54 protein-coding genes, 2 tRNA genes and 2 pseudogenes (1 of these 58 running past the window's edge) are annotated in these 56,060 nt (G+C 63.6%); 31 read left to right on the plus strand and 27 right to left on the minus strand.

What is annotated here, in order from left to right; translation table 11 throughout:
* Positions 1-98 precede the first annotated feature (98 nt).
* From BG57_RS23050 to BG57_RS23065, 4 genes are all read right to left on the minus strand, one after another.
* A complete protein-coding gene (locus BG57_RS23050; RefSeq protein WP_052005956.1) occupies positions 99-404 on the minus strand; it encodes a c-type cytochrome in 306 nt (101 codons plus the stop codon).
* Between the two features lie 75 nt (positions 405-479).
* Positions 480-1,268 carry a BON domain-containing protein gene (locus BG57_RS23055; RefSeq protein WP_035968498.1) on the minus strand — a complete coding sequence of 263 codons (789 nt, stop codon included), beginning with the start codon at positions 1,266-1,268 and terminating at the stop codon, positions 480-482.
* 23 nt (positions 1,269-1,291) lie between these two features.
* Complete coding sequence (locus tag BG57_RS23060; protein WP_035968500.1) at positions 1,292-1,879, minus strand: phosphoheptose isomerase; 588 nt, start codon at positions 1,877-1,879, stop codon at positions 1,292-1,294.
* A 116-nt stretch (positions 1,880-1,995) separates the two neighbouring features.
* Entirely contained in the window at positions 1,996-2,421 is a 426-nt protein-coding gene (locus BG57_RS23065) for a YraN family protein (RefSeq protein ID WP_052005955.1), read from the minus strand.
* Between BG57_RS23065 and rsmI the strand changes: the two genes are divergently transcribed.
* Positions 2,420-3,304 carry a 16S rRNA (cytidine(1402)-2'-O)-methyltransferase gene (gene rsmI, locus BG57_RS23070; RefSeq protein ID WP_035968502.1) on the plus strand — a complete coding sequence of 295 codons (885 nt, stop codon included), beginning with the start codon at positions 2,420-2,422 and terminating at the stop codon, positions 3,302-3,304. The two genes, BG57_RS23065 and rsmI, sit on opposite strands and share 2 nt — an antisense overlap.
* 59 nt (positions 3,305-3,363) lie before the next feature.
* On the opposite strand, the gene BG57_RS23075 is transcribed toward rsmI, so the two are convergent.
* Positions 3,364-3,987, minus strand: coding sequence for a septal ring lytic transglycosylase RlpA family protein (locus tag BG57_RS23075; protein WP_035968598.1), 624 nt, complete (start codon positions 3,985-3,987; stop codon positions 3,364-3,366).
* Between the two features lie 665 nt (positions 3,988-4,652).
* Between BG57_RS23075 and BG57_RS23080 the strand changes: the two genes are divergently transcribed.
* The 3 genes from BG57_RS23080 (at position 4,653) to BG57_RS23090 (ending at position 6,510) form a co-directional block, all read left to right on the plus strand.
* Positions 4,653-5,297 (plus strand): MBL fold metallo-hydrolase, encoded by a 645-nt coding sequence (locus BG57_RS23080; protein WP_035968503.1) that lies wholly within the window; start codon positions 4,653-4,655, stop codon positions 5,295-5,297.
* Positions 5,294-5,956, plus strand: coding sequence for a 3'-5' exonuclease family protein (locus BG57_RS23085; protein ID WP_035968506.1), 663 nt, complete (start codon positions 5,294-5,296; stop codon positions 5,954-5,956). Before BG57_RS23080 ends, BG57_RS23085 begins: the two co-directional genes overlap by 4 nt.
* 95 nt (positions 5,957-6,051) lie before the next feature.
* Positions 6,052-6,510, plus strand: coding sequence for an Lrp/AsnC family transcriptional regulator (locus tag BG57_RS23090; RefSeq protein WP_008352298.1), 459 nt, complete (start codon positions 6,052-6,054; stop codon positions 6,508-6,510).
* Between the two features lie 15 nt (positions 6,511-6,525).
* On the opposite strand, the gene BG57_RS23095 is transcribed toward BG57_RS23090, so the two are convergent.
* The 3 genes and pseudogenes from BG57_RS23095 to BG57_RS23105 form a co-directional block, all read right to left on the minus strand.
* Positions 6,526-7,704, minus strand: coding sequence for a cation diffusion facilitator family transporter (locus tag BG57_RS23095; protein ID WP_035968508.1), 1,179 nt, complete (start codon positions 7,702-7,704; stop codon positions 6,526-6,528).
* A 200-nt stretch (positions 7,705-7,904) separates the two neighbouring features.
* Entirely contained in the window at positions 7,905-8,210 is a 306-nt protein-coding gene (locus BG57_RS23100; RefSeq protein ID WP_035968509.1) for an H-NS histone family protein, read from the minus strand.
* Positions 8,211-8,556: 346 nt separating this feature from the next.
* Positions 8,557-9,222: pseudogene (locus BG57_RS23105) on the minus strand (HugZ family pyridoxamine 5'-phosphate oxidase).
* Positions 9,223-9,393: 171 nt separating this feature from the next.
* Between BG57_RS23105 and BG57_RS23110 the strand changes: the two are divergent.
* Positions 9,394-10,617, plus strand: coding sequence for an MFS transporter (locus BG57_RS23110; protein ID WP_035968511.1), 1,224 nt, complete (start codon positions 9,394-9,396; stop codon positions 10,615-10,617).
* Between the two features lie 57 nt (positions 10,618-10,674).
* Here BG57_RS23110 and BG57_RS23115 read toward each other — a convergent pair whose 3' ends face one another.
* A complete protein-coding gene (locus BG57_RS23115; RefSeq protein ID WP_035968512.1) occupies positions 10,675-11,820 on the minus strand; it encodes a branched-chain amino acid ABC transporter substrate-binding protein in 1,146 nt (381 codons plus the stop codon).
* Positions 11,821-12,361: 541 nt separating this feature from the next.
* Between BG57_RS23115 and BG57_RS23120 the strand changes: the two genes are divergently transcribed.
* Positions 12,362-13,066: a dienelactone hydrolase family protein gene (locus BG57_RS23120; protein ID WP_035968515.1), complete on the plus strand. Its 705-nt coding sequence runs from the start codon at positions 12,362-12,364 to the stop codon at positions 13,064-13,066.
* A gap of 42 nt (positions 13,067-13,108) precedes the next feature.
* Here BG57_RS23120 and BG57_RS23125 read toward each other — a convergent pair whose 3' ends face one another.
* Together BG57_RS23125 and BG57_RS23130 are read right to left on the minus strand one after the other, a co-directional pair.
* Positions 13,109-13,291: a hypothetical protein gene (locus BG57_RS23125; RefSeq protein WP_035968518.1), complete on the minus strand. Its 183-nt coding sequence runs from the start codon at positions 13,289-13,291 to the stop codon at positions 13,109-13,111.
* A gap of 208 nt (positions 13,292-13,499) precedes the next feature.
* Complete coding sequence (locus BG57_RS23130; protein WP_035968519.1) at positions 13,500-14,723, minus strand: MFS transporter; 1,224 nt, start codon at positions 14,721-14,723, stop codon at positions 13,500-13,502.
* Positions 14,724-15,052: 329 nt separating this feature from the next.
* On the opposite strand from BG57_RS23130, the gene BG57_RS23135 reads away from it, so the two are divergent.
* The 3 genes from BG57_RS23135 (at position 15,053) to BG57_RS23145 (ending at position 17,254) form a co-directional block, all read left to right on the plus strand.
* Positions 15,053-15,265: a hypothetical protein gene (locus tag BG57_RS23135; protein WP_014192763.1), complete on the plus strand. Its 213-nt coding sequence runs from the start codon at positions 15,053-15,055 to the stop codon at positions 15,263-15,265.
* A gap of 66 nt (positions 15,266-15,331) precedes the next feature.
* Positions 15,332-16,363, plus strand: coding sequence for a serine/threonine protein kinase (locus BG57_RS23140; RefSeq protein WP_035968522.1), 1,032 nt, complete (start codon positions 15,332-15,334; stop codon positions 16,361-16,363).
* A gap of 168 nt (positions 16,364-16,531) precedes the next feature.
* The gene (locus BG57_RS23145; RefSeq protein WP_035968525.1) at positions 16,532-17,254 is read left to right on the plus strand and encodes a PepSY-associated TM helix domain-containing protein; all 723 of its coding nucleotides are present in this window, start codon (positions 16,532-16,534) and stop codon (positions 17,252-17,254) included.
* Position 17,255: 1 nt separating this feature from the next.
* On the opposite strand, the pseudogene BG57_RS31770 reads toward BG57_RS23145, so the two are convergent.
* The 9 genes and pseudogenes from BG57_RS31770 to BG57_RS23190 form a co-directional block, all read right to left on the minus strand.
* Positions 17,256-17,551: pseudogene (locus tag BG57_RS31770) on the minus strand (PepSY domain-containing protein); the annotation flags it as partial.
* A gap of 37 nt (positions 17,552-17,588) precedes the next feature.
* Positions 17,589-18,608, minus strand: a complete 1,020-nt coding sequence (locus tag BG57_RS23155) for an XdhC family protein (RefSeq protein WP_035968529.1) — start codon at positions 18,606-18,608, stop codon at positions 17,589-17,591.
* Entirely contained in the window at positions 18,581-19,132 is a 552-nt protein-coding gene (locus BG57_RS23160; protein WP_035968531.1) for an SRPBCC family protein, read from the minus strand. The genes BG57_RS23155 and BG57_RS23160 overlap by 28 nt, the downstream gene beginning before the upstream one ends.
* Positions 19,123-20,316: a vWA domain-containing protein gene (locus BG57_RS23165; protein ID WP_035968599.1), complete on the minus strand. Its 1,194-nt coding sequence runs from the start codon at positions 20,314-20,316 to the stop codon at positions 19,123-19,125. The genes BG57_RS23160 and BG57_RS23165 overlap by 10 nt, the downstream gene beginning before the upstream one ends.
* 2 nt (positions 20,317-20,318) lie before the next feature.
* A complete protein-coding gene (locus BG57_RS23170; RefSeq protein WP_035968533.1) occupies positions 20,319-21,218 on the minus strand; it encodes an AAA family ATPase in 900 nt (299 codons plus the stop codon).
* Complete coding sequence (locus tag BG57_RS23175; protein ID WP_035968601.1) at positions 21,218-22,024, minus strand: FAD binding domain-containing protein; 807 nt, start codon at positions 22,022-22,024, stop codon at positions 21,218-21,220. The genes BG57_RS23170 and BG57_RS23175 overlap by 1 nt, the downstream gene beginning before the upstream one ends.
* An 11-nt stretch (positions 22,025-22,035) precedes the next feature.
* A complete protein-coding gene (locus tag BG57_RS23180) occupies positions 22,036-24,417 on the minus strand; it encodes a xanthine dehydrogenase family protein molybdopterin-binding subunit (RefSeq protein ID WP_035968536.1) in 2,382 nt (793 codons plus the stop codon).
* Between the two features lie 49 nt (positions 24,418-24,466).
* A complete protein-coding gene (locus BG57_RS23185; protein WP_035968538.1) occupies positions 24,467-24,943 on the minus strand; it encodes a (2Fe-2S)-binding protein in 477 nt (158 codons plus the stop codon).
* 306 nt (positions 24,944-25,249) lie between these two features.
* Positions 25,250-26,683, minus strand: a complete 1,434-nt coding sequence (locus BG57_RS23190) for a branched-chain amino acid transporter BcaP (protein WP_035968539.1) — start codon at positions 26,681-26,683, stop codon at positions 25,250-25,252.
* A gap of 223 nt (positions 26,684-26,906) precedes the next feature.
* Between BG57_RS23190 and BG57_RS23195 the strand changes: the two genes are divergently transcribed.
* The 3 genes from BG57_RS23195 (at position 26,907) to BG57_RS23210 (ending at position 29,288) form a co-directional block, all read left to right on the plus strand.
* The gene (locus BG57_RS23195) at positions 26,907-27,293 is read left to right on the plus strand and encodes a DUF488 domain-containing protein (RefSeq protein ID WP_035968541.1); all 387 of its coding nucleotides are present in this window, start codon (positions 26,907-26,909) and stop codon (positions 27,291-27,293) included.
* 807 nt (positions 27,294-28,100) lie between these two features.
* Positions 28,101-28,682, plus strand: coding sequence for a PAAR domain-containing protein (locus BG57_RS23205; protein ID WP_035968546.1), 582 nt, complete (start codon positions 28,101-28,103; stop codon positions 28,680-28,682).
* Positions 28,683-28,685: 3 nt separating this feature from the next.
* The gene (locus BG57_RS23210; RefSeq protein ID WP_035968547.1) at positions 28,686-29,288 is read left to right on the plus strand and encodes a type VI secretion system amidase effector protein Tae4; all 603 of its coding nucleotides are present in this window, start codon (positions 28,686-28,688) and stop codon (positions 29,286-29,288) included.
* 628 nt (positions 29,289-29,916) lie between these two features.
* On the opposite strand, the gene BG57_RS23215 is transcribed toward BG57_RS23210, so the two are convergent.
* Positions 29,917-29,992, minus strand: a tRNA-Lys gene (locus BG57_RS23215).
* A 149-nt stretch (positions 29,993-30,141) separates the two neighbouring features.
* Here BG57_RS23215 and BG57_RS23220 point away from each other — a divergent pair.
* Genes BG57_RS23220 through BG57_RS23230 form a run of 3 tightly spaced genes read left to right on the plus strand, consistent with a single transcriptional unit; the run spans position 30,142 to position 31,916 of the window.
* Positions 30,142-30,549, plus strand: coding sequence for a PaaI family thioesterase (locus BG57_RS23220; RefSeq protein ID WP_035968549.1), 408 nt, complete (start codon positions 30,142-30,144; stop codon positions 30,547-30,549).
* Positions 30,550-31,419: a patatin-like phospholipase family protein gene (locus BG57_RS23225; RefSeq protein WP_035968550.1), complete on the plus strand. Its 870-nt coding sequence runs from the start codon at positions 30,550-30,552 to the stop codon at positions 31,417-31,419. It abuts the gene before it with no gap.
* 20 nt (positions 31,420-31,439) lie between these two features.
* Positions 31,440-31,916 (plus strand): OsmC family protein, encoded by a 477-nt coding sequence (locus BG57_RS23230; protein WP_035968552.1) that lies wholly within the window; start codon positions 31,440-31,442, stop codon positions 31,914-31,916.
* Between the two features lie 12 nt (positions 31,917-31,928).
* On the opposite strand, the gene BG57_RS23235 is transcribed toward BG57_RS23230, so the two are convergent.
* Positions 31,929-32,945 (minus strand): D-2-hydroxyacid dehydrogenase family protein, encoded by a 1,017-nt coding sequence (locus BG57_RS23235; RefSeq protein ID WP_035968553.1) that lies wholly within the window; start codon positions 32,943-32,945, stop codon positions 31,929-31,931.
* A 472-nt stretch (positions 32,946-33,417) separates the two neighbouring features.
* On the opposite strand from BG57_RS23235, the gene BG57_RS23240 reads away from it, so the two are divergent.
* Together BG57_RS23240 and BG57_RS23245 are read left to right on the plus strand one after the other, a co-directional pair.
* Complete coding sequence (locus BG57_RS23240) at positions 33,418-35,289, plus strand: phosphoenolpyruvate carboxykinase (GTP) (RefSeq protein WP_035968556.1); 1,872 nt, start codon at positions 33,418-33,420, stop codon at positions 35,287-35,289.
* 221 nt (positions 35,290-35,510) lie between these two features.
* Positions 35,511-36,605 carry a LysR family transcriptional regulator gene (locus BG57_RS23245; RefSeq protein ID WP_035968557.1) on the plus strand — a complete coding sequence of 365 codons (1,095 nt, stop codon included), beginning with the start codon at positions 35,511-35,513 and terminating at the stop codon, positions 36,603-36,605.
* Between the two features lie 157 nt (positions 36,606-36,762).
* On the opposite strand, the gene BG57_RS23250 is transcribed toward BG57_RS23245, so the two are convergent.
* The 3 genes from BG57_RS23250 to dprA all read right to left on the minus strand — a co-directional run bounded on the left by BG57_RS23250 (position 36,763) and on the right by dprA (position 41,258).
* The gene (locus tag BG57_RS23250; protein ID WP_035968559.1) at positions 36,763-39,420 is read right to left on the minus strand and encodes a DNA topoisomerase III; all 2,658 of its coding nucleotides are present in this window, start codon (positions 39,418-39,420) and stop codon (positions 36,763-36,765) included.
* 159 nt (positions 39,421-39,579) lie between these two features.
* On the minus strand, positions 39,580-39,957 hold the full coding sequence (locus tag BG57_RS23255) for a thioredoxin family protein (RefSeq protein WP_035968560.1): 378 nt from the start codon (positions 39,955-39,957) through the stop codon (positions 39,580-39,582).
* 71 nt (positions 39,958-40,028) lie between these two features.
* Positions 40,029-41,258, minus strand: a complete 1,230-nt coding sequence (gene dprA, locus BG57_RS23260; RefSeq protein ID WP_081850967.1) for a DNA-processing protein DprA — start codon at positions 41,256-41,258, stop codon at positions 40,029-40,031.
* A gap of 200 nt (positions 41,259-41,458) precedes the next feature.
* On the opposite strand from dprA, the gene def reads away from it, so the two are divergent.
* The 14 genes from def (at position 41,459) to BG57_RS23330 (ending at position 54,067) form a co-directional block, all read left to right on the plus strand.
* The gene (def, locus tag BG57_RS23265) at positions 41,459-41,962 is read left to right on the plus strand and encodes a peptide deformylase (protein ID WP_035968561.1); all 504 of its coding nucleotides are present in this window, start codon (positions 41,459-41,461) and stop codon (positions 41,960-41,962) included.
* Between the two features lie 52 nt (positions 41,963-42,014).
* Entirely contained in the window at positions 42,015-43,007 is a 993-nt protein-coding gene (fmt, locus tag BG57_RS23270; RefSeq protein ID WP_035968562.1) for a methionyl-tRNA formyltransferase, read from the plus strand.
* A 34-nt stretch (positions 43,008-43,041) separates the two neighbouring features.
* The gene (locus BG57_RS23275; protein WP_035968564.1) at positions 43,042-43,689 is read left to right on the plus strand and encodes a LysE family translocator; all 648 of its coding nucleotides are present in this window, start codon (positions 43,042-43,044) and stop codon (positions 43,687-43,689) included.
* 115 nt (positions 43,690-43,804) lie between these two features.
* A complete protein-coding gene (htpX, locus tag BG57_RS23280) occupies positions 43,805-44,659 on the plus strand; it encodes a zinc metalloprotease HtpX (RefSeq protein WP_035968567.1) in 855 nt (284 codons plus the stop codon).
* 156 nt (positions 44,660-44,815) lie between these two features.
* A complete protein-coding gene (gene rsmB / locus BG57_RS23285; protein WP_035968568.1) occupies positions 44,816-46,288 on the plus strand; it encodes a 16S rRNA (cytosine(967)-C(5))-methyltransferase RsmB in 1,473 nt (490 codons plus the stop codon).
* The gene (locus tag BG57_RS23290) at positions 46,285-46,881 is read left to right on the plus strand and encodes a DUF4390 domain-containing protein (protein WP_035968571.1); all 597 of its coding nucleotides are present in this window, start codon (positions 46,285-46,287) and stop codon (positions 46,879-46,881) included. The genes rsmB and BG57_RS23290 overlap by 4 nt, the downstream gene beginning before the upstream one ends.
* Before the next feature lie 22 nt (positions 46,882-46,903).
* Positions 46,904-49,330 carry a sensor histidine kinase gene (locus BG57_RS23295; RefSeq protein ID WP_035968573.1) on the plus strand — a complete coding sequence of 809 codons (2,427 nt, stop codon included), beginning with the start codon at positions 46,904-46,906 and terminating at the stop codon, positions 49,328-49,330.
* Complete coding sequence (gene esaR / locus BG57_RS23300) at positions 49,331-50,047, plus strand: response regulator transcription factor EsaR (protein ID WP_035968575.1); 717 nt, start codon at positions 49,331-49,333, stop codon at positions 50,045-50,047.
* A 96-nt stretch (positions 50,048-50,143) separates the two neighbouring features.
* Positions 50,144-50,219: transfer RNA gene (locus BG57_RS23305), tRNA-Phe, on the plus strand.
* A 382-nt stretch (positions 50,220-50,601) separates the two neighbouring features.
* On the plus strand, positions 50,602-51,336 hold the full coding sequence (gene queC / locus BG57_RS23310) for a 7-cyano-7-deazaguanine synthase QueC (RefSeq protein WP_035968577.1): 735 nt from the start codon (positions 50,602-50,604) through the stop codon (positions 51,334-51,336).
* A gap of 6 nt (positions 51,337-51,342) precedes the next feature.
* Positions 51,343-51,975 (plus strand): 7-carboxy-7-deazaguanine synthase, encoded by a 633-nt coding sequence (gene queE, locus BG57_RS23315; RefSeq protein WP_035968578.1) that lies wholly within the window; start codon positions 51,343-51,345, stop codon positions 51,973-51,975.
* Between the two features lie 17 nt (positions 51,976-51,992).
* On the plus strand, positions 51,993-52,439 hold the full coding sequence (queD, locus tag BG57_RS23320) for a 6-carboxytetrahydropterin synthase QueD (RefSeq protein WP_035968579.1): 447 nt from the start codon (positions 51,993-51,995) through the stop codon (positions 52,437-52,439).
* 162 nt (positions 52,440-52,601) lie between these two features.
* A complete protein-coding gene (locus BG57_RS23325; RefSeq protein WP_035968603.1) occupies positions 52,602-53,384 on the plus strand; it encodes an HpcH/HpaI aldolase family protein in 783 nt (260 codons plus the stop codon).
* Positions 53,381-54,067 (plus strand): tetratricopeptide repeat protein, encoded by a 687-nt coding sequence (locus tag BG57_RS23330; RefSeq protein WP_035968582.1) that lies wholly within the window; start codon positions 53,381-53,383, stop codon positions 54,065-54,067. The genes BG57_RS23325 and BG57_RS23330 overlap by 4 nt, the downstream gene beginning before the upstream one ends.
* Before the next feature lie 21 nt (positions 54,068-54,088).
* Here the strand turns inward: BG57_RS23330 and rodA are convergent, their stop codons facing one another.
* On the minus strand, positions 54,089-55,237 hold the full coding sequence (gene rodA / locus BG57_RS23335; RefSeq protein WP_035968604.1) for a rod shape-determining protein RodA: 1,149 nt from the start codon (positions 55,235-55,237) through the stop codon (positions 54,089-54,091).
* 23 nt (positions 55,238-55,260) lie between these two features.
* Positions 55,261-56,060 carry the end of a penicillin-binding protein 2 gene (gene mrdA, locus BG57_RS23340; protein WP_035968583.1) on the minus strand. It continues 1,483 nt past the right edge of the window, so only the last 800 of its 2,283 coding nucleotides appear in the window; its start codon lies beyond the right edge, outside the window; its stop codon occupies positions 55,261-55,263.

A 56,060-nucleotide genomic window follows, 5' to 3' on the forward strand; every position in this document is an offset into this window, starting at 1 on the left:
CGCGACGCTCTCCCAGCTGAGCTACCCCCCCAACGAAGCGAAATTGTACCACAGCCCTCTGCGCGCCAATCAAGCTCCCGAAGGCCCACAGAACCACGTTACTTCTGCGGCGCCCCCGCCAGCACCCACGCGACGACGGCCTTCACATCCCCGTCGTTCATCGCGGGATGCGATGGCATCGGAATCGAACCCCACACGCCTGCGCCGCCGTCCTTCACCTTCTTTGCCAGCTTCGCAGACGCCTGCGCATCGCCCTTGTACTTCTGCGCGACCTGCTGAAACGACGGCCCCACCAGCTTGCGATCCACCGCATGACAGCCCATGCACGCATTGCTGCGCGCAATGGCGATCGCATTTGCCGTCGCCGGCGCCGGCTGATCCGCCGCGAACGCCGACATCGACATCGACACGCCCAAACACGACAACGCCACGACGAGCGCGCCGCTTGCAACCCTTGCTTCAAACATCATCGACACCTATCACTTGCTCGAAGAACCGCCCGGATGCACGTCCGAGTTCTTGACCGGCGCCGGCGACTGCTGATCCAGCGGCCGCGCCGTCACCGACGAATCCGGCACCGTGCCCACCGTCGCATCCGTTGAAGACGACGTTGCAGCAGGCGCGCTCGCGCCCGATGCAGCCGCCGCTTCGAGCGCCTTCGCTTCATCCGGCTTGATGTACTGGAACACCTTCACGACCTGCTCGACGCCCGGCACGCGCGCGGTAACATCGGCGCCATGCGCGCCCTCATACTGTGTGACGAGGCCCATCAGATAAACGACGCTGCGCTCGCACACCACCTTGTAGTAGTTCGCCGACAGATCCTTCTCGCCGACCATCGCCGTCTTCACGCGGCCCTCGAGGTACGAATCGTTGGCGCGCGACGAGTACGTACTCGCCGGCTGCACGGCCAGCTCATTGACGATGCCGCCCACGTTGTTGATATCGCGCACGACGGCTTCGGCGCGCTGCTTCGATGCGTCGTCGGGCACTTCACCCGTCAGCAGCACGCGACGGTTGAACACCGTCACGTTGACGTGCGCCTGATCCGACACGTTGTCCTTGATGCGCGAAAGCGCCTTCACCTGAATCTCGCGATCTTCGGTCTGCGCGCCCAGCGTACGGCGATCCGTGGCGATGAGCGTGCCGCCCGCAGCCGCCCCGACGACAGCAAGCGCACAGCCTTGCAGCGTCAACGCGACGCCGGACAACAGGCTCACCATCAGCGTGGCATTCGCCAGCGCCGCCTTGACGCGTGTCTTCTTCATCAAATCCGTTCCCCTTTTGAAATTCAGTCTTCGCCCAGCAGCATCGCGTCGATGCCGTCGCACAGGCAATGGATGGTCAGCAGATGGATTTCCTGGATGCGCGCGGTCCGCTCGGACGGCACGCACATATGAATGTCGGTATCGACGAGCACCTCGGACATCACGCCGCCGCCGTTGCCGGTCAGCGCGATCACGATCATCTCTCGCTCATGCGCTTCCTGAACCGCCGCCAGCACGTTGACCGAATTGCCCGATGTACTGATCGCCAGCAACACGTCGCCCGCCTGGCCGAGCGCGCGCACCTGGTTCGAGAAAATCTGCTTGAACGCGTAGTCGTTGCCGATGGCGGTCAGTATCGATGAATCGGTCGTCAGCGCGATAGCCGGCAAGCCCGGACGCTCACGCTCGAACCGGCCGATCAGCGACGAGGCGAAGCGTTGTGCGTCGGCAGCCGAACCGCCATTGCCGCAGACGAGGATCTTCGAACCGTTGGCGAGCGCGCTGAAGAGCGTGTCGACCGCGGCCGCGATCGGAACCGCGAGCGAATCCAGTGCTTCGAGTGTGAGCGCGGCGCTGTCGCGGAATTGCTGTTGGATGCGTTCGACTGACATCGACTCTCGGTTAATCGGCCGCGATGCGGCATTCGTTGCATGGGACGAGGACGCGAGGCGCACGCCCGCATCGAGTGTGCGCAGTTTACCGCATGCACCATGCGGCCGACCGTGGCTCAGGACTCGTCGGCGCGAAAGGCGTCGCGAACCCAGCGGATACGGCCCGCATCGAAAGCGACGACATCGAAGCGGCAGGCCGGCAGCGCGCCGCGCCACGTCGTCAGATAGTGCTGCGCGGCACGCACGAGCCGCATGCGCTTCGTCATGCCGACGCTCGCCGCCGCATCCGCGAAGCGCGCGCTCTTGCGCGCACGCACTTCGACGAAGATCAGCGCGCCGCGTTCATCGAGCATCACGAGGTCGATCTCGCCGCCGCGGCATCGCACATTGCGCGCAACGAGGCGCATGCGCTGCCGTTGCAGATATTCGAGCGCGCGTGCTTCGAACGCATCGCCGAGCGTTTTGGACATGAGCTTCCCGCTAAAGTTGTTGCCCGCGCGCGTGGCAGAATGTGGTCCTTTACCCTGCACGTCCGCGCACATGCTTCAGATCTCCGAATTAGCCGACGGGCAGCAGTATCCGACGGGCGCGCTCTATGTCGTCGCAACGCCGATCGGCAATGCCGCCGACATCACCGTGCGCGCACTCCACGTGCTCGGCCTCGTCGATCGCATCGCGGCCGAAGACACGCGCAACACCGCGCAATTGCTCGCGCGCTACGGCATCGCGAAGCCGCTGATCGCAGTGCACGAGCACAACGAGCGCAGCGCGGCCGAGCGCGTCATCGAGCATTTGCGCAGCGGCGAGCGTCTCGCGTGCGTGTCGGATGCGGGCACGCCCGGCATCTCCGATCCGGGCGCGCGCCTCGTCGATGCCGTGCGCGCAGCCGGCTTCCCGGTCATTCCACTGCCGGGCGCAAGCGCGGTCGTCACCGCGTTGAGCGCGGCCGGTGCGTGGGTCGCCGGCTTTACGTTCGTCGGCTTTCTGCCTGCCAAGCCGAAGCAACGCGCGGCGCAGCTTCGGACGCTCGCGAATCATCGGATGGCGCTGGTGTTCTATGAAGCGCCGCATCGCATCGTCGAAACGACACGCGCGCTCGCAGAAGTGCTCGGCGGCGACCGGCAACTGCTCATCGCACGCGAGTTGACGAAGTTACATGAGAGCCTGCATCGCTGCACCCTGGCCGAAGGGCCAACGTGGCTCGAAGGCGATGCCAACCGTCAGCGCGGCGAATTCGTGCTCGTCGTGGAAGGCGCGCCCGAACTCGAGGAAGCGGACGACGCGCACGATGCGCTGCTCGCCACGTTGCTGGAAGAACTATCGGTGAAGAGCGCAGCGCGCATTGCGTCGACGCTGACGGGAGCGTCGCGCAACATGCTCTACGATCGCGCGTTGCGGCTCAGCAAACAGCAGGAAGAGGAGTAGCAAAGCAAAGGGCCGTCGATGGACGGCCCTTTGCTGTATCGCGGACGGACGATGAACGTTTAGTTCACGCTGTCGTCGGCGAGCGATTGGGACTGTTCGCGGGCGGCGCGCGCCTCCTGCTGCGTAAGTCCTTCGATCTTCACCTTCTGCGTTCCGACGCCGCGCATGCCCAGCGCCGACGCAGCCGCATACGACAGATCGATCACGCGATTGCCCACGTACGGACCGCGATCGTTGATCTTGACGACGACGGTCTTGTGATTCGACTCGTTCGTCACCCGCACCCACGACGCCAGCGGCAACGTGCGGTGCGCGGCGGTCATCGCGTTCATGTTGAACTTCTCGCCGCTCGCGGTCTTGCGGCCGTGGAACAGCCGGCCATACCACGAAGCCTTGCCCTTTTGCTCAAAATTGCCGACGTCCGGTCCGGCCGTGATCGGCTCGGCGTCCGCCAGCGAACGGCCCTTGTCGGCATCCTGCGCCGGCAGCGCGTTCAGCCTGGAGTCGAAGGCGAGGGGCGTATCGGCAGAGCGGGCATTGCTCGTGCTGAAAGAACCTGCCGTCCGGTGATAAGACGAAGCGGGCGTCGACGAGGCAACATCGCCCGATCCCGGCGCGGCGCAACCGGCCAGCACGCCAACGGCTAACAGGCTTGCAATATGTCGAATGTATCGAACATCCATAGACGTGTTCCAACGGTAAGCGGCCGCCGCGCCGCGCTGTTGAGCGCGCGCAAGGCAGCCATAGGCTTCGCCGTGCATGACAGCGCGCCGTTCGATCAAGCGAACGGCGGACTGATGCCCGGATGCGGCGCAAGTTCGCCGCAAACGCCCGGTTATCGTTCACGTCTGGCGCAACCTGTCCCCGGCAGCCTGACCAGACCCCACATGCCGCCATCGAACGTGGCATCACACTCGTGCGCGTCTCACACGAGACAGCGCAGGAACGGCGGCGTAGGCCCCATCCAGCGTGACGGCGCAAAGGCCATCTGACGGACGCGCGGCGCCCGGCTGGACAAGACGTGTGCACCTACGAGAAGGTGCGTTGAGTTGCAGTTGCGAGGCTTTTGGCCCCTAACAGCGTACTGATGGTGATTGTAAAAAACGCCCTGGCGTTTCAGCGATCACCCGTTGACGGCATGATGAAACCATGCACAAGTGAAGGCATTATACAAAAAAATCGGGGTTCAGTCCGCCGGACTGTGGCAATCGTCATTGATTCTGACTATGAGCGTAAGAATTTCCGTATTTTTGGCTGGTTAGCGGGTTTACGCGCGCCTTCGTCGACGGTCTCTCGCCCCCGGTACAATGAGCGTTTTTACACGCGCGTCAGCCTCATCGACAGACCCATGAAAGTCATTCTCGTTCCCGTGACGCCATTTCAGCAGAACTGCTCGATCGTCATCTGTGAAGCGACGCAGCGCGCCGCTGTCGTCGATCCGGGTGGGGACATCGATCGGATCATCGCGGAAGTGGAGCAGCAGGGCGTCACCGTCGAGAAGATCCTGCTGACGCACGGCCATCTCGATCATTGCGGCGGGGCCAAGGCGCTGGCAGATCACTACGGAATACAGATAGAAGGGCCTCACAAGGAAGACGCGTTCTGGATCGATCAGTTGCCCGCTCAGACGCAACGGTTCGGATTCTCGAATGCCGAAGCGTTCACGCCCGAACGCTGGCTCGAGGATGGCGACACCGTTCGCTTCGGCGATGAAGAGATGGACGTCTACTTCTGTCCCGGACATACGCCGGGGCACGTCGTGTTTTTCAGTCGCGCGCATCGGCTGGCCTTCGTCGGGGATGTGCTGTTCTCGGGCTCGATCGGCCGTACGGACTTTCCGCGCGGCAATCACGCGGAACTGATCCGCTCGATCCGCGAGAAGCTCTGGCCGCTCGGCGACGATGTCACGTTCGTGCCGGGTCACGGTCCGGCGTCGACTTTCGGAGAAGAGCGTCGCAGCAACCCGTTCGTCCGCGATGGAGTCGCAGCATGAACGCGATCCCCGAAATCTACGTCAGTACCGATGTCGAAGCCGACGGTCCCATCCCCGGCCCGCATTCGATGCTGAGTTTTGCATCAGCGGCATACACGGCGGACAAGCAGCTCATCGCTACGTTCTCCGCGAATCTCGAAACGCTGGAAGGCGCCGCGCCGCATCCCGTGCAGGCCGCCTGGTGGAAAACGCAGCCCGAAGCGTGGGCGGCATGCCGCGTCGACCTGCAAAAGCCGGAGGCCGCGCTTGTCAACTATGTGGAATGGGTCGAGGCGTTGCCGGGCAAGCCGGTGTTCGTCGCGTATCCGGCGGGCTTCGACTTCACCTATATGTTCTGGTACATGATGCGCTTTGCCGAGCGATGTCCGTTCTCGTGGTCCGCGCTGGATATCAAGACGCTCGCGTTCGCCATGACGGGCTTGCCGTATCGCAAGGCCATCAAGCCGCGCCTGCCGAAGCACTGGTTCGATGAACTGCCGCACACGCACGTCGCGCTTGATGACGCCATTGAGCAAGGCGCGCTGTTCTGCAATATGCTGGCGGAATTGCGGGCATCGCAAGAGGCGGCGGCAGCGAGAACGTCGCAAAATACCGACGAAAATGCGACGTCACCGGCAGGCGATAATGCGAAAGGTAAAAACGCGCCGTCTAGTCAGTGAGTAGGGGAAACTACCTCATTGCACTGGCGTTGCATTGCCTTTCTTTTCTGGCGCCTCTACTATGAGAGTCAAATCGCGACCGAACGGAGGCGCAGTTGACTCTCGATACATTCTCACAAAAAATCCTGCGTCTTCTGCAACTAGACGCCCGGCGCTCCGTTCAGGAAATTTCCGATCAGGTCGGCCTGTCCAGTACGCCTTGCTGGCGACGAATCAAGGACATGGAGCAGTCTGGCGTAATCCAGCGCTATACCGCGCTGCTGGATCGCGAGAAACTCGGCCTGCATGTCTGCGCGCTTGCGCATATTCACCTGACGCGGCATACGGAAGGCGGCGTCGAACAATTCGAACGCGAGATCGCCACGTGCCCCGAAGTCACGGAGTGCTACAGCACGACCGGCGAATCGGATTACATCCTCAAGATAGTCGCGCCCGATATCAAGGCGTACGACGCCTTTCTGCACGACCGCATTTTCAAGATTCCGGCGGTGGCGCAGGTTCGCACGAGCGTCGTGTTGCGGGAAATCAAGTTCGATACGCAACTGCCGCTTTGATTCGATGCGGGCGCGTTAATCGGCGGCGTGTTTGGCCGTTCTTTGCGCGGCCCGCGTCATCGACTGAGCCACGCGAATCTCGCGTGCGCCCAAGGTCTGCCTGAGCGCGTCGAGGTCGACGCTCGCGAGCCGCGATTCCGTGTCGCCCGACTTGGCAGGCGGCAACAGGATTTCGACATCGAAGCCGCGCTTGAGGTAATGCAGATTAAGTGCATCGACGGATAAGCCCGGTACGGAAAATGCCGCACGCACGGCCTCCGCGACGGCCGAGCGCAGCGGATATTTGCCGGGCAGCGGATTCGCGGCATCGCTTTCGGGATCGACGTGAATAAGCGCATCGATCACGCGGGGGTCCAGGAGAATATGCGCCCTCGCGGATTCTGCAATGAAATGGCCTTCCGAAACGGTAATGAGCGGATCGACGAGAATATGCGCATCGACGATCGCGAGGTCGCCCATTTTGCGGGTCCGCAGATCATGCACATCGCGCACGCCGGGTGTATCGAGCAACATGCTGCGTAAATCGGCGGTAGTGGCTTCATCGAGTGCACGATCCGAGAGATCTTGCAACGCATCCCAGGCAAAGCTCCAGCCCATTTTGCCGATCATGAAACCGACAAGCGCCGCCGCAATAGGATCGAGAATGCGAAAACCGGCGAGACTGCCGATGATGCCGAGCGCAACCACGAGCGAAGAAGCCGCATCCGAACGGGCGTGCCACGCATTCGCGACGAGCATTGCGGAACGGACGCGTTCAGCGGCCCGAAGCATATACCGGAAAAGCGCTTCCTTCGAAAGCAGCACGATAATGGCCACCGCCAGCGCGCTCGCGTGGACTGGCGGAATATCGTGAAGATGCATGATGCGCGTTCCGGCGCGCCATAACATTCCCGCGCCAACGACAATCAGCAATCCACCGAGGAAAAGGGAAGCGACGGTTTCATACCGGCTGTGACCGTAGTTGTGATCGATATCCGGAACGGCAGCGGCCTTCCGGTTCGCAATCAGCACGACAAAATCCGACACGATATCGGCCAGGGAATGCACGCCGTCGGCAATCAACGCCTGGGAGTGCGCAATTACACCCACGACTAGCTGGCCTGCGGTCAAGCCGCTATTAAGCAGGATACTTGTCCACGTAGTCCGGACGGCAACCGCCTGCTTTTCCGCCGCATCCGCCACTGAAAGTGACATGTAATCCACCTCGTGTCATCGAGGTTTGATTTTACCAGCGCGGCGCGATGCATCGCGCCGCCTCCGACGCCGCGCTCGTTACGAATCAGCAGCTTATATCGTGCAGCTTACCCATGTAGCTAACGACGGATTCCGGGGTCGCAAAAGAAAAAGGCCGCGCATTTGCGCGACCTTTTCTAGTTCTTTACGTCTGACGCGGCTTATTTGCCGATCAGGAAAGTATCGCGATCCTGGCCCGCGATCCACTTCGGCGGCTTGCCACGGCCGGACCACGTGCTGCCGCTTTCCGGGTCGCGATATTTAGGCGCGACACCCGAACGGCCACGCGACGATGCCTTGGCGGATTTGCCGCCGCGACCCCCGGCCAATTCCTGAAGCGTGATGCCATAATCAGCCATCTTCTGCTTGATCTCATTAAGCACTTCGGCGTATTCGCGCGACTTTGCTTCTTCGATCTGACGTTCGAGAGACTCGCGTTGTGCGAGGAGTTCCTTGTATGAAGGCATGGCAATTCCTTAGTGGTGTGCTGTCTTGCGAGTCAGGCGCTCGCTCTGTCAGTTATCAGTATAGCCTCGGGTTGATGCGGAGATTAACACAGAACCGATTATGACGGAGCGTCGCATTGACATTAATGCGTTTAGATGTATTGGCTCGTAACATTTGCCGGATTGCGCGGCTTTCGAGCTATCGCTGATGCTTGAAATCTGGGACTTCGACGGACTCTTCTGATGTCATGGAATGAAAGTACCCATAGTCGCGGGTCAAGAAAATTCCCATCAAATGGCAACTTGTTAGCCAACCGCATTCCCGCCGGCCTGACATCGCGCCCAAAGGCATATTCCGTCCCCGTGTTCACGTCTGACGCTCGAAGCAATCGATAACCACTGCTTTTAAATCGTCCGTTGTGAGCGCGGGTTTATCGAAGGTGAAACGATTGCGGATGCCATCACGAAGCAAATCGCAGCCGTAGCGATCAATCCCTAATAATTCCAGATTAGTGGGGCGGCGCGCATAGGCATCGAAAAAGGCGCATAACGAAGACTCGTCGGCGGCGGCAATCGGCTCGAGCGGATCGATGTCATCACCATCGAGCCAGCCCATCGCGCCGAAACCGCCAATGAAGCGCATTCGCTCTGGCTTCATTACCCAAAACGCGAAATCGCCCAACTGAAGATATCGGTCGGCGTCCGGGTGATATCACAGATAGCGCTGCGCCAGTTCTTCGTGCTCGCTTTCCGCCGCCGGCGCGAACGTGCCGAGCAAGGTCAGCCGCTGGCCTTCCAGCACGTGACCATCCGTTGCGTGGGCGACGAGAAAACCGGCGCGGGCATCGGCGTGAAGATTGCGGGTGTGCTCGGCCAGACGGCTGATGAGCAGCATCGGCGCATGGCGCGCGGTCGGCGCGAACGGCAGCGCGGTCGGGTAGGGAAAGCCGCTCGGCTCGCGTGAATGCGTGGCGAGCGTGCCTTCCGATACGCGATGAATCAGGTGCAGCGGCGCTTGCGGCGGGATGTGCATGCGATGGCTTCCGAAATGAGCTTCAGAAAATGGTAATGCACCGCCCGCGAGCGTGTCTCCTGGCCGTTCGATAGAATCGTAAGCTTGCGCGCCGGACGGCATCATGTCCGGTTCTCCGGCGTCGCGCCATTGCAACCCCGGCACCTCGCCTCCTTTTCCAACGGCATTCCTGTGTCCGACTCGACTACCGCTTCTTCCGCCCGCGAGTCCAATCCGTCGCTCGCGCTGCATCGCAGCCTGCCTCCCGCGACGCGCCAGCGCGCCCGTTACGCGACGATGGCCGTCTTTTTCATCGCCGGAATGATGTACGCCTCGTGGGGCGTGCACGTTCCTACCGTGCGCGACAAGTTCGCGCTCAGCCCGGGCATGCTGTCGCTTGCGCTGTTCGCTGTCGCGGGCGGTTCGATTTTCGCGATGCTCACCACCGCGTCATGGATCGCCCGCGCCGGCACGCGCACGGCCTGCATGGCGAGCGGCGTCACGATGACCGTGTGCGGCGCACTGATTCTCGTCGTGCCGAGTTTCTGGATGCTGCTGATCGTGCTCGCCGTGTTCGGCTGCGGCATGGCGACGCTCGACGTCGCGATGAACGCCGAAGCGAGCGCCGTCGAAGAAGCGCTCGCGCGGCCGATCATGTCGTCGCTGCACGGCATGTTCAGCATCGGCGGGATGGCGGGCGCGGCGATCGGCGGCGCGCTGATTGCGCATGGCTTCGCGCCGGCGGCGCATCTCGCGCTGGCGTCGGGGGCCAGCGTCGTCGTCTTGCTCGCGTCGATGCCCTCGGTGCTGCCTCACGTGCCGCATCACGAAGACCACGCGAAGGCGTCGTCGTCGAACCGCTGGCGCTCGGGCGCGTTGTGGGCGCTGGGCGGGCTCGCGCTGATCGCGTTGATCGCGGAAGGCGCGATGTACGACTGGGCCACCGTCTATATGCGCGATGTCGTCCTCGCCACGCATTCGCTTTCCAGCGCCGCCTACGCCGCGTTCTCGGGCGGCATGGCGGCCGGGCGCTTCGGCGGCGATGCGGTGCGCGCGCGTTTCGGCGCGCCGCAACTCGTCTTCAGCAGCGCGGGGCTCGCGTTCATCGGCATGGTGATGGCGCTCGTCTTTCCGAACGCCATCGTCACGATGACCGGCTTCACGCTGATGGGCCTCGGTCTCGCGAACATGATGCCCGTGCTGTTCGCGGCGGCTGCGCGCGTCGAAGGCGTGACGGCGGCAGAAGGCCTCGCGCAGGTCGCCGGCCTCGCGTATTTCGGCTTGCTGCTGGGGCCGGTGCTGATCGGCGGCGTGGCGCAGATCAGTTCGCTGCCGATCGGGCTGTGCATCGTCGCCGCGTGTTGCGCGGCGGTCGCGCTGATCGGCCCGCGCATCCTCAGGCGGCTGAAGATATAAAAAAACGCGCGGACCTTTCGGGTCCGCGCGTTCTTCAGGACGAGTGTCCTGCCGTGATTACATCTTGACCACGTCGAGCAGCGTCTTCTTGCCCTTCTTGTAGTCGTACAGCGAGATCACGCCGTGCTTCAGGTCGCCCTTCGAGTCGAAGCTCGTCTGGCCGATCACGCCTTTGTAGTCCGTGTTCGGCATCGCGGCGAGAATCTTCGCCGGGTCAGCCGAGTTGGCGCGCTTCATCGCGTCGACGATGATGTACACCGCGTCATACGTGAACGGCGCGTAGATCTGGATCGGCTGGCCAAAGCGCTTCTGGAACTTGGCCGCGAAAGCCTGACCGCCTTCCATCTTTTCGAGCGCCATGCCTGCTTCCGAGCACACGACATTGTCGGTTGCATCGCCGGCCAGGTCAGCCAGCTTTTCCGTGCAGACGCCGTCACCCGCGAGCACCTTCGCGCGCAGGCCGAGCTGCTTCGCCTGCTTGGCGAACGGGCCGCCGGTCGCGTCCATGCCGCCGTACATCACGGCGTCGGGGTTTTCGCCCTTGATCTTCGTGAGAATGGCGCGGAAGTCCACGGCCTTGTCGTTCGTCGCGTCATGCGACACCACCTTCAGGCCCAGCGACTTGGCGGTCTTCTCGAACTCGTTCGCGAGACCCTGGCCGTAGGCGGTCGAATCGTCGACCACGGCGACCGTCTTCACCTTCAGGCTCTTCGCCGCGTAGTTGGCGAGCGCCGGGCCTTGCTGCGCATCGGTCGCGACGACGCGATACGTCGTCTTGAAGCCTTGCTGCGTGTAGGCCGGGTTCGTTGCCGACGGGGAGATCTGGACGATGCCCGCGTCGCTATAAATCTTCGATGCCGGGATGGACGTGCCGGAGTTCAGGTGACCGACGACCGCGACGACCTTGTCATCGACGAGCTTCTGCGCGACTTGCGTAGCGGTACGCGGGTCGGCTGCATCGTCTTGCGGGTCCAGTTGCAGCGTGATCTTCTGACCGCCGATCGTGAGACCCTTTGCGTTGATCTCTTCGACTGCCATCCGCGCGCCGTTTTCGTTGTCCTTGCCCAGGTGAGCGATACCGCCGGTCAGCGGTGCGACGTGACCGATCTTGACGACCTGGTCGGCTGCTGCGGACGTTGCCAACGTAGCGAACAGCACGGCTGCGGCGCTGATCGGCAACACTTTGTGAAGCTTGGTGTTCATGTAAGTCTCCAGTTTCGGTCCAAAACAACGACAACGTAATCGCCCTGTGCCCCGTCTTTCATCACGATCGCTCAGTCCCGTGGACGACCACGCCGGATGCATCGTCATGCACTTGGCAAGTCCTTCTGGCAGGCCGTTCGTGGCGGCCGCCATCCGCACTGCGCGCAAGTGTAGGGTTGTCAAATTAATTTAGGGAAGTTTTTTAAGATAGTGGTGTGACTACCGATTAACGGCTAGTTGAGAAGCCCGCGACTTTGTGGTGGCGATCTCGCTCGAAAGCACTGTCAGCGCGGGTTTCCGGGGCATCGCGCGGCCCGGCTTCACGCGTTCTTCAAGTTCGCTGCTCATGCGCCGATAATCCGCCGCCCTATCGCCATTAGCCTGTTTTAAAAGGCCGTTTTCACGATGCGTTTAGGTATGAGCCTCCAAAAAACGGGCCCGCGTGTCAAAGCGTATGCCAGGGCACGCTCAGGCGACTGAAAGGGAAAGCTGGCACACTCACTCGCCTGCGTTTTTCCTCAAGCAAACAAGGAGCTTCGACGTGACCGTTACCGTGACTTCCCGATGGATCGACATTCCCGCCGACGGCGGCAGCTTCCAGGGCTATCTCGCGCTGCCGAAGACCGGGACCGGGCCTGCCGTCATCATCCTGCAGGAGATCTTCGGCGTGAATTCGCACATTCGCAGCGTCGCGGATCAATATGCAGCCGATGGTTATATCGCGCTCGCGCCCGATGTTTTCTGGCGCACGCAGCCGCGCGTCGAACTCGGCTATGAAGGCGCGGATCGCGACAAGGCGATGGAACTGCTGCAGAAGACCAATCTCGACTTAGCCGTCGCCGATGTAGGCGCAGCCGCCAAGGCGTTGCGCGCGCTGCCGGAGGTGAGCGGCAAAGTGGCGGCGATCGGCTACTGCTTCGGCGGGCGCCTGGCGTATCTGGCCGCGGCGGAAGGCTCGGTGGACGTGGCGGTGGCTTATTACGGCGGCGGCATCCAGAATCAGCTCGACAAGGCCGATCAGGTCAAGGCGCCGATCCAGTTCCACTACGGCGAACTCGACGCCCACATTCCCGCCGATGCCGTCGACGCCGTGCGTCAGCGCTTCGCGGGCCGCGCGGATGCCGAAGTGCATGTGTACCCCGGCGCCGATCACGGCTTCAACTGCGGCGAGCGCGCGTCGTATAACGCGAAGGCATCCGCGTTCGCTCACGGACGCACGCTGGCGTTCCTCGGCGAACATCTGTAAGAACCGCTTGCGCTCGATGACGTCGCGGTGGCGACGTCATCGTCATATGAGCGCCGGCAGTCCCTCGACGAGCAGGAACGCGACGAGCACGCCGACGAGCGCGCCGAACGCTCGGAGCACATTGTTCTTGAAGTGCGAAGCGCATGGAATGGCCCCGAGAAACAGCGCGCCCGCGAGCGCCATCGGGATGACCAGAATGAAATCGCCGATCGTGAAATACGTCATGGTGCGTCTCCCATCGTCCTGCTTTTTCGGTCTCGATGCGCTTCTAACAAGCGGCGCATCGACGATTCGAGTATAGGCCGCGGGAGACGGCTCGTCGGCGGGCAAGGGCGGGCCGGACGCGAAGCTCAGCGCGTGCGGCCTTGCGCCACAAGGCCTGCGCGGGGTCGTAATTAAGCAGACGCGGAAAAACCCTAGGTTTCCTTAGATTTCATTCGGCTTGCGCAGCGCGCTCGCGTCCATTCAGATAAGCGGCGGCCGCCAGCCCGATCACCAGCAACCCGCCGATCAAGCCGGCGACGCCCGGCCATCCGAACGCAGTCCAGAAATGCCCGCCGTACGATCCGATCAGGCTCGATCCAAGGTAATACGCGAGGAGATAGAGTGCTGCGGCCTGTCCTTTCGCCTGCGCGGCGAGCCGTCCGACCCAGCCGCTCGCCACCGAGTGCCCGGCGAAGAAGCCGAACGTCAGACACGCGATACCGCCGATGATCACCGGCAGCGACATCGACACCGTCAGCGCGATGCCGATCATCATCAGCAGCACGCTCGCCATCAGCACGCGGCCGCGTCCGAAGACATCGGCCATTTTGCCGGACCAGGGCGACGCGACCACGCCCGTCAGATAAACGGTGAAAATCGCGCCGATCTCCGTCTGGTTTAGGCTGAACGGCGCGCCAAGCAGCCGATACCCGACGTAGTTATAGAGCGTGACGAAGCTGCCCATCAGCACGAAGCCGGTGAGAAACAGAAACGGCAATCCACGATGCCGCAAATGCCCCGCAAGCGAGCGCCGATGATGATGAAACCCGACGCCGCGCCGTGGCTTGAATCGCCGTGACGGCGGCAGGAGCGAGCGAAACGCGAGCGTCGCGAGCAGCCCAAGCAGGCCGATGCCGCCGATCGCCACGCGCCAGCCGAAAAAGTCCGCAAGCACGCCACTGATCACGCGCCCCGCCATGCCGCCGATCGCGGTCCCGCCGACATAAAGGCCCATCGCGAGGCCGAGCCCTTCGGGATGCACTTCCTCCGCGAGATAGGCCATCGCGACGGCCGGTACGCCGCCGAGCGCGAAGCCTTCGAGCGCGCGCACGACCAAGAGCGCGTGCCAGTTCGGCAGCAAGGCGGCGATCACCGTGAGCACGGACGACGCAAGCAGCGACAGCGTCATGAGCCGATGCCGGCTCCAGCTTTCGGACACGAATCCGGCAATGAAGATCGCGACCGCGAGCGCCGCTGTACTGACGGAAACCGCCAGCGCACTGACCGCCGGGGTGACGCCGAACGATCGCGTGAATTCGGGGAGCAGCGGCTGCACGCAGTAGAGCAGCGAGAACGTCGCGTAGCCGGCGAAGAGCAGCGCGAGCGACGCGCGCCAGTAAGCGCGCGAGCCGCGTTCGAGGTAGGCCGTTGCGTCGTCGGCTGGGGCACTCACGGGTAAGTCTCCGCTTAAAACATCAAACGCGTAACGATACGCCGTTCCCTGGGTTTTGCCGGATGCAGCGGTGCATTCGGCGTGCCGCAACACGGGACTGACGCTTGCGGTATCTGCGTCAGGCAACAATTCACGGTGAAGAGCATCGCATTCGCGCGCCGCCATGCGCTAAAGTAAGCGCACAATCGTTCATGAAAGCCGCGCAAGTCGCGCTTCACGCAACAAAGACGCGGCGATTGTCGGTGCACGAGCCGTTGAAAGCCTGTGCGGGTGCAACACTGGGCCGGCGTATCATCTGTTGATCGCCGGCACGTAAACGGGGATTCATCATGCAAATCGGTTCGATTGTCCGCTCCGTGCATATTGCCGTGCCTCAGGGCGCGCGCGGCATCGTCATGCGCATTCTTGGCGACATGGCGATGGTCGCCTGGTATGCAGGCGAACCCGGCGTCACTCAGTTGCTCAATACCGAGCCGTTCTTTCTCGAAGACCTGATCGATACGGGCGATGTCGTGCGCCCGTCGAACACGGTCGTCCATTGAGGATGCCGCCCGTCGGCTGACGAATCGTCGCGTGCCGGCCGCTGGAAGGCGCGGCACAATGTCGGGATGAACTCACTTCATTCCGGCTCCGCCGACGCGTCCGCCGAAGACGCCCCTCCCTTCGCCGGCCTCACGCCCGAGCGCGTGCTCGACGCCGTCGATGGTCTGCTGATGCCCGCCGGCGCGCGCACCGACGGTCGCCTGTTGCCGCTCAACAGCTACGAGAACCGCGTGTATCAGGTCGGCGTCGAAGACGGCCCGCCGGTGATCGCGAAGTTTTACCGCCCGAATCGTTGGTCGAACGAAGCCATCCTCGAAGAGCATGCGTTCGTCGCGAGCCTCGTCGCGCGTGAGATTCCGGCGGTGCCGGCGCGCGTCGTCGAAGGCTCGACGCTGCACGAGTTCGACGGCTTTCGCTTCTCCGTCTTCGAGCGGCGCGGCGGGCGCGCGCCCGATCTCGACCGCCGCGACACGCTGGAATGGCTCGGGCGCTTCATCGGGCGCATTCACGCGGTCGGGGCGATCGAGCCGTATCGCGAGCGTCCGACGCTCGACATCCAGACGTTCGGCTACGAGCCGCGCGAGTTCCTGCTGACCCATCGCTTCGTCCCCGACGATGTTCGCGAGGCCTACGAGCGCGTCGTATCGATGGCGCTGGAAGGCGTCGCGCACTGTTTCGAGCGCGCCGGCGATATCGGCCAGTTGCGCATGCACGGCGATTGTCATCCGAGCAATGTGCTGTGGACCGACGCGGGCCCGCATTTCGTCGATTTCGACGACAGCCGCATGGGCCCCGCGATTCAGGATCTCTGGCTGCTGCTGCCCGCCGGACGCGCGGAAGCATCCAGCGCGCTCGCCGATCTGCTCGCCGGCTATGAAGACTTCCGGGAGTTCGATCAGCGCGAACTGCATCTGATCGAAGCGCTGCGGACGCTGCGTCTGATTCATTACGCCGCCTGGCTTGCGCGCCGCTGGAACGATCCGGCTTTTCCCGCCGCATTCCCGTGGTTCAACACGCAGCGTTACTGGGAAGACCGCATTCTCGAATTGCGCGATCAGGTTGGAGCGATGCAGGAAGGCCCGCTGTGGCCCGTCTGAAATTTTTCGTAAATAAAGCCGGTCGTCAGGCAATCGCAAAGGATTGTGCCAGGCGTGTATGCGTGTAATGATAACAATTCTCATTTGCCCGTCTATGGTCGATCGCCGCTTCCTGATGCGCGATCGGGGCGCGGCTTTGCCTAGGAACCGTCCGATTCGGAGAGACGCTTGAACGCGCCTGATACCCTCAATCCCCAGCCGACAAGCGGCTCGGCCCAATATCGCCCGCATCAACGCCTGATCGATGAAGCCGAGCAAGTCGTACGCAAGAACCGCTCGCGCCGCTCGACGTTCCTCAAGTGGCTCCGCAAGGTTCACGGCTGGGTCGGTCTGTGGGGCGCGATTCTCGGCCTGCTTTTCGGCGTGACCGGCTTTCTGCTGAATCACCGCGCGCCGCCGATGCGCATCTCGACCGGCGAGCCACAGGTATCGCAGATGCAGCTTGCGTTGCCGGCGGGCGGGTTCAAGTCGCCGCGCGACATGGGCGCGTGGGTCAAGCAGGAACTCAAGATCGACGGCAACCTCGGCCGCACGCGCCGCGAGCCGGCGCACCCGGTTGGCTGGGGCGACAAGAGCACGATGCAGCCCGAGCAATGGTCGGCGATGGTCTCGACGCCGGGCAGCAGTGTGATGGCGGAGTACTGGGTCGGCAACAACTTCGTGTCGGTGAAGCGGACCGAAAACACCTTCCTCGCGATGATGACGAACCTGCACAAGGGCGTCGGCTTGAGCGTCGGCTGGGTGTTGCTCATCGATACGCTCGCCGGCAGCCTGATCCTGCTCTCGTTGACCGGCGTGCTGCTCTGGACCGAACTGAACAAGCGCAAGACGGCCGGCGCGGCGATCGTCACCGTCTCGCTCATCGCGATGATCGTGTGCGGCTTGATGTAAGTCAGCGCCCCGCCGACGCGCGGCGCTTTCGCGGGTTATGCCGCGTCAGCCACAGATAGAGGCCGCTTCCGAGCACGACCACGGTCAACACATCGAAGGCGGCCCAGAAGATCTTGAGCGGCATGCGCCGAAATCGCCGAAATGCAGCGGCTGCGAGCCAAGCAGCACCTTCAGATACCACGGCAGTTCGCGCGAATCGGTGAGCGCGCCGGTGAATGCATCGACGAGCACGGGGCGAAGAATCCGCGTGGTCAGGATGCCGCCGCCGCGCATCCACACTGCATAGTGATGCGGGCTGCGACTATTCGTTAGTCGGAACCTTCAGGCCTTTGTATCAAACGCCGCAGGCTTCGCCGGTTCCGGCGACTTCGCGCGCCGCCTTTGCGCCCTCGACGCGCAGCAGTTCAGGCAGCGACACGCCATTCTTCGCAGCGGTGACCTCCGCGAGGATCGACACGGCGATTTCCGGCGGCGTCCTGCTGCCGATATAAATGCCGACCGGCCCGTGCAGTCGCGCGAGTTCGGCGTCGTTGAGATCGAATTCCTTCAGGCGTTCTCGCCGCGCCGCGTTATTGCGACGCGATCCCAGCGCGCCCACGTAGAACGCGGGCGTCTTCAGCGCTTCCATCAAGGCGAGATCGTCGAGCTTCGGATCGTGCGTCAGCGCGATGACCGCGGAGCGCTCGTCGAGCTTCATGTCCATCACCGTGTCGTCGGGCATGGTCCGCACGATGGTCGTGCCCGGTACGTCCCATTCGTCCGTGTACTCGATGCGTGGATCGCACACCGTCACGTGGTAGTCCAGCCCGACCGCGATGCTGCACAGATAGCGCGACAACTGCCCCGCGCCGATCACCAGCATGCGATAACGCGGACCGTGGATGGTCAGCAGCGTCGCTCCGTCGAACGCGACGCCATCGGTGGCGCGCGCGGGTTCGAGCCGCGCCACGCCCGTCGCCATGTCCAGCGTGCGCGCGACGAGCCGCCCGCTCTCCACCGCCTCACACAGTTCTGCGATACCGCTTTCGCGCGTGAGCGGTTCCAGCACGAGCTGGATCGTGCCGCCGCACGGCAGCCCGAAGCGATGCGCTTCTTCCGCGCTAATGCCGTACTTCACCGCTTCCGGCTTCGTCTGTTCGATGCCGCCTTGCCGCACGCGCTCGATCAGATCGTCCTCGATACAGCCGCCCGATACCGAGCCGACGACGTGTCCATCGTCGCGCACCGCGAGCATCGCACCCTCCGGCCGCGGCGACGAACCCCACGTTTTAACGACCGTGACGAGCAGCACGCGCTTGCCCTGTTCGAGCCATTGCGCGCTGTGTTTCAGGACTTCGAGATCCACGCTGTCCATGATTTCTTCCCTTTCTCTTCCTTCTCTCCGCCGGCTTCGTCAGCGGCGGATGCATCCTGTACTTCGTTCGATTCCTGCCCGCCCTGAAGCTGCGCGCCGAATCGCTTGAAGAATTCAGCTGCAATCTTACGCGCTGCGCCATCCACGAGGCGCGAGCCGATTTGCGCGAGCTTGCCGCCCACTTGCGCGTTCGCGCTGTAGGTGAGCTTCGTCGTGTCGGCTTCGTCGCCCGGCTCGAGGTTCACTTTCGCGTTGCCCTTGCTGAACCCCGCCGCGCCGCCTTGCCCCTCGAACACAATCGTGTAGGTGTGCGGCGCGTCGATGTCCGTCAGTTGCATGCGTCCCTTGAAGCGTGCCTTGACGGGGCCGACGGCGGCAGTCATCCCGACGGCATAGGCATTTTCACCGTCCGCTTCGATGCTGTCGCAGCCGGGGATGCAGGCCTTCAGTATCGCCGTGTCGTTGAGCGCTTCCCACGCGCGCGTCTGCGGCACCGGCAACACGTGAGTTTCGGTCAGTTCCATCGCGTGTGTTCTCCATGCGTGCGGGCGCCGCGCGCGGATAGCGCCGTCAGTTCCCGTCCGACAGCGGCGAGGCTGTCGAGGTTATGAGCCGCGAGCATCGCATCGACGTGCGGCAGGATCGCGCGCACGCCTCGCGCGCGGGGCGTGAAGCCGGTGTATCGCAGAAGCGGATTGAGCCACACCAGCCGATGTGCGAAGCGCCTGAGCCGCGCCATCTCCGCATCGAGCACGTCGATCGCTTCGTGGTCCAGTCCATCGGTGACGAGCAATACCGTCGCGCGGCCCGCGAGCACGCGGCGCGCCCATCGCCGGTTGAACTCCGCCAGCGCCGCGCCGATGCGCGTGCCGCCCGACCAGTCCGCGACCTGCTCGCCGAGCGTCGTAATGGCGACATCGGGATCGCGCTCGCGCAGCGCACGCGTCGCGTTCGTCAGGCGCGTGCCGAACAGGAACACTTGCAGACGCTCGCGCGATTGCAGCAGCGCATGGCAGAAGTACAGCACGGCGCGGGAATACGCGCTCATCGAACCGGAAATGTCGAGCAGCAGGACGAGCGGCGGCCGGCGCTCCACCACCGCGCGATACTTCCACGCGGTCCAGTCGCCGCCCGCGCGAACAGCCTGACGCGCGCTCGCGCGCAGATCGGCGTGCGTGCCGCGCGATGCCGCCTTGAGCCTGCGCGTCGGCTCCGTCGCGAGCGGCACACGATGCGCGCGAATCCGATGCCGCAGCGCACGCCATTCGTCGGCGGTGAGCGTATCGAAATCGCGATGGCTCAGGCGTTCTTGCGCACTGAAGCTCATGCGCGCATGAGTCTGTTCGGGCTCCGCTTCGGACGCTGGCGGACGCTTCGCCTCGGAGCGCGCCGCCAGCGCATCGGCGAGACGGTTATTGCGCTTGGGCGGCGGCGCGCCGCTTTCGACCTTCGGCAGCAACAGCGCGCGCAGCTTGCCTTCCCAGTCCGGATCGCGCCAGAAAAGATCGAAGGCGGCATCGAAGATATCGCGCTCGTCGCTCGCGTGGACCAGAAGGCACGCGAGCGTCGCGCGCACGTCGTCGCGACGGCGCAAGTCGATGAACCGCAGCGCGTCGATTGCATCGACCGCTTGCGCCGGCGACATGCCGAGTCCCGCGCCCCGCAGCAGCCGCACGAAATGAACGACGTTGCGCGAGAGCGTCTCCATCGTCACGCCTTCGCGGCCGTCGACAAGCACTGCGCGAGCGTCGCTGCGTCCATGCGCGCCAGATCGTCCTGATACTTGAGCAGCACGCCGAGCGTGTCCTGCACCGATTGCGGATCCAGTTCCGACACCGACAGCGCCGCGAGCGCCCGGCACCAGTCGATGGTCTCCGCGACGCCGGGCGCCTTGAACAGGTCCATCGTCCGCAATTCGTGGACGAACGCGACGGCCCGCGCCTGCAACGCGCGGCTCGCTTCCGGGGCGCGCGCCGCGACGATCGCCAGCTCGACATCGCGCTCCGGATAGCCGATCCACTGATACAGGCAACGCCGTTTCAGCGCGTCGTGGACTTCGCGCGTGCGGTTCGACGTCATCACGACGAGCGGCGGCCTTGCCGCGCGCACCGTGCCGTACTCCGGAATCGACACCTGAAAGTCCGACAGCAGTTCGAGCAGAAACGCTTCGAACGGCTCGTCGGCGCGGTCGATTTCATCGATCAGCAGCACGCGGCGCGCGGCGGCGTTATCGGGATCGGGCAGCAGCGCCTGCAACAGCGGACGCTTCAGCAGAAACTCGCCGCGATACAGCGAATCGTTCGACGGCGTGTCGCCCGATGCCTCCGCGAGCCGCAGCGCCATGATCTGCCGCGGATAGTCCCACTCGTAGAGCGCGCTGGCCGTGTCGAGCCCTTCGTAGCATTGCAGGCGCAGAAGCGTCGTGCCGCAGATGCCCGCCGCCGCCTTCGCGAGTTCCGTCTTGCCGACGCCCGGTTCGCCCTCGAGGAACAGCGGCCGCTGCATCTTCAGCGCGAGAAAGAGGGCCGTCGCAAGCTCGCGGCTCGCGAAGTATTGATGCTCGCGCAGGCGCGCGAGCGTGTCGTCGATCGAATCGGGCTCGCTCTGCATCACGTTCCGAACGACATCGCGCGTTCGATCGCGCGGCCCGCCAGCACCGGAATCAGATGCGCGCGATACGCCGCGCTCGCGTGCATGTCGTCGTTGAGGCCATCGGCGGAAAGGGTCACGCTGCGCGCCGACGCCACCGAGAAGTCCTTCGACAACGCCGCTTCCAGCTCCTTCGCCCGGAACGCGGAGGGCGCCGCGCCCGTCACGCCGACGCGCACGCCGTCCGCATGCTTAGCGACGAACACGCCGACGAGCGCGAAGTGCGACGCGGGATTGCGAAACTTCTCGTAGCCCGCGCGCTCGGCCAGCGGAAACTCGACGGCGGTAATCAGTTCGTCCGGTTCGAGCGCGGTCTCGTACATGCCGATGAAGAAGTCGTCGGCGGCGATGCGGCGGCGGTCCGTCACGATCGTCGCGTTCAGCCCGAGCACGGCTGAGGGATAGCACGCGGCGGGATCGTCGTTGGCGAGCGAACCGCCGATGGTCCCGCGTTCGCGAACCTGTCTGTCGCCGATGCGGCTCGCGAGATCGGCCAGGCCCGGCAGCGCCTGCTTCACATCGGCGTTCGACGCGACCTGCGCGTGGCACATCGCCCCGCCGATGGTCAGCTTGCCGGCATCGAGCGTGACGGTTTTCATCGACGCGATGCGCGTGACATCGACGAGCGCCGACGGCTGCGCAAGCCGCAGGCGCATGGTCGGCAACAGGCTCTGGCCGCCCGCGAGGAACTTGGCGTCGCTGTCGGCGGAAAGCGCGGCGACCGCTGCTTGCGCTTCGTTCGGCCGTTGATAGTCGAAGGTGTACATGGCGGTCATCCTCAAGCGGGTTGAGCAGCGTGCATCGCGGTCCATACGCGATGCGGCGTGGCGGGCATTTGCAGGTCCTTCACGCCGAGCGGCGCGAGCGCGTCGAGAATCGCGTTGATGACGGCGGGCGGCGAGCCGATTGCGCCTGCTTCACCGCAGCCCTTCACGCCGAGCGGATTATGCGTGCAGGGCGTGCCCTTCGCGGTCTCCACATTGAAGCTCGGCAAGTCGATGGCGTGCGGCATCGCGTAGTCCATGAAGGAGCCGGAAAGCAACTGGCCGCTGTCCTTGTCGTACACGCAACGTTCGAGCATCGCCTGTCCGATGCCCTGGCCGAGTCCACCGTGGACTTGTCCTTCGACGATCATCGGATTGATCACGTTGCCGAAGTCGTCGACGGCGGTGAACTTCTGGATGCGCGTCTCGCCGGTGTCGCGGTCGACCTCCACTTCGCAGACATACGCGCCGGACGGATACGTGAAGTTGGTCGGATCGTAGAACGCGTTCTCGTTGAGGCCCGGCTCCATCGTTTCGAGCGGGAAGTTGTGCGGCACATAGGCGGCGAGCGATACGTCCGCGAACGTCTTCGTTCTGTCCGTGCCCGCGACACGGAACACGCCGTTGTTGAATTCGACGTCCTGCGGCGATGCTTCCAGCAGATGCGCGGCGATCTTCTTCGCCTTGGCTTCGATCTTGTCGAGCGCCTTCACGATGGCCGAACCGCCGACCGCCAGCGACCGCGATCCATACGTGCCCATGCCGAACGGAATGCGCCCCGTGTCGCCATGAATGATCTCGACGTTTTCAATCGCGATGCCGAGCCGGTCGGCCACGACCTGCGCGAAAGTGGTTTCGTGTCCCTGTCCGTGACTGTGCGAGCCGGTGAATACGGTGACGGAGCCGGTCGGATGCACGCGCACTTCGCCTGCTTCGAAGAGACCGGCGCGCGCCCCGAGCGCACCCGCGACATTCGACGGCGCAAGCCCGCACGCCTCGATGTAGCACGAATAGCCGATGCCGCGCAGCTTGCCCTGCTGCTTCGATTCCTCGCGGCGCTTCTCGAAGCCCGCGACATCGGCCAGTTCCAGCGCGCGGTCGAGGATGGCGTCGTAATCGCCGGTGTCGTAGGTGAGACCGACCGGCGTCGCGTACGGAAATTCGCGGATGAAGTTGCGGCGGCGCAATTCCACCGGATCGATGTTCATCTCGCGCGCCGCCGTCTCGACGAGCCGCTCGACGACATACGTCGCTTCGGGACGGCCCGCGCCGCGGTAGGCATCGACGGGAACGGTGTTCGTGAAGACCGCCTTCACTTCGGCGTAGATCGCGGGCGTCGCGTACTGGCCGGCGAGCAGCGTCGCGTAGAGGATGGTCGGAATCGACGACGCGAACGTCGACAGATACGCGCCCATGTTGGCGGTCGTGTGAACGCGCATCCCGAGAAACTTGCCGTCCTTGTCGAGCGCGAGTTCGGCCTTGGTGACGTGATCGCGGCCGTGGGCGTCGGAAAGAAAGGCTTCCGAACGCTCCGCTGCCCACTTGATGGGACGCCCCACTTTCTTCGATGCCCACGTCAGCGCGACGTCCTCAGGATAAAGAAAGATCTTGGAGCCGAAGCCGCCGCCGACATCCGGCGCAATCACGCGCAGCTTCGATTCCGGCAGCGACAGCACGAACGCCGCCATCAGCAATCGCTCGACGTGCGGATTCTGGTTCGCGACGTACACCGTGTAGCTGTCGTCGTGCTTCGAGTAGCTCGCGTTGACGGCGCGCGGCTCGATGGCGTTCGGCACGAGGCGCTGATTGACGATATCGAGCGTCGTCACGTGCGCGGCCTGCGCGAAAGCGGCGTCGGTGCGCGCCTTGTCGCCGTGACCCCAGTTGTAGCAGACGTTGCCCGGCACGGCGTCGTGGACGAGCGGCTTGCCGGGATCGGCGGCGCTCGCGGTATCGACCACGGCGGGCAATTCTTCGTAGTCCACGGCGATCAGCTCGACCGCGTCTTTCGCTTCCTTCAGCGATTCCGCGACGACGAGCGCGACCTGATCGCCCACGTGCAGCGCCTTGTCGTGCGCGATGACGGGATGCGGCGGCTCGTGCATCGGCGAGCCATCGGTGCTGTGGATGAGCCATCCGCACGGCAAGCCGCCGACATTGTCAGCCGCGAGGTCTTTGCCCGTAAAAATGGCGATGACGCCGGGCGACGCTTTCGCCGCGTCGATGTCGATCGAGCGGATGCGCGCATGCGCGTGCGGCGAGCGAAGGAACACGCCGTAGCTTTGCTGCGGCAGCACGACGTCGTCGGTGTACTGGCCGGCGCCCGTCAGGAAGCGATAGTCTTCCTTGCGCTTGACGCCAGCGCCGATCAGTTTCTGTTGTTCAGGTGCGTTCATCGCGGTCTCCTGTCCAGGCGCGATTCATCGGTCAGAAAGGGACGTCGCGTCAGGCGCGCGCCTTCATGTTTTGTGCGCCTTCGAGGACCGCTTTCACGATGTTGTGATAGCCGGTGCAGCGGCACAGATTGCCGTCGAGCTGTTCGCGCACTTCGTCTTCGGAGAGATCGGGCGAATCGGCGGCGAGCGCGCTCGCGGTCATCACCATGCCCGGCGTGCAGAAGCCGCATTGCAGGCCGTGACATTCCTTGAATGCCGCCTGCATCGGATGAAGCTGGCCGTCTTTCGACATGCCTTCGATGGTCGTCACTTCCAGACCATCGGCCTGAGCGGCGAGGATGTTGCAGGACTTGATCGCGCGGCCGTCGAGATGCACGGTGCATGCGCCGCACTGCGCCGTGTCGCAGCCGACGTGCGTGCCGGTGAGCCTGAGATTTTCGCGGAGAAACTGGACGAGCAGAAGATGCGGTTCGACGTTTGCGGTCACCGGTTTCCCGTTGACCGTCAGACTGATGCTGAGCGGCATTGCTGTCTCCTTATTGGCCGGAGTGGGCGCTCGTTTGCGCCTTTCCGGTCCCATGCACGATATTGCCGGGGGATGGACCCGCCTCACGCCGCTCGCGCCATGCACCTCATCACGTCCTGAACCTGGCTTGGGCTAAGCGTCCAGCTGGGAATTCGTGTTGTGTGTCACGGCGAGTAAAGCACAAATCGACGGGCCTCGCTATTAGGCGCACGCCCGTGCATTCGCCGGTTTCATCGTGGGGCCGGCGCCCTGAAATGCAAAACGCCGCCCCGTGGGGCGGCGTTGTTGATCGAGAGTGCGGGCGGTTCAGTGCGTGACGGTTTCGCGCTTCGGCACCGGCGCGTGCTCGGCCGCGCGGCCCAGCGCCGAACGATGGCGCGAGTAGACGAAGTAGATCACCAGGCCGATCAGCAGCCACACGACGAACGCGATCCACGTCGCCTTTGCCAGATTGAACATCAGGAACAGGCACGACGCCACCGCGAGAATCGGCACCACCGGCACGCCCGGGCAGCGGAACGCGCGCGGCAGGTCGGGATGCGTGCGACGCAGGATCAGCACGGCGATGGAGACCATCGAGAATGCCGCGAGCGTGCCGATGTTGATCAGCTCGGCCAGCACGTTGAGCGGCACCAGCGCGCCGATCAGCCCGAAGAAGATGCCGACGAGCCACGTCGTGAAGAACGGCGTCGCGTAACGCGGATGCACGCTCGACAGCTTCGCGGGCAGCAGACCGTCGCGCGACATCGCGTAGATGATGCGCGTCTGGCCGTAGCTCATCACCAGAATGACGGTGAGCATGCCGAGCACCGCGCCGAGATCGATGAATCCCGCGACCCAGTTTTGTCCGGCCACTTGCAGCGCGTACGACACCGGATGCGAGATGCTCGCGAACTGCGCTGCCGGCACGATGCCGGTCACGACCGCCGCCACCGCCACGTACAGCACCGCGCAGACGGCCAGCGACGAAATGATGCCGATGGGCAGATCGCGCTTCGGATTCTTCACTTCTTCCGCCGCCGACGACACTGAATCGAAGCCGATGAACGCAAAGAACATCACCGCCGCCGCGCCGAACACGCCCGACCAGCCATTCGGCATGAACGGATGCCAGTTCGCCGGCGTGACGTGGAACACGCCGACCGCGATCACCAGCAGGACGACCGTCACCTTGATCGCGACCATGATGTTGTTGATCCGCGTGGATTCCTTCACGCCGATCGACAGCAGCCACGTGATGACCATCATCACGAGGAACGCGGGCAGGTTGAAGTACGTGACGTGGCCGGGCGACGCGCCGGGCGCGGCGGTCAGCGCGGTCGGCAGGCTGATGCCGAAGCCGGAAAGCAGCGATTGCAGATAGCCCGACCATCCGACCGAAACCGCGGACGTGGCGAGCCCGTACTCCAGCATCAGATCCCAGCCGATGATCCACGCGGCGAGCTCGCCGAGCGTCGCATAGGAGTAGGTGTAGATGGAGCCGGCGACGGGAATGGTCGATGAGAACTCGGCGTAGGCGAGGGCGGCGAAACAGCAGGCGATCGCTGCGACGAGGAACGACACCATGAGCGCCGGACCGGCCTGCACGGCGCCCGTGCCGGTGAGCACGAAGATGCCGGTGCCGATGATCGCTCCGATGCCGAGGAAGGTCAGATCGAGCGCACCGAGCGTTTTCTTGAGAGACGTGCTGTGCGCGCCAGCCAGCATGTGCTCGATGTTTTTCTTGCGGAACAACGACATTGCGGTAAGTCTCCTTTCGGCGCTAGCGTGCGCCTTCCTTCGGGAAAACCCGATATTTTAGCGGAGTCGAGGAGAATGCCCATCATTTGGGCGTCGTGCCCTTTTTTGGCGCGACTTTTTACGAATTTAGCGTGATTGAGATAAATCGGCGGTCGGGCCGCAGTGGTTTCGCGGGAGCGGCGGCGGTTATCCTGTGCCGACGAAAATCCGAAGGAGACAACGTATGGCGATTCGAATAGTGCGGCTCGGCTCACCGCGCGCGGACAACGAAGGCCTGCGTATTGGCACGGTTCGCCGTCCGCCGCGCGGCGTGCCGAAGTCCGAGTTCGCGAGCCGCGATTTCTATGACGTGTGGTATCCGAATCTGTCGCCGTCGCCGGAGTTGGTGGCCAAGGCGCTGCATGCGGAAAGCGACAAGGACTGGCGGGACTTCGTGAAGAAGTTCAAGGCGGCGATGGCGCAGCCGGACGCGAGCAAATCGCTGGATCTGCTGGCCGCGCTGTCGCATACGACGAATCTGTCGGTCGGGTGTTACTGCGAAAACGAGGCGCGATGCCATCGGTCCGTGCTGCGGGAATTGTTGGAGAAGAGGGGAGCGGAGGTAGTTTGAGGGAAGGAGGCGGTGGGCGTCGGACGCTAGGTCCGCGCGTTTATCTTGGGCACGACGCCACTATCAACGAGTTCTTCGATTAGCCGTTGTTCGGCGGCGTCCATCGGGCGGAGTGCTGCACGCGCGGATTGGAAAAGCTGTATCGAGGCTTTCGCGCCTGCGAGTGTCACCGATAGGCTTAATTCGATAGCATCAAGCCGTGCGCTTTGTCCATCGCAGAGTGCTCGCTTCTGATGCGCAACGGTCTCCTGTGCGCACTTGATTCCCACGGCTACTAGACTCAGCTTATGTTCGATCTTGACCGCGCCGGATGCGCTCAAGTCACGCCGTTTGCTCAATGTCTCGCTCCTGTATGAAGGCCGAGCCGCCCCAAAAGCCGGGCGGGCGGGAACAGTGACAAGGTTGGCAGACCCGGAGAATGACCATACCGGCAACCCTTTCGGGTTCCCTGCCACGTCCCGCCCATAGGCGAACAGAAGCACCACGCGCCAGCGGTCAACAGGCGCACGGGGCCTAACGCTAACCCGCATTGCGCGGGCGTCGCGAGTCAAACTCTCTACAGGCTGCCAAGCCCGTCCCGACGCAACCACGCGTCGGACTTCACAGAATACGACAGAACCCCTCACTCCCAGTTCTACGATACCGTCAAAATTCGTTGAATTTGACGTGTCGTGGTCCTTGTCGTGTCTTGCATTGTTGCGCTGCCCGTATGCTGACGATTCGCCCTAAACCGCATGAGTATCGAATACGGGAGTCGAAATACATGCCAAAAATCAAGCATAACGAAATAAAGTGCGGAGGTGGATCATGATGCGCCGTATAGCAGTTGTCGGGGACAAACTCAGTAACGATGGCGAGATTTGTTCTTATCAAGGCCCACAGTTTCTGGTTCACGGGCATCAAGCTGCACTCATAGGCGGCGCGGCTTACTGTCCGGTCTGCAAGACTACAGGCTACATCGCTAAGGATGGCGGGCCGCGTCGTATGAATCTCTTCGTCAGCGAGATTGCAGTGCACGACGATGTTGTTGTGTGCGGCTGCCCCGAACATCCGCGCATCTTTGCCGAGCTTGCGGGAGAAGCATGGTACGACGATATGGCCGAGACACTTCGAAACACCGGACTGCGCAAGACTGAGGGCGGCGGCGCACCGTTAGGGCTGGCCGCGTCAGCTACTGATAACGTGTCGTTCGGCGAGCAAATACGTGCAAACGCATCCCATATTCGTCTCGACGGCTATCCGTACCTCATCGAAATGGCGGACGGTCGCGTGTTCTCTGGTCGCGTAGATTCCAGCGGTGCGCTGCCCCGCATGATGACCGGAGACAACGCTGACGAATACACCGTGTATTGGGGCGAAGACGCCCTTGAGAGATCGAACGAGAACTGATCGATGCCGAACAAGCCGACCAAAGTACGAACCAACCCGACGCCGAACTCCGTCAAGGAAGTGCAGTTGAAAGCTGTGACTTTTCAAGAACTGTGGACTAATTATCCGAGCGGAAACCCATACGACAACCCCGCATATAAGAATCAATGTGCAATCCGCATGAGCGTTACGCTTCATAACGTCGGCATTGGCATGAAGTCGTTTTCTTCGAAGGTCGTGCGGCCCTCTTCTGGTCAGCCGAGCATTGGCCGCATCATTTTGGATGGCAAGGCAACAGCAACGCGAGCCGATGAGATGGGACAATGGCTCAAGCTACAACCTTTCGCCGGGCTACCTAAAGCCGAAAACATCACCGGGTCGGGCTGGCAAGAAAAGATCAAGGGGCGAACCGGGATTGTTCAATTTTCGCAATATTGGACACGCGAGGGTGAGAACGCAGATAGTGCGAGTGGCGGACATATTGATCTATGGAATGGCAGCAAGCTGACGTCACCAAGCGCCGGTGGTGCGGTCGATACATTCATGCGCTTCACGCTTGGCATATCGTCGGCGTGGTACTCCGACCTAGGCAAATCGAAGCAGATTCTCTTCTGGGAAATTCAGTGAAGCGCGCCGCTTGGTCAATCGCTTATCTGTGCGTCGGCGCGGTGTTGTCGTGGCAATCGGCGGTATGGATCAGTCGATTGTCGCGACGACTATCATGGCCGCTGTTTAGCACGCGCTGGCATGATTGCTGGGATATCGAGCATTGTAATGTGTCGGCGTTCGGGTACGCCTCAATCTTGGCGTTCGTCTTTGCTCCGAGCGTAGTTTGGGCCATCGCCGGATTCAAACAACCTGATAGTGCTTCGTTGCGAGTATGGGCGGGCTTGTTACTCGCTTTAGGCACGGTTAGCTTCTATCTGATCTACTACGCGGCTGTATGGCGCTGAATAGATAGCGCGAAGCCCCGCAGTTGCGGGGCTTGCTTTATGAATCGTCAGGAACATGCCGTGTCGATGCATCCGTCAGCGGGCGGCGTTGCTCGAACAAGTCGGTTCTGTGATACGCCGCTTCGATCTTGTTCGCTACCGGATGCCAGCGCTCGCTCTGCAAGGTCGCGCGCAAACCTTGCTCTAGGCGACATTGATGACGCAGCACACCCAGCATTGCCCGATTTTCCTAAACAGTGCCTACACGGAATCCAGAAAGCAAAAGCCCGGTCACACGGACCGGGCTAAGTGCTTGAATTCTTTGGTGGGGCGTGAGTGACTCGAACACTCGACCTACGGATTAAGAGTCCGCTGCTCTACCAACTGAGCTAACGCCCCCAACAGAAGCGAAATTATAGCGGGAGTATTTCGAAAAGCGCAAGCGTCTATCGCAAAAAATTTACGCTCACGAACACCGCGCGGACCGCTGGGCAAAAGCCCCGAGCCGGTATCATGACGCGTCCCCCAACCGCACAAAGCCCAAAAAAATGGACGAAGCCGCCATCCGCGCGTTGCTCAACGACATCCTCGCGCCGTGGGTCCGAGAATTGTCGCTCGCGCCCGAATCCATCGGCGATGATCGCGTCACCTTGCGTCTGCCGTACTCGGATCAGTTGCGGCACGCGGGCGGCGTCATCTGCGGTCAGGTCTTCATGGCTGCCGCCGATACCGCGATGGTCGTCGCCATCTCGCACACGATGGGCGGCTTCTCGCCAATGACCACCGTCTCGCTCAACACCACGTTCATGCGTCCGGTCAAAACCGGCGACGTGCTGGTCACAGCGCGCGTCATGCGCCGGGGCCGCAATCTCGTGTTCGGTGAAATCGACATGCACGACGCCAACGGCGAACTCGCCGCCCACGCCACGACAACCTACGCACTCGTCAGCAAATAAATGTTCGATCAGGTCGTATTCGCCGGCGGCGGCAACCGCTGCTGGTGGCAAGCCGGTTTCTGGGACGTCATCCAGCCGGAATTGAGGCTTAAGCCGCGCATCATCGCGGGCATCTCGGCGGGCGCGGCCACCGCGTGCATGCTCTACACCAACGACGCGCGCTGGGTCATGAACTACTACGCGCAGGCGCTACGCGGCAACACGAAGAACGCGTACTGGGGCAACCTGCTGCGCGGGCAGTCCGTCTTCCCGCATTACCGCATCTATCGGCAGGCACTGCTCGACATCTTCGCGGAGCGTTTCCATGAACTCGCTTCCGCGCCGGAGATTCGCATCGGCGTGTCGCATCTGCCGCGCTGGCTCGGCGCGCGCAGCGCCGTCGCGGCCGGGCTGATTGCGTACAACATCGAGAAGTACGTGCGCAAGACGCTGCACCCGACGCTCGGTCAGGCGCTCGGCTTCCATCCCGAGTTCGTGACGGCGCAGGAATGCGCGAACATCGAAGACCTCGCGGACCTGATCCTGCAATCGTCGAGTACGCCGCCTTTCACGCCGATCCTCCGACGCAACGGCCGCCCCGTGCTCGATGGCGGCATGGTCGACAACGTGCCGGTCTCCGCGCTCGATGCATCGCCGGGAACGGTGCTCGTCATGGTCACGCGGCTTTATCCGCGCGAGCGCACGTTCGTCGTGCCGCACGGCGAGCAGCGGCGCATCTACGTGCAGCCGTCGCGCAAGGTGCCGATATCGAGCTGGGACTATACGAGCCCGTCCCAGATGCAGCATGCTTATGACCTGGGCCGCGCGGACGGCGAAAACTTTCTCAAGCGCCTTCCGCATCTGATGGATGCCGCATCGCACATTGCCTAGCCAGGCAAAAGGAGCGCGCCATGCCAAAGCAGCACACCTACGAACTCACCGTCGCATGGACGGGCAATCGCGGTTCCGGCACCTCCGCCTACGACGCCTACTCGCGCGACCACGTCGTGCGCGTCGCGGGCAAGGCCGCGATCGAGGCATCGAGCGATCCCGCTTTTCGCGGCGATCCCACGCGCCACAATCCGGAGGAACTGTTCGTGGCGTCGCTGTCGTCGTGTCACATGCTTTGGTATCTGCACTTGTGCGCGGTCAACAAGATCGTCGTGACCGGCTATGTCGACGGAGCCATCGGCATCATGCAGGAGGACGCGAACGGTAGCGGCCGCTTCGCCGATGTGCTGCTGCGCCCGCGCGTGACCATCGGCGCGGGCGGCGACACTGCGCTCGCGACGCGCCTGCACGAAGAGGCGCACCGCTTCTGCTTCATCGCGAACTCGGTGAATTTTCCGGTGCGCTGCGAGCCGTCGATCGACGTATCGACGGCCTGACGCATCGACCGCTCAGCGGCGGCGCGCGTGCTGCAGCGCTTCGGGATTCGACACGCTCGAGGTATCGCCGGCATCGAAGGCGAGGATGTTGCTGAACGCCGCGCTGAAGTAAAGCTCGTAGCTCTCGCGCTCCACATAGCCGATGTGCGGCGTGCAGATCACGTTTTCCATGCGCAACAGGCCGTAGCCCTGCAGGATCGGCTCGCTCTCGTAGACATCGACCGCGACCATCCCCGGCCGGTTGTGATGCAGCGAATTCAGCAGCGCGTTCTCTTCGAGCAGCTCGGCGCGGCTCGTGTTGACGAAGAGCGCGGTCGGCTTCATGCGCATCAGATCTTCCGTGCGGACGATGCCGCGCGTCTCGTCGTTCATACGCAGATGCACGGTGAGCACGTCGCTCTGCTCGAAGAGCGCCTCGCGGGTTTCCGCGACGGCGAAGCCATCCTCGCGCGCCGCCGCCAGCGAGTGCTCGCGGCCGTGCACGAGCACGTTCATGCCGAACGCCTTGCCGTAGCCCGCCACCAGCTGGCCGATCTTGCCGTAACCCCAGATGCCGAGCGTCTGCCCGCGCAGCACCTGCCCGAGGCCGAAGTTCGGCGGCAGGGCCGACGTCTTCAGCCCCGACTGCTGCCACGCGCCCTGCTTCAGGTTCGCGACGTATTGCGGAATGCGACGCTGCGCCGCCATGATCAGCGCCCACGTCAGTTCGGCCGGCGCGACCGGCGATCCGGTGCCTTCCAGCACGGCGATGCCGCGTTCCGTACATGCGTCGATATCGATATGTCCGCCGCCCGCGCGGCCCGTCTGGCTGATCATGCGCAGCTTCGGGCATTTATCGAGGAGTTGCGAACTGATGCGCGTGCGTTCGCGGATCAGCACGAGCGCATCGACTTCCGACAGTCTGCTAGCCAACTGTCCGAGTCCACGCACCGTGTTATTAAAGACTTTCACTTCGTGATCATCGAGAAGATGGAAGCAGTCGAGCTTCCTTACGGCGTCCTGGTAGTCGTCGAGAATGGCGATTTTCATGGGTTTTGATTGGCTTTTTGTAGGCATCGAACATGCTGCATTTTTGGTCCGGCTTGCGAAATAGAGCGGATTAACTTCGGGTAATTACCGAGAAAGCCGCACTAAATCGCAGGAACTGTGATCTCACTGCGCAGCATCAAAGCAGGGCTGCATGGCGGTGTTAAGCTCATTTCCTCGTTTCCGAGCAAATAACCCGCTCGGGAAACAAAAAAATGCGGCGCCATTGCGGAAAACACGGTAATCCGCAAGGGGACAGGCCGCTTAGTATCTCTTTTTAACAGTTTGTTCCTTAGCGACGCAAGCCGCCTGGCGCTGCGTCGCAGGATCAGGCCCGATGACGCCGCAATCGGCAAAGGGAACCGTCTTTCGTGCGACGAATATCTTTTGAAAATGCACGGTGGTTCCGGTCGCAATGCCTCTCGCATGCAGCGTCAGGGCTCACGGTTTTCATTGCAGAAACGGAGACAACTCGATGAACCAGCCCGCAGTAGCCGAAGAAAATAAAAACAACGTCGTCGACGTCCAGGCGCCGGCCTATGTCCGGCACCGACGATTGATCCAATGGGTTCAACGCGTCGCCGCGCTGACAAAACCCGATCGCGTCGTCTGGTGCGACGGCACGCAAGCCGAATACGACCGGCTCTGCGAACAGATGGTCGCCGCCGGCACGATGAAGAAGCTCAATTCCGCCAAACGCCCCAACTCCTTTCTGGCTTGCTCCGATCCCTCGGATGTCGCGCGCGTCGAAGACAGAACGTTTATCTGCTCGGAGCGCCCGGAAGATGCCGGCCCCACGAACAACTGGATCGACCCGCAGGAAATGCGCTCGACGCTCGACGGCCTCTTCGACGGCGCGATGCGCGGCCGCACGATGTACGTCGTGCCGTTCTCGATGGGCCCGCTCGGCTCGCCGATCGCGCATATCGGCGTGGAATTGTCGGATAGCCCGTACGTCGTCACGAACATGCGGATCATGACGCGCATGGGCCGCGAGGTGTTCGAAGTCCTCGGCGAGGAAGGCGAGTTCGTGCCCTGCGTGCATTCGGTCGGCGCACCGCTCGCCGATGGCCGCAAGGACGTGCCGTGGCCGTGCAACGACACGAAGTACATCGTGCATTTTCCGAAGACGCGGGAAATCTGGAGCTTCGGCTCGGGCTACGGCGGCAACGCGCTGCTCGGCAAGAAGTGCTTCGCGCTGCGCATTGCGTCGACCATGGGCCGCGACGAAGGCTGGCTCGCCGAACACATGCTCATTCTCGGCGTCACGTCGCCCGAGGGGCGCAAGCACCACGTCGCGGCGGCGTTCCCGTCGGCGTGCGGCAAGACCAACTTCGCGATGCTGATCCCGCCGCAAGACCTGAACGGCTGGAAGGTGACGACGATCGGTGACGACATCGCGTGGATCAAGCCCGGCAAGGATGGCCGGCTGTACGCGATCAACCCGGAAGCCGGCTACTTCGGCGTCGCGCCGGGCACGAGCGAAAAGACCAACTTCAACGCGATGGCGACGCTCAAGGAAAACGTGATCTTCACGAACGTCGCGCTGACCGACGACGGCGACGTTTGGTGGGAAGGCATGACGGACACGCCGCCCGCGCATCTGATCGACTGGCAGGGTCGCGACTGGACGCCCGAGCTCGCGAAGGAGACCGGCGCGAAGGCCGCGCATCCGAACGCGCGTTTCACGGCGCCGGCATCGCAATGTCCGTCGATCGATCCGGACTGGGAGAACCCGGCGGGCGTGCCAATCGATGCGTTCATCTTCGGCGGACGCCGTTCGACGACCGTGCCGCTCGTCACCGAAGCGCGCGACTGGAAGGAAGGCGTCTACATGGCCGCGACGATGGGCTCCGAAACCACGGCCGCCGCCGCGGGGCAACAGGGCGTCGTGCGCCGCGATCCGTTCGCGATGCTGCCGTTCTGCGGCTACAACATGAGCGACTATTTCGGCCACTGGCTGAAGATCGGCGAGCGCCTCGAAGCGCTCAACGCGAAGGCGCCGAAGTTCTTCTGCGTGAACTGGTTCCGCAAGGGCGACGACGGCAAGTTCGTGTGGCCGGGCTTTGGCGAAAACATGCGCGTGCTGAACTGGATGGTCGGCCGCATCGAAGGCACGGCGAGCGGCGAGGAACACGCGTTCGGCATTTCGCCGCGTTACGAGGACATCGACTGGGGCGGGCTGAACTTCACGCGCGACCAGTTCGAGCAGGTCATCTCGGTCAACGACGCCGCATGGCGCGACGAACTCGCGCTGCACGACGAGCTGTTCACCCGTCTGCAGCAAGGGCTGCCGGACGCACTGCCGGAAGCCAAGGCCGGCATGGAGAAGCGGCTCGCGGCCTGATTCCCGGCCGCTTCGCATCGCCCGGCGGTCGACATCGCCGGGCAAAGTTCAACACGGTGCGGGCGGGGAGTGTCTCCTTCCCCGCCGGCCGCCCTTCGCCCACGAATTTTTTCGAAAAGGCAACCGCCAACCGCAACTTCTGCACGATTTCCTCAGTCCTAGGATAATTCTGAATTGCCTTGCAGCAGAATTGATAGCCGCCTGGCGGCAGGAGTTGTCCCATGGATCATTTGCAGTCGATGAGAGTGTTCGTCCGCGTGGCCGATCTCGGCAGTTTTGCCAGAGCCGCGAGCGCGATGGATATCTCGAACGCGGTCGCGACGCGGCACGTCGCGGATCTCGAAGGCCGCCTCGGCACGCGCCTGCTCAATCGCACCACGCGCAGTCTGTCGCTCACGGAGTCGGGTCAGGTTTATCTCGAACGTGCGCGCCAGATTCTCGATGAACTCGAAGACGTCGAACAGATGGTCGTCGCGCGCAATCACGAGCCGCTCGGCTCGCTGCGTATCGTCGCGCCGGTCGTGTTCGGGCTGCACAATCTCGCGCCGGTATTGCAGACGTACGCGCAGCGCTATCCAAAAGTGATCCCCGATGTGACGCTCGTGGACCGCCAGGTCGATCTGGTGGAGGAAGGGTTCGATGTCGGCATCGTCATCGCGCGGCAAGTGAAGAGCGCGAGCGTCGTCACGCGGCGGCTGACGACCGGCTGCATGACCGTCTGCGCAACGCCGGCGTATCTGGAGAAGCGCGGCACGCCGACGCGTCCCGAGCATCTGCTGGAACATCCGTGCCTTAGCCTGCCGTCCGAGTATTGGGGCGACGAACGCGTGTTTACCGGCCCCGAGGGCGAAGTGCGCGTGCGGCCGTCGAACGTGATCATCGCGAACAATACGGAGATGCTGCGGCAGTTCGCGCTGCTGGGCATGGGCATCGCGATTCTGCCGAGCTATCTGATCGGCAACGATACGAAGCGCGGCCAGCTCGTGCGCCTGCTGAGCGACTATCAGTTGCCGCAGGTCGAAATCAACGTCGCATATCCGAGCCGGCGGCATTTGCCGGCGAAGGTGCGGACCTTCATCGATCACCTCGTCGAGCACTTCAGCCAGACGCCGAATCATCAGCTCGGCGAACAATGGATCCGCGACGGCATGGGCAAGCCCGTCGCGGCTGGCGCGCAGCCGCACTACGAATCCGCCGATGAACCGCAAGCGCCGCCGCCCGCGCCGCGCTCGCGTTCGATCGATGGTGAACTGGGGCCGAAGCTGTCGAAGCCGTCGCGAACGAGAGGGCGCGTGCCGGCGGCATCGCCGTTCTGAGTTTTGCCGGAGTGGCAGCATGAGAAGGCCCGGGAGATTTCGTTTCCCGGGCTTTTTGCTTTTTAGCGAGCGTCGCGCTCTGCTGACGTAAAAAAGCCCGCGAATCGCTTCGCGGGCCTGATGCTTCCTCATGTCGGCGTTAGTGCGCCGGAGCGAGTTATCCCGCCTTTCGCGCCGCAGTCTTCTTGACGGCGGCCTTCTTCGCTGGCGCTTTCTTCGCCGCGACGGTCTTCGTCGCGGCTTTGGCGCGCGTCGTTTTCGCGGCTACGGCGACGTCGCTATCGCCTTCGTCGGCGTTATCGGTCTGCGGCTCGGCAGCGGCGCCGCGCTTGGCCGCCGTTTTCGCGCCCGGCTTGGCTTCCTTCTTTTCGAATTCGAAGCCGATCTTGCCGTCCGGCTGTTTGACGAGGAACGCCTTGAAGTTGCGCCCGGTCCGTGACGACTTGAAGTTCGTCAGCAAGTCCGTGCGGCCGCCGTTCAGCAGCTTTTCCATCTGCTCGCGCCCGATTTCCTGTTGCAGGATGACCTTGCCCGAGCGGAAATCGCACGTCTTCGGATTCGCGACGGAGTTCTCGCAGACATAGCTCATGCCGTGCTCGAACACCCGCGACTGACATTTCGGACACGCGCCGACCGGCGTCTGCTCCGAGAAGTCGGGCGGTTCACCATCTTCGCCGCCGGTGTCCTGGCCGAAGTCGAATTCGAGCTTGAAGTTCTTGATTTCGTCGTCGAAGGAGAGCTTCAGGATGGCCGAGAACGGACGCCCCATCTTGCTGCGGAAGCCTGACAGCGGCCCAATGGTTTTTTCGCGCAGCAGTTCTTCCACTTCCGGAATTTCGAACTGACGTCCGCCCGGAATCTTCGAGATCGAGAACTCGCACTTCGTACACGCGAACCGGCGATAGTTCTCCTTCACCTGCGCGCCGCAATTCGGGCACGGCGTTTCGAGCGTCGCGTAATCGCCGGGGATAGTGTCCGAGTCATACTCTTTCGCGCGCTTCACGATGGTCTGCGTCATGCGGGCGATTTCCTGCATGAACGCATCGCGATGCAGGTTGCCGCGCTCCATCTGCGACAGCTTGTGTTCCCACTGGCCGGTCAGTTCCGGCGCGGTCAGTTCCTCGACGCCCAGGCCGCGCAGCAGCGTCATCAACTGGAACGCCTTGGCCGTCGGGATCAGTTCGCGGCCCTCGCGGACCATGTATTTCTCGCCGAGCAACCCTTCGATGATCGCGGCGCGTGTCGCCGGCGTGCCGAGACCCTTCGCGGCCATCGCGTCGCGCAGTTCTTCGTCTTCGACGAGCTTGCCCGCACCTTCCATCGCCGACAGCAGCGACGCTTCGTTGTAGCGCGCGGGCGGCTTGGTCACGAGCGCCTGCGCGGCGACCTTGTCGACGTCGACCTTTTCGCCCTTCTGTACCGGCACGAGGTTGCCGTCTTCGCCCGCAGCCTCGCGGCCATAGACCTGGAGCCAGCCCGGTTCGACCAGCACCTTGCCTTCGGTCTTGAAGTGATGCCCCGCGACTTCGGTGATGCGTGTCGTCACCAGATATTCCGCAGCCGGGAAGAACACCGACAGGAAGCGCTTGACGACGAGGTCATACAGCTTCTGCTCCGGCTCCGACAGCGCCTTCGGCGCCTGCAGCGTCGGGATGATGGCGAAGTGATCGCTGATCTTCGAATTGTCGAAGATGCGCTTGTTCGGCTTGACCCAGCCCTTGTCGAGCACCTGCTTGGCAAACGGCAGGTAGTTGTTGCTCTCCTTCAGCATGGTCAGCGTGTCCTTGACCGTGCCGAGATAGTCTTCCGGCAGCGCACGGGCATCGGTACGCGGGTAGGTCAGGACCTTGTGCTTTTCGTACAGAGCCTGCGCCAGGCCGAGCGTGTTCTTCGCCGAGAAGCCAAAGCGGCTGTTCGCTTCGCGCTGCAGGCTCGTCAGGTCGAAGAGCAGCGGCGACAGTTGCGTGGACGGCTTCGATTCCTCGGTGACGGTGCCGGACTTGCCGCGGCACGCCGCCACCACCGATTCCGCCGCCGCGAGACTCCAGAGGCGCGAGTCGCGCTGCTCCGGATCGTTCTCGACGCGCTTGAATTTCGGGTCGTACCAGCGGCCCTCGTAGATGCCCTTCGCGGCCACGAACTCGGCGCGCACTTCCCAATAGTCGCGCGGCACGAAGCGGCGAATCTTTTCTTCGCGTTCGACGACGATCGACAACGTTGGTGTCTGAACGCGGCCAACGGTCGTCAGGAAGAAACCGCCGCCCTTGCTGTTGAACGCGGTCATCGCGCGCGTGCCGTTGATGCCGACGAGCCAGTCCGCTTCCGAGCGGCAGCGGGCGGCGTCGGCGAGCGGCTGCATGTCGGCGTCGCTGCGCAGATGCGCGAAGCCTTCGCGGATGGCGGCGGGCGTCATCGACTGGAGCCAGAGCCGCTGAACGGGCTGCTTCGCCTTCGCGTGCTGTGCGATCAGGCGGAAAATCAGCTCGCCCTCACGCCCCGCGTCGCATGCGTTGATGAGCCGGTCGATGTCCTTGCGTTTCAGCAGCTTCGTCAGGACCTTCAGCCGCGATTCGCTTTTCGCAATCGGGTTCAGGTCGAAATGCGGCGGAATGACGGGCAGGTTCGCGAAGCTCCATTTACCGCGCTTGACGTCGTATTCCTCGGGCGCGGCGATTTCGAGCAGGTGGCCGACCGCGGACGAGAGAACGTACTCGTCGCTCTCGTAGTACTCGTCATGCTTCGTGAAGCCGCCCAGCGCGCGCGCGATGTCGTTCGCGACGGAGGGCTTCTCAGCGATGATCAGGGCTTTGGACATGACTCAATATGGTTGTGGTCTGGCAGCGGCCCCGTTTGGACCGCATAACGACCGCTTTATAGCACAGGCTTTGCGCGATGCGCGCCGCGGCTGCGATTAGGACGCGCGGCGAACCGGCGGTTTCCGACCGTTTCGACGCCCGTAATGCCCCAGTTTTGTCTACGCCGTAGCAAGCGCCGGGCGCAGCTTCGGTGCGCCTGCCATGTTGGGCAGCGCGGTCAGGTCGGTGAGCATCCGCTCGACGATCGACACCTGCGGCAGCACCGTGCCAAAGAAGCGCGTCGTGATCGAATCTTCGATCAGGATGGTCGGGAAATTCTCGACATCGAGGTCGTCGAAACGGTCCGCATGATTCTCGATATCGATCCACGCGAAGCAGATGTCCGGATGCGCGGCGGCGAGCCTGTCGAATCCTTCGCGATACTCCCGGCACGTTCCGCACCACTCCGCGCACAGGCATGCCACGAACAGCGTGCCGGGCTCGGCGACGCGCTCGGCGATCTGATCGGCATCGGTGTCGAGATTGAGCGCGGACATGGCGTTTGCGAAATCCTTCTTGGGGCAGGGCGTGACGGGCTAATTTCCCGCGAATGTAGCACGAGGCGACTTCACGAGCGTTCGAGCGCGGCGTAGCGGCCGCCAGGCAGCGCGGTCGCGACGCCCGCCAGTTCGAGCTGCAGCAGCGCCGCCTGAATCGCGGCCCCGTGCAGATCGGTCCGCGCAGCGAGAATTTCAAGCGTCGCGGGCGCGTGACCGAGCGCGGCGAGCACGCGTTCGGCGTCGGCGGACGGTTGAGCCTCGGGCAGCCGCGCCGACGCCCACGACGCGCTGGCCGGCCCGGGCTGCGTGCCCCCCGTGCGATTGCTTCCGCGTCTGCGCGCTGTCGGGAAGCCGAATTCTTCGAGCACGTCTTCGGGTATCTCGACGAGCTTCGCCCCTTGCTTGATGAGGCGATGGCATCCCTGCGACAGCGGCGCGTGAATCGACCCCGGAATCGCAAAAACGTCCCGCCCCATTTCGTTGGCCAGCCGCGCGGTGATCAGCGATCCCGAGCGCATCGCCGCTTCCACGATCAGCACGCCGCCCGACAACCCCGCGATCAGCCGGTTGCGCTGCGGAAAGTTCGCCGACCGCGCGGGCGTGCCGAGCGGCCATTCCGACACGATCGCGCCGTCGCGGGCGATCTCATGCGCGAGCGTATGGTTCTGCGCCGGATAGACGAGATCCGCGCCCGTCCCGATGACGGCGATCGTTCCCCCGCGACCGTCGAGCGCCCCGCGATGCGCGGCGGCGTCGATGCCAAGCGCCATCCCCGAAACGACCGCCAGCCCCGCGTCCGACAGCGACCGCGCAAAGCGGCGCGCGTCCTCCGCGCCTTGCGGCGAAGCGTGCCGGCTGCCGACGATCGCCACGGCGCGCGCCTGGAGCACGTCGAGCCGGCCTATCGCGTAGAGCAGCGGCGGCGGATCGGGCATCGTCAGCAGGGCTTGCGGATAGTCCGTGTCGGCGAGCGTGAGTATCCGGTTGCCGGGCTCGGACGCCCATTCGCGCACCCGTTCAATATAGTCATCGAAAGAGACGCCTTCGATATCGCCGGGCGGCGCGACGACGGCTTTCGCCGCGTTTTCGTCAGCGACCTGTGCGATCGAGGCGAAACTTTCCGACAGCACTTCCAGCGGTCCGCCGAACGCGCCGAGCAGCGTGCGCAACGCCAGCGGACGCAGGCCCCTCGCATGCGCGAGGCGCAACCACGCGCGCAGTTCTTCGCCATCGGCATCGGACGGCGGCGCGGCGGTTTCGGGAGTTGCGGTATCGGTCGGCAGGGTGGCGGTCGTCATGTTAAGATTTTTGATCCCGTACATATTAAGAATCGTCGCCCGGCCGCGCTTGCAGTCCGTAGCGACGCTGTCTGGCCGCTTGCCGGCGGCGTTGAATCCCGTGGATTCACCCGCATATCTTCGGCATGCCGCCACCCATCCGCAACCTGGCCGAATGGCCGACTTCACACGCGTCGCGGCGCGCGTAGACAATCCGAATCATGGCTCTGCTCAACATACTCAACTACCCGGACAAGCGGCTGAACAAGGTGGCGAAGCCTGTCGCCGTGGTGGACGACCGCATTCGAAAGCTCGTCGCGGACATGGCCGAGACCATGTATGCCGCGCCCGGCGTCGGCCTCGCGGCGACGCAAGTGGACGTGCACGAGCGCGTGATCGTCATCGACGTGTCGGACACGCACGACCAGCTGATGGTGTTCATCAACCCGGAAATCGTCTGGGCGAGTGAAGTCAAGAAAGAGTGGGAAGAGGGCTGCCTGTCGGTCCCGGGCATCTACGATTTCGTCGAGCGTCCCGACAAGGTTCGCGTCAAGGCGCTGAACGAAAAGGGCGAGACCTTCGAACTGGATTGCGATGATCTGCTCGCGGTCTGCATCCAGCACGAGATGGATCATCTGGCGGGGCACGTGTTCGTCGAATATCTGTCGTCGCTCAAGCAGACGCGCATTCGCGGCAAGATGAAGAAGCTGGAAAAGGCGCTCTGAGGCGCACCGGAATCACGTTTTTTGCAGGCACGCCTGAAGGTAGCTTTCATCGATGACTCAATCGCTGCGCGTCGTTTTCGCCGGCACGCCTGAATTCGCCGCCGCCGCGCTCGCCGCCATTCATGCGGCCGGCTTTCAGGTTCCGCTCGTCCTGACCCAGCCGGACCGGCCCGCCGGACGCGGCATGAAGCTGACCGCGAGCCCGGTCAAACGCTTCGCGCTCGAACACGGATTGGCCGTTGCGCAGCCGACATCGCTGCGGCGCGCGGGCAAGTATCCGCAGGAAGCGGCCGACGCCATCGACCTGCTTCGCGCCACGCCGCACGATGTCATGGTCGTGGCCGCTTACGGGCTGATTCTTCCGCAGGAAGTGCTCGACATTCCGCCGCGCGGCGCGATCAACATTCACGCATCGTTGCTGCCGCGCTGGCGCGGAGCCGCGCCGATTCACCGCGCAATCGAAGCTGGCGACACCGAAACCGGCATAACGCTGATGCAGATGGACGCCGGCCTCGACACCGGCGCGATGATCCGCGAAGCGCGCACCAACATCGATCCCGACGACACCACCGCCACGCTGCACGACAGGCTCGCGGAAATGGGCGCGAATCTGATCGTCGCGGCATTGCGCGACCTCGAACGCGACGGCTCGCTTCCGTCGATACCCCAGCCCGACGACGGCACGACGTATGCCGAAAAGATCGCCAAGCACGAAGCGGCGCTCGACTGGCGACGGCCAGCGGAGGCGCTCGTCCGGCAAGTGCGGGCCTTCGATCCGTTCCCGGGTGCGGTCGGAACGCTCGGCGATGCCGCCATCAAGATCTGGGCGGCCCAGCCGTTGAGCGGCGTGACGGGCGAGCCGGGCGTGATCGTGGACGTATCGCCGGAAGGGGTCGTCGTCGCGTGCGGCGACGGCGCGCTCAGGCTCACGCAGTTGCAGAAGCCGGGCGGCAAGCGTCTGCCGGTGCGCGAATTCCTCGCCGGCGCGCCTTTGTCGAAAGGACAGCGGTTCACCGTTCACGGCGACAAGCGCGGCTTAGAATAAAGAGATCGGTCACAAGCCCGTCTGGAGGCTTCTCATGCTTGGCATCACCGGTTTCGCCTTCTTTCTCGTCGCCGTCTTCCTGCTCAACGTCACGCCGGGACCAGATACCGCTTACATCGTCGGGCGCAGTGTCGCGCAAGGCCGGGGCGCGGGCATCGTCTCCGCGCTCGGCATCTCGGCGGGCTGCATCGTGCATACGCTCGCTTGCGCGTTCGGGCTGACGGCGATTCTCGCGGCATCCGCGACGGCGTTCACCGTCGTCAAGATCGCGGGCGCGATTTACCTGATCTATCTGGGCGTGCGGCTCATCTTCGCGAAGCACGAGGACACGAGCGACGCCTCGAATGCCCAGGCAAGCGCGAAGTCCGCGCCCAAGTCGCTTCGGCAACTCTTCACGCAGGGCTTCGTCACCAACGTGCTGAATCCGAAGGTGGTGCTGTTCTTCGTCTCCTTCTTCCCGCAGTTCGTCGCCGCCGACAGCCAGCACAAGACGCTCGCGTTTCTCACGCTCGGCCTCGTGTTCATCGCGATGAGCACGGTCTGGAACAGCTTCGTCGCGTGGATCGCGGGCAGCGTCACCGAGCGGTTCTCCGGTAAGCCGGGCGTCAAGCGGTGGCTGGATCGCGGCGTCGGCGGTGCGTTCGTCGGCCTCGGCATCAAGCTGGCGACATCGCACAGATAGTTGAATTATTCGTGCATGACCCTATCTAACATTTTGCTTACAATGGCTAGCCCGGTCGACTAACCGGGCCCACCGCGCAAATTGCGCATCGTATTAGGGAGAAGGAGCTCCGCATATGTTCAACTGGGTCAAAACCGCGATGCTGATGGCAGCGATCACGGCCCTTTTCGTCGTGATCGGCGGCATGATCGGCGGATCGAAGGGCATGATGATCGCGCTGCTGATCGCGCTCGGCATGAATTTTTTCTCGTACTGGTTCTCGGACAAGATGGTTCTGCGCATGTACAACGCGCAGGAAGTCGACGAAACCACTGCGCCGCAGTTTTATCGCATGGTGCGCGAGCTCGCCACGCGCGCTCAATTGCCGATGCCACGCGTCTATCTGATCAACGAAGACGCGCCGAACGCGTTCGCCACGGGGCGTAATCCCGAGCACGCGGCGGTGGCGGCGACCACCGGCATTCTGCGCGTGCTGTCCGAGCGCGAACTGCGCGGCGTGATGGCGCACGAACTGGCGCACGTGAAGCATCGCGACATTCTCATCTCGACGATCTCGGCGACGATGGCCGGCGCAATCTCCGCGCTTGCCAACTTCGCGATGTTCTTCGGCGGACGCGATGAAGAAGGCCGTCCTTCGAACCCGATCGCGAGCATCGCGGTGGCGATTCTCGCGCCGATCGCCGGTGCGTTGATCCAGATGGCGATTTCCCGCGCCCGCGAATTCGAAGCGGACCGCGGCGGCGCGCAGATTTCGGGCGATCCGCAGGCGCTCGCGAGCGCGCTGGAAAAGATCCACGCGTATGCGTCGGGGGTGCCGTTCCCGGCAGCCGAAGCGCACCCGGCCACGGCGCAGATGATGATCATGAATCCGCTGTCGGGCGGGAGCATCGCGAACTGGTTCTCGACGCACCCGGCGACCGAGGAGCGTGTCGCGCGGTTGATGGAGATGGCGCGCACCGGCCGGATGTAATCCACCGAGCGGCGGTTCGAAAGGCCGTCCCGAGTGATCGGGGCGGCTTTTTTTGTCTGGCGTCCATCCGTGATGCCCGTCCCCGTTGCCCGCACGACCGGAGCCCGTTTCCTCGCACGTTACAATCCTCGTTTGCGCAAGCCTAACCCACCCTACATGACCGACAAGCCTTCCCGGCGGCACGACGCCGCGCCTCAGCCGCCGCGCGGGCCGTCCCGCATGAGTGCGCCGCATCTTGCGCCCGATTCGCTCGCGTTCGCGCTCGATTGCGCGGCGCAGGCCGTCGGCGCGGTGCGCGCGGGGTCGGCTCTGCCCGCCGCGATTCAGACGGTCGTCGCGTCGGGCAAGCATCCGGGGGCGCGCGGCGCGATTCAGGACATCGCGTATCGCACGATGCGCCGCCTGGCGCTGGCCGATGCGCTGCTGCACAAGCTCGTCCGCAAAGCCCCGCCGCCGCACGTCGGCAACGTTCTGACGTGCGCCTTCGCGCTGCTCACCGACGACCAGGCGCACGCCGCGTACGCGCCGTTCACCGTCGTCGATCAGGCCGTGAGCGCAATCGCCGCGCGTCGCGAATTCGCGTTCGCCAAGGGACTCGTGAACGCGGTGCTGCGCAACTTTCTGCGCGAACGCGACGCGCTCATCGACGAGGCGATCAAGAGCCCCGTCGCGCGGTGGAACTATCCGCAATGGTGGATCGACGCTGTCCGGCGCGCCCAGCCGCAAGCGTGGGAGCACATTCTGGAAGCGGGCAACGCGCAAGGCCCGCTCACGCTGCGCGTGAACGCGCGGCACGCGACTGTCGATGCTTACCTCGATCGCCTGAAGTCCGAGCACATCGACGCGCAAGCGGCCGGCCTGCACGCGGTGCGCCTGAAAACGCCGATGCCCGTCGATCGCATTCCCGGCTTCGCGCAAGGCGAAGTGTCCGTGCAGGACGCGGGCGCGCAACTCGCGGCCCAATGGCTCGACGCCCGTGACGGCATGCGCGTGCTCGACGCGTGCGCCGCGCCCGGCGGCAAGACCGGACACATCCTCGAACTCGCGCAAGTCGATCTCGTCGCGCTCGAAAGCGACGCCGACCGCGCAAGCCGCATCGGACAGAATCTCGAGCGCCTGAAACTCTCGGCCGATGTTCGCGTCGGCGATGCCGGCGACCCTTCGCCCTGGTTCGACGGCGCGCCCTTCGATCGCATTCTCGCGGACGTGCCGTGCTCGGCGTCGGGCATCGTGCGGCGTCATCCGGACATTCGCTGGCTGCGCAGGGCATCGGATATTCCCGCGCTCGTCGACGAACAAAGACGAATTCTTTCGGCGCTGTGGCCGCTCGTCGCGAAGAGCGGCGAACTGCTTTACGTGACGTGCTCGATCTTTCCAGAGGAGGGCGAAGAGCAGGCCCGCTGGTTTGAAGCGACCCATGAAGATGCGGTACGATTGGACGCGCCGGGGCAACTGCTGCCGACGGCGGCGCGCGCGAGCGCGAGTGCGGTGCAAGCGTCACCGGACGAAACATCCATCGAACGCCACGGTCCGGGCGATGCAGAGGGCGGAAGCACGCCATCGAACCGGAACGCGGACGTCATCGCGGACCACGACGGATTCTTCTACGCGCGCTTTCAGAAACGGTGACGATAAAACGCATTCTTCCGCTTCGGCTCGCGGCCGTCATCTGGACTGCGCTGGCGCTCTGGCTGAGCTTCGCCGCAGTGCAACCCGCGCTCGCCGAAACGATCTCCGTGCAGCGCGCGTCGTTGCAGGCGGACAATACCGGCTGGAGTCTCGATGCGCATTTCGACTTCGATCTCAACAGCAGTCTTGAAGAAGCCGTGAATCGCAGCGTGCCGCTCTACTTCACCATCGACTTCGCGCTGTCGCGGCCGCGCTGGTACTGGTTCGACGAAGAGCCGGTCAACGTGTCGCAAAGCATCCGCCTGTCGTATCAACCGCTGACAAACGAATACCGCGTGTCGACGGGCGGCCTGCAGTTGCGCTTTGCATCGCTGAACGAAGCGTTGGCGGTCATCAAGCATGTCACGTCGTGGCATGTGATCGACCGCAATCAGGTGCATATCGGAGAAACGTATAACGCATCGGTGCGAATGCAGCTCGACATCGCGCTGATGCCCAAGCCGTTCCAGATCGACGCGGTCAATAACCGCGACTGGAACCTTTCCTCGGACTGGAAGCGATTCACTTTTACGGCGGCGGAACGTGCGAAATAGATTTCGACGCGGCCGCACGGACATGAAGAGTCTTGTCGTTCGGCTGCTAGTTTCGACAGTTGCGCTCACGGCGGTTCTGCTGCTCGTGATGCTCGCGCTCGCGAGCGCGAATACGGAGTTCTTTGACCGCTATTACGGCTGGCTATATGCCGCGAACGTGGTGGTCGCCTGCGTGTTCATGCTGATCGTCATCGGCCTCACGCTGATCATCGTGTCGCGCGTGAGGCAGGGGCGCTTCGGCACGCGGCTGCTCGCCAAACTCGCGCTCATCTTTGCGCTCGTCGGCGTGCTGCCGGGCGCGATCATCTACGTCGTGTCGTATCAGTTCGTGTCGCGAAGCATCGAATCCTGGTTCGATGTGAACGTCGAGACCGCGCTCACGTCCGGCCTGACGCTCGGGCGCGGGATGCTCGAAACTTCGCTCGCCGATTTCAAGAACCGCGGCCGTCAGATGAGCGATCAACTGGCGAGCGCCGATCCGTCGAGCCTCACGCTCTCGCTTCTGCGTCTGCGCGATCAATACGGCGTGCAGGATGCCGTCGTGTTCGAGCGTCCGCGCGATCAATACAACCGCGAGGACCTCAACGCGGGCGGCGGGTCGCTGCGCGTGCCCGGCCTGCGGACCATCGCGCAGGCTTCGGGCAACATCTATGCGCTGCTGCCGACGAACGAACCAAACGGCGCAATGCTGAAGGCGGCGCAGGATCGGCCGTTCGGCGCGATAGAAGGCGAGATAGACGGCGATCCGTCATCGAACGGGCCGAAGGGCGCGCTTCGTCTTCGCGTCATCACGAAGATTCCCGACCCGACGACCACCACGGAATTCCAGCACGTCGATCGCTTCCTGCAGATCGAGCAGCCCGTGAGCCAGGAGCTCGCGCGCAATGCGGATGCGGTGCAGCGCGCGTATCGCGAGTATCAGGAGAAGCGGCTCGGGCGCACCGGCTTGCGGAAGATGTATATCGGCACGCTGACGCTCGCGCTCTTCCTGGCGACGTTCATCGCGATGATGCTTGCGCTCGCGCTCGGCAATCAGCTTGCGCGGCCGTTGTTCCTGCTCGCGCAGGGCACGAAGGAAGTGGCCGAAGGCGATTACACGCCTAAACGCGAGATCAATTCGCGCGACGAGCTGGGCTTTCTCACGCAGTCTTTCAACGCGATGACGCGCCAGCTATCCGAAGCGCGGGCGGCGGTCGAGAACAACCGCATCGCGCTGGAACATTCGAAGGCGTATCTCGAAAGCATTCTCGCGAACCTGACGGCCGGCGTCTTCGTGTTCGACCGGCAATTCCGGCTGACGACGGCCAATCGCGGCGCAGCGCGCATCTTCCGTCAGCCGTTCGGCGCGCTCATCAATCAGCCGCTCGACAGCATCGACGTGCTTGCCGATTTCGGCGCGATGGTGAAGAAAGCGTTCGCCGAGCGCGACGCGGCGGCGGTCGGCAGCGGTCATCCGGCGGGGGATCGCGGGCACTGGCAGCAGCAGGTCGCGGTGACGGTGCCGGGCGAGAACGATCCGCTTACCTTGCTCGTGCGCGGCACGCAATTGCTGGTGAGCACCGAAAGCGATACTGAAGACGCCGAAACGACCGGCTATGTCGTCGTGTTCGACGATATCTCGGACGTCATCTCCGCGCAGCGTTCCGTCGCATGGGGCGAAGTGGCGCGGCGTCTCGCGCACGAGATCAAGAATCCGCTCACGCCCATTCAGCTTTCCGCCGAGCGCCTGCAGATGAAGCTCGCGGACAAGCTCGCGCCGCAGGACGCGGACGTGCTCAAGCGCGCATCGACGACCATCGTCAATCAGGTTCAGGCGATGAAGCGCATGGTCGACGACTTCCGCGAGTACGCCCGCACGCCGCCCGCGGTGCTCGCGACCCTGCAGTTGAACGATCTGGTCGGCGAAGTGCTGACGCTATACGGCATCGAGGAAGGCAAGAGCCCGATCAAGGTCGATCTCGCGAAACTGCCGGTCATACGCGGCGACGCGACGCAGATTCGTCAGGTCATCCATAACCTGCTGCAGAACGCGCAGGACGCCGTCGCCGACGTACCCGAGCCGCGCGTGCTGCTTGAAACGAGGACAGTAGAATATGGCGAACCGGATGCGTCGGGGCATGCGCGCGTTGCGGTTCGGCTCACGGTATCCGATAACGGCGCGGGCTTCCCGGCGCGCATTCTGTCGCGCGCTTTCGAGCCTTACGTAACGACGAAGGCGAAGGGCACGGGTCTGGGACTTGCAACGGTGAAGAAGATCGTCGACGAGCACGGCGCGCGCATCGACATTCGAAACCGGTCCAGGACGGGCGACGTCGTGGAAGGCGCGCAAGTCTCGATTCTGTTCCTTCAACTCGCGGACGAAACCGCCGCCGATGGTGCGACGCCTTCATCCGCGACCGCCGCGAAACACGGAACGACAAAAGCAACAGTGCAGACAAGGGCAGCTTAAATGGCAACCATCCTGGTGGTAGACGATGAAATGGGGATCCGGGAACTGCTCTCCGAGATCCTGAGCGACGAGGGCCACGTGGTGGACGTGGCCGAGAACGCGCAGCACGCGCGCGAGTACCGCCTGCAGCAGACACCCGACCTCGTCCTGCTCGACATCTGGATGCCCGACACCGACGGCGTCACGCTTCTGAAGGAGTGGGCCGCGCAGGGCAAGCTCACGATGCCGGTCATCATGATGTCGGGTCACGCGACCATCGACACGGCGGTCGAGGCGACGAAGATCGGCGCGCTCAACTTTCTGGAAAAGCCCATCGCGCTGCAGAAGCTGCTGAAGGCGGTCGAGCAAGGGCTGGCGCATGGCACGGCCGCGCCGGCCGCCGCCGCTGCGCTGAAGCCGGCGATGAACGCGGGTGTGTCGAACGTGCCGATCGCGGCTGCGTTGCCGAGCGCTTCCGCGCTGAACGCATCGTCCGGCGATGCCGGCGCGGGCGGCGCGGCGCCGGGTCAGGCGGGGCAGACGGCATCGATCTCGTTCGATATCCCGCTGCGCGATGCGCGCGATGCGTTCGAGCGCGCCTACTTCGAATATCACCTTGCGCGCGAGAACGGCAGCATGACGCGCGTCGCGGAAAAGACGGGGCTGGAGCGCACGCATTTGTATCGCAAGCTCAAGCAGTTGGGCGTCGATCTCGGAAAGAACAAGAACGAGGTTTAAGCCGTGCAAGGAAGCCGATTCCAATGAAAGAAACAAAATCTTGGGAAAAGGGCTTGAGCAACACGCGGCGCTTTGCTATAGTTTCACCTCTTCGTTGGCCCGGTAGCTCAGTTGGTAGAGCAGCGGATTGAAAATCCGCGTGTCGATGGTTCGATTCCGTCCCAGGCCACCAGAATGCAAGAGGCCCGAGAGTTCATCGCTCTCGGGCTTTTTCATTTGCGGGTGCGTAAATTTAGCTAGCTGGCCGGTCGCGAGTGCATTGGCATCACGCGTCCGCCGCTCGGCGAACAATGTGCCGCCATGCTAAAATTCGCGCCGAATTAAGGACTTGCCTCGTCCTCGGACCGCAAGTCCTTTTCTTTTCGATGCTCCGAATCGCGCTCGAACGCCGCGCAAACGGGCGGCGAAACTTCCGCCGATCCGCTTATCGGAGTCATAAAGGGCGCGCGCGTTCGACAAAAGCCCGCCGGCCTATACTGGATTCTCACATTGCGGATGCCGGCCGTGCCGCCCGCGCGACGCGCCACGCTCATCTCATACACGGAGTTTTCACGGTGACTCGGATAGACGCGAAGGACAGCGCCCTCGTGCTGTTTTCCGGTGGCCAGGATTCGGCCACGTGCCTCACCTGGGCGCTCGAACGCTATCGGACCGTCGAGACGCTCGGCTTCGATTACGGCCAGCGGCATCGCGTCGAACTGGAGTGCCGCAGCGGATTCCGCGCGGAGGTCGTGAGCAAGTTTCCGCATTGGGCCGGCCGTCTGGGCGAGGATCACATGATCGACTTGTCCGTGCTCGGCGCGATCAGCGATACCGCGATGACTCGCGAAATCGAGATTCAGTCGACTGCGAACGGCTTGCCGAACACCTTCGTGCCGGGGCGCAATCTGCTGTTCATGACGATCGCGGCGGCGGTCGCGTATCGGCGCGGGCTGAAGGTGCTCGTCGGCGGCATGTGCGAGACGGATTTTTCCGGCTATCCCGATTGCCGCGACGACACGATGAAAGCGCTGCAAGTCGCGCTGAACCTCGGCATGGAAACGCGCTATGCGCTCGAAACGCCGCTCATGTGGCTCGATAAAGCCGATACATGGCGTCTCGCGGAAACGCTGGGCGGCGCGACGCTCGTCGAACTGATCCGCGTCGAAACGCATACCTGCTATGTCGGCGAGCGCGCCGAACTGCACGAATGGGGCTACGGCTGCGGCCAGTGCCCGGCATGCAAACTGCGCAAGCGTGGATACGAGGCGTATCGCGCGGGCGAGCAAGTCACCACCGAACCGGTTTAAGCAGTCATGACGTATGCAGTAAAGGAAATCTTCTACACGCTGCAGGGCGAAGGCGCCAATGCCGGACGCCCCGCTGTGTTCTGCCGCTTCGCCGGCTGCAACCTCTGGTCGGGACGCGAGGAAGACCGCGCGGACGCGGTCTGCCGCTTCTGCGATACGGATTTCGTCGGCACCGATGGCGAGAACGGCGGCAAATACCGGACGCCGGCGGAACTCGTCGCGAAGATCGCATCGCTTTGGCCCGAAGGCCAGGCGCACAAGTTCGTCGTCTGCACGGGCGGCGAGCCGATGCTGCAAATCGATCAGCCATTCGTGGACGCGCTGCACGAAGCGGGCTTCGAAATGGCGATCGAAACCAACGGTTCGATGCCGGTGCTCGACAGCATCGACTGGATCTGCGTGAGCCCGAAGGCTGACGCGCCGCTCGTCGTCACGAAGGGCAACGAGTTGAAAGTGGTGGTGCCGCAGGACAACCAGCGCCTTGCCGAGTACGAGAAGCTCGACTTCGAGTATTTCCTCGTGCAACCGATGGACGGCCCGTCCCGCGACATCAACACGAAGCTCGCGGTCGACTGGTGCAAGCGGCATCCGAAATGGCGCCTGTCGATGCAGACGCACAAATATCTGAATATCCCCTGACAGACGATCGAGCCGACGTGCAGACGATTACCCGAAAACTCGAATTCGATGCGGGCCACCGCATCCCCGACCACCGCAGCCAGTGCCGCAACCTGCATGGGCATCGTTACGTGCTCGAGATCACGTTGCAAGGCGACCTCGTCGATGTCGAAGGCGCGCCCGATCGCGGCATGGTGATGGACTTCGCCGACGTGAAGTCGCTGGCGATGCAGCACCTCGTCAACAAGTGGGATCACGCGTTCATCGTCTATGAAGGCGACGCAAAAGTGCGCGAATTCCTGCAGTCGCTGGCAGATCACAAGACCGTTGTCTTCGACCGCATTCCCACCGTCGAAAACATGGCGGCAGTGGCGTTCCGCATTCTTGCCGATGTGTACGACGCGCATTACGGCGTCAATCTCAAGCTCAAGCGCCTGCGCCTCTACGAGACGCCTAATTGCTGGGCCGACGTCGAACGCGAGTAAGCACGCGAACACGGTATGATCGCGCGGTGAGTCGCCCACGCAGGCGACCGCATCCTCCTGCATCCGGCCCACGCCGGTCGACAAGAAATGGAGCGCGAGCATGCCGTCATCCTTCCAGTCGTTCCTCGCATCACGCGCACGCGCCTCACACGGAGCCGCGCGATGAGCACCTTCACCAATCCCCTCAAGCAACGCCTGAGCGAACCCGGTCCGCTGTTCGGCCTGTGGCTGTCGCTATGCAGCGCCGATGCCGCCGAAGCGCTCGCGCACGCAGGTTTCGACTGGCTGTGCATCGACATGGAGCATTCGCCGAACGATAGCCGCGATGTCGTCGAGCAGCTTCGCGCGATCGCGGCGGCGCATCTGCCGACCGAGCCGATCGTGCGCGTGCCGTTCGCCGAAGGCTGGCTCGTCAAGCGCGTGCTCGATGCAGGCGCGCGCACGCTGATGTTCCCGAACGTGCAATCGGCCGACGATGCCGCGCGCGTCGTGCGGCTCACGCAATATCCGACCGAGGCGCAGCTCGACGGTCTGCGCGGCGTCGCGGGCGCGGTGCGCGCGGCGGCATACGGTATGCGGCGCGATTACGTGGCCGGCGCGAACGCGCAAGTGGCGACGATCGTGCAGATCGAGTCGGTGGCGGCGCTCGAAGCCGTCGATGAGATTGCCGCGACGCCGGGCGTCGATTGCCTGTTCATCGGTCCGGCGGATCTGGCCGCGAGTCTCGGCCATCTCGGCGACGCGAAGCATCCGGACGTGCACGCGGCCATCGAACGAATCGCGGATGCGGCTAACCGCGCGGGTATCGCCAGCGGCATTTTCGCGCTCGATGTGGCGAGCGCGCGGCAATACGCGCAGGCGGGCATCAAGCTCGTGTCGATCGCAGCGGATGTCATGTGGCTGCTGAAGGCGACACGGCAGGCGTTGCAGGAGGCAAGAGCATGAAGCGCGGATGGCGTGGCGGCGTGGCGGCGGCATCGGCGGCGCTGTGTCTGGTGTGCGGCGGCGCGCACGCGCAGGGCGCACCGAAGGCGACGGACCTCGCGACGCAGAACGCTGTCGCGGACTACAACGCGGGCAATTTGGTCGCCGCGCGCTCGGAGTTTCGCCGCGCGGCGGAGAAGGGCAGCCGCCTCGCGGAATTCAATTACGCGATGATGCTGCTCAACGGGGAAGGCGGCCCCGCCGATGTCGACGAAGGCAAGAAGTGGCTGCGTCGCGCGGCGGACGCCAACATGACGCACGCGCAATACGTCTACGGCAAGATGTACGACGACGGCGAGTTCGTCGAGAAAGACCCGGCCGAGGCGCACCGATGGTTCCTGCGCGCCGCGAGTCAGGGACACGTGCAGGCGGAACTCGCGCTGGCAAACCAGTTTCTGGATGGACGCGGCACCGCGCGCGATAACACGCAGGCGTTCGCCTGGTACAAGAAAGCCGCGCAGGGCGGCGACATGACGGCGCAGTACGTCGCGGGCTCGTTCTACGAGCGCGGCGGCGACGGCGTCGAACGCAATCTCAACGTCGCGCGTGCGTACTACGCCGCGGCGGCCGCTCAGGGCGATCCGGCGGCCAAGCTGAAGTATCAGCAATTGAGCGCGGAGCTGGAGCGGCAGAAGCCGCAGTAAGCGGCTTTCGAGCGGCTCGGGTCAGCCCTGCATCAAGCGCTTCTGTCGCGCGACGCTCATGATGAGCCCGACTGCGACGCCGAGCGTGGTCAGCGCGGTGCCGCCATAGCTCATGAACGGAAGCGGCACGCCGACGACCGGCAGAATCCCGCTCACCATGCCGATATTGACGAACGCGTACGTGAAGAATGCGAGCGTCAGCGATCCGGCCAGTAATCGACCGAAAAAGGTCGCGCCGTTCGCCGCGATAAACAGGCCGCGCGCAATCAGCGCCATATAGAGAAAGAGCAGCACGAGTCCGCCCGCAAGCCCGAACTCCTCCGAGAACACGGCGAAGATGAAGTCCGTGTGCTTCTCGGGAATGAATTCGAGGTGCGCTTGCGTGCCCTTCAGCCAGCCTTTGCCGAGCGTGCCGCCGGAGCCGATGGCGATGACCGCCTGAATCGTGTGGAAGCCTTTGCCGAGCGGATCGGACGTCGGATCGAGCAGCGTGCAGACGCGATGCTTCTGATAATCGTGCAGCATCGGCCAGTTGACTTCCGGCTGGCAGATGCGGTCCTGAAACACCGCGATACTCGCCACCACGATCACCGCAGCCGCGAGCACCGGCACGATCAGCTTGAAACTCAGCCCCGCGAAGTAGATGACGAACACGCCCGCCGCGAATACGAGCACCGCCGTGCCGAGGTCCGGCTGCTTCGCGATGAGGCCGACGGGCAGCATCAGAATCAGAAAGCCGACGATGTAATCCCACCAGCGAATGTTGCCCTCGCGCCGCTGGTAGTACCACGCGAGCATCAGCGGCATCGCGATTTTCATGATCTCGGAAGGCTGAATCACGACGCCGACGTTGAGCCAGCGTTTCGCGCCCTTGCGCGTCAGCCCGAACGCTGCGACGGCCACCAGCAGCGCCACGCCGACGGTGTAAAGCGGCACGGCGAAGCGCATCAGCGTGGGCGGCGGAATATTCGCGAGCACCCACATCAGGCCGAACGTCAGCATGATGTTGCGAAGCTGGTCTTCCACGCGTCCCGGCATGTCGAGACTCGCGCTGTACAGCGTGACGATACCGACGCATAGCAGCAGAAAGACGATCAGCGCGAGCGGACGATCGAAGCCCGCGAACATGCGCTTCGCACGCTCGATCCACGCGTGCTTGTCGAATTGCATATGCAGTTGCATGCCGATTTCCTTTATTCGTCGATGCCGCCGGTCGGCACGAAAGTGCGCACGCCGTCGTTTCCGGGACCGCGCGCCATCGTCGGTGCGGGTTCGGCCGGCGCGTTCTTCTGTCCGCGCTTGCGAGCGGGCGCAGGCGTCGCCGACGACGCAGGCAGCGCAGCCGATGGCGCCGACGTCGCTTTGGGCTTCGCCGCGGACGGCGAAGACGCCGGAATCGCCGGAGCGGAAGCCGCCTTGGCGACGGCGGGATTAGACGCCGCCGAAGGCGAAAACGCCGGCGACTGATTCGCAACCGATGCCGGCAACGCGGCCGCAGCCGGCGGTTGCGTGCCGCCGATCACGGGCAGTCCTGCATCTTCCGTCGCGGATGCGGCGGCGGCCACGGCGGCCGCTTCGGCGCCTGGCTTCATTCGGTCGATCAAGTAATAGTCGAGCACCTTTCGCGCAATCGGGCCGGCTGATTCCGCGCCCCAGCCGCCGTTTTCGACGATCAGCGCGAGCGCGATCTTCGGCTGCTCGGCGGGTGCAAACGCGATGAACAGCGCGTGGTCGCGCAGGTGTTCGGCGGTCGCGTGGCCCCTGTAGTTCGCCCCTTGCAGCGAGTACACCTGCGCAGTGCCGGTCTTGCCCGCCGCCAGATAAGGCGCGCCGGCGAACACCTTGGCCGCGGTGCCGTTGGTGATCACGCCTTCCATCGCGCGCTTGATGAAATCGACGTCTTGCTGGCGCACCGGAATCTTGTCGCTCGGATCGCGCACCACCGTCCGCTCCGCCTTGGTCAGGGGATTTTCGATATCGCGCACCAGGTGCG

The sequence above is a fragment of the Caballeronia grimmiae genome, from assembly GCF_000698555.1.
GTDB lineage: Bacteria > Pseudomonadota > Gammaproteobacteria > Burkholderiales > Burkholderiaceae > Caballeronia > Caballeronia grimmiae.

What these genes read in the sequence shown, in the direction of transcription:
- BG57_RS23050 (WP_052005956.1), bottom strand. Translation starts at nt 404, where the DNA reads ATGTCGATGTCGGCGTTCGCGGCGGATCAGCCGGCGCCGGCGACGGCA.
- BG57_RS23055 (WP_035968498.1), bottom strand. Translation starts at nt 1,268, where the DNA reads ATGAAGAAGACACGCGTCAAGGCGGCGCTGGCGAATGCCACGCTGATG.
- BG57_RS23060 (WP_035968500.1), bottom strand. Translation starts at nt 1,879, where the DNA reads ATGTCAGTCGAACGCATCCAACAGCAATTCCGCGACAGCGCCGCGCTC.
- rsmI (WP_035968502.1), top strand. Translation starts at nt 2,420, where the DNA reads ATGCTTCAGATCTCCGAATTAGCCGACGGGCAGCAGTATCCGACGGGC.
- BG57_RS23065 (WP_052005955.1), bottom strand. Translation starts at nt 2,421, where the DNA reads ATGTGCGCGGACGTGCAGGGTAAAGGACCACATTCTGCCACGCGCGCG.
- BG57_RS23075 (WP_035968598.1), bottom strand. Translation starts at nt 3,987, where the DNA reads ATGGATGTTCGATACATTCGACATATTGCAAGCCTGTTAGCCGTTGGC.
- BG57_RS23080 (WP_035968503.1), top strand. Translation starts at nt 4,653, where the DNA reads ATGAAAGTCATTCTCGTTCCCGTGACGCCATTTCAGCAGAACTGCTCG.
- BG57_RS23085 (WP_035968506.1), top strand. Translation starts at nt 5,294, where the DNA reads ATGAACGCGATCCCCGAAATCTACGTCAGTACCGATGTCGAAGCCGAC.
- BG57_RS23095 (WP_035968508.1), bottom strand. Translation starts at nt 7,704, where the DNA reads ATGTCACTTTCAGTGGCGGATGCGGCGGAAAAGCAGGCGGTTGCCGTC.
- BG57_RS23100 (WP_035968509.1), bottom strand. Translation starts at nt 8,210, where the DNA reads ATGCCTTCATACAAGGAACTCCTCGCACAACGCGAGTCTCTCGAACGT.
- BG57_RS23115 (WP_035968512.1), bottom strand. Translation starts at nt 11,820, where the DNA reads ATGAACACCAAGCTTCACAAAGTGTTGCCGATCAGCGCCGCAGCCGTG.
- BG57_RS23125 (WP_035968518.1), bottom strand. Translation starts at nt 13,291, where the DNA reads ATGACGTATTTCACGATCGGCGATTTCATTCTGGTCATCCCGATGGCG.
- BG57_RS23135 (WP_014192763.1), top strand. Translation starts at nt 15,053, where the DNA reads ATGCAAATCGGTTCGATTGTCCGCTCCGTGCATATTGCCGTGCCTCAG.
- BG57_RS23140 (WP_035968522.1), top strand. Translation starts at nt 15,332, where the DNA reads ATGAACTCACTTCATTCCGGCTCCGCCGACGCGTCCGCCGAAGACGCC.
- BG57_RS23155 (WP_035968529.1), bottom strand. Translation starts at nt 18,608, where the DNA reads ATGGACAGCGTGGATCTCGAAGTCCTGAAACACAGCGCGCAATGGCTC.
- BG57_RS23160 (WP_035968531.1), bottom strand. Translation starts at nt 19,132, where the DNA reads ATGGAACTGACCGAAACTCACGTGTTGCCGGTGCCGCAGACGCGCGCG.
- BG57_RS23165 (WP_035968599.1), bottom strand. Translation starts at nt 20,316, where the DNA reads ATGGAGACGCTCTCGCGCAACGTCGTTCATTTCGTGCGGCTGCTGCGG.
- BG57_RS23170 (WP_035968533.1), bottom strand. Translation starts at nt 21,218, where the DNA reads ATGCAGAGCGAGCCCGATTCGATCGACGACACGCTCGCGCGCCTGCGC.
- BG57_RS23175 (WP_035968601.1), bottom strand. Translation starts at nt 22,024, where the DNA reads ATGTACACCTTCGACTATCAACGGCCGAACGAAGCGCAAGCAGCGGTC.
- BG57_RS23180 (WP_035968536.1), bottom strand. Translation starts at nt 24,417, where the DNA reads ATGAACGCACCTGAACAACAGAAACTGATCGGCGCTGGCGTCAAGCGC.
- BG57_RS23185 (WP_035968538.1), bottom strand. Translation starts at nt 24,943, where the DNA reads ATGCCGCTCAGCATCAGTCTGACGGTCAACGGGAAACCGGTGACCGCA.
- BG57_RS23190 (WP_035968539.1), bottom strand. Translation starts at nt 26,683, where the DNA reads ATGTCGTTGTTCCGCAAGAAAAACATCGAGCACATGCTGGCTGGCGCG.
- BG57_RS23195 (WP_035968541.1), top strand. Translation starts at nt 26,907, where the DNA reads ATGGCGATTCGAATAGTGCGGCTCGGCTCACCGCGCGCGGACAACGAA.
- BG57_RS23205 (WP_035968546.1), top strand. Translation starts at nt 28,101, where the DNA reads ATGATGCGCCGTATAGCAGTTGTCGGGGACAAACTCAGTAACGATGGC.
- BG57_RS23210 (WP_035968547.1), top strand. Translation starts at nt 28,686, where the DNA reads ATGCCGAACAAGCCGACCAAAGTACGAACCAACCCGACGCCGAACTCC.
- BG57_RS23220 (WP_035968549.1), top strand. Translation starts at nt 30,142, where the DNA reads ATGGACGAAGCCGCCATCCGCGCGTTGCTCAACGACATCCTCGCGCCG.
- BG57_RS23225 (WP_035968550.1), top strand. Translation starts at nt 30,550, where the DNA reads ATGTTCGATCAGGTCGTATTCGCCGGCGGCGGCAACCGCTGCTGGTGG.
- BG57_RS23230 (WP_035968552.1), top strand. Translation starts at nt 31,440, where the DNA reads ATGCCAAAGCAGCACACCTACGAACTCACCGTCGCATGGACGGGCAAT.
- BG57_RS23235 (WP_035968553.1), bottom strand. Translation starts at nt 32,945, where the DNA reads ATGAAAATCGCCATTCTCGACGACTACCAGGACGCCGTAAGGAAGCTC.
- BG57_RS23240 (WP_035968556.1), top strand. Translation starts at nt 33,418, where the DNA reads ATGAACCAGCCCGCAGTAGCCGAAGAAAATAAAAACAACGTCGTCGAC.
- BG57_RS23245 (WP_035968557.1), top strand. Translation starts at nt 35,511, where the DNA reads ATGGATCATTTGCAGTCGATGAGAGTGTTCGTCCGCGTGGCCGATCTC.
- BG57_RS23250 (WP_035968559.1), bottom strand. Translation starts at nt 39,420, where the DNA reads ATGTCCAAAGCCCTGATCATCGCTGAGAAGCCCTCCGTCGCGAACGAC.
- BG57_RS23255 (WP_035968560.1), bottom strand. Translation starts at nt 39,957, where the DNA reads ATGTCCGCGCTCAATCTCGACACCGATGCCGATCAGATCGCCGAGCGC.
- dprA (WP_081850967.1), bottom strand. Translation starts at nt 41,258, where the DNA reads ATGACGACCGCCACCCTGCCGACCGATACCGCAACTCCCGAAACCGCC.
- def (WP_035968561.1), top strand. Translation starts at nt 41,459, where the DNA reads ATGGCTCTGCTCAACATACTCAACTACCCGGACAAGCGGCTGAACAAG.
- fmt (WP_035968562.1), top strand. Translation starts at nt 42,015, where the DNA reads ATGACTCAATCGCTGCGCGTCGTTTTCGCCGGCACGCCTGAATTCGCC.
- BG57_RS23275 (WP_035968564.1), top strand. Translation starts at nt 43,042, where the DNA reads ATGCTTGGCATCACCGGTTTCGCCTTCTTTCTCGTCGCCGTCTTCCTG.
- htpX (WP_035968567.1), top strand. Translation starts at nt 43,805, where the DNA reads ATGTTCAACTGGGTCAAAACCGCGATGCTGATGGCAGCGATCACGGCC.
- rsmB (WP_035968568.1), top strand. Translation starts at nt 44,816, where the DNA reads ATGACCGACAAGCCTTCCCGGCGGCACGACGCCGCGCCTCAGCCGCCG.
- BG57_RS23295 (WP_035968573.1), top strand. Translation starts at nt 46,904, where the DNA reads ATGAAGAGTCTTGTCGTTCGGCTGCTAGTTTCGACAGTTGCGCTCACG.
- esaR (WP_035968575.1), top strand. Translation starts at nt 49,331, where the DNA reads ATGGCAACCATCCTGGTGGTAGACGATGAAATGGGGATCCGGGAACTG.
- queE (WP_035968578.1), top strand. Translation starts at nt 51,343, where the DNA reads ATGACGTATGCAGTAAAGGAAATCTTCTACACGCTGCAGGGCGAAGGC.
- BG57_RS23325 (WP_035968603.1), top strand. Translation starts at nt 52,602, where the DNA reads ATGAGCACCTTCACCAATCCCCTCAAGCAACGCCTGAGCGAACCCGGT.
- BG57_RS23330 (WP_035968582.1), top strand. Translation starts at nt 53,381, where the DNA reads ATGAAGCGCGGATGGCGTGGCGGCGTGGCGGCGGCATCGGCGGCGCTG.
- rodA (WP_035968604.1), bottom strand. Translation starts at nt 55,237, where the DNA reads ATGCAATTCGACAAGCACGCGTGGATCGAGCGTGCGAAGCGCATGTTC.